Source organism: Polynucleobacter sp. CS-Odin-A6 (genome assembly GCF_018882095.1).
Lineage (GTDB): Bacteria > Pseudomonadota > Gammaproteobacteria > Burkholderiales > Burkholderiaceae > Polynucleobacter.
Map to the genome: position 1 here is coordinate 454,907 of NZ_JACVPD010000001.1, position 54,787 is coordinate 509,693.

Annotated in this window: 69 protein-coding genes (2 of these 69 cut by a window edge); 48 read left to right on the forward strand and 21 right to left on the reverse strand. The window is 45.5% G+C overall.

Features of this window, described 5'->3' with window-relative positions; genetic code table 11:
* The 5 genes in view from puhE to ICN15_RS10890 are tightly spaced (at most 58 nt apart) and all read left to right on the forward strand, a layout consistent with a single transcriptional unit that may run on beyond the window.
* A protein-coding gene (gene puhE / locus ICN15_RS02240; RefSeq protein ID WP_216200965.1) for a putative photosynthetic complex assembly protein PuhE crosses the window boundary here: on the forward strand, positions 1-393 show its 3' portion. It extends 360 nt beyond the left edge of the window; only the last 393 of its 753 coding nucleotides appear in the window; the start codon falls outside the window, past its left edge; its stop codon occupies positions 391-393.
* An 11-nt stretch (positions 394-404) separates the two neighbouring features.
* Positions 405-1,292 (forward strand): chlorophyll synthase ChlG, encoded by an 888-nt coding sequence (chlG, locus tag ICN15_RS02245; protein ID WP_216200967.1) that lies wholly within the window; start codon positions 405-407, stop codon positions 1,290-1,292.
* Positions 1,293-1,303: 11 nt separating this feature from the next.
* Positions 1,304-2,659: a BCD family MFS transporter gene (locus ICN15_RS02250; RefSeq protein ID WP_216200969.1), complete on the forward strand. Its 1,356-nt coding sequence runs from the start codon at positions 1,304-1,306 to the stop codon at positions 2,657-2,659.
* Positions 2,660-2,709: 50 nt separating this feature from the next.
* Complete coding sequence (locus ICN15_RS02255; RefSeq protein ID WP_216200970.1) at positions 2,710-3,915, forward strand: geranylgeranyl diphosphate reductase; 1,206 nt, start codon at positions 2,710-2,712, stop codon at positions 3,913-3,915.
* Between the two features lie 58 nt (positions 3,916-3,973).
* Positions 3,974-4,096, forward strand: a complete 123-nt coding sequence (locus ICN15_RS10890) for a hypothetical protein (RefSeq protein ID WP_255532837.1) — start codon at positions 3,974-3,976, stop codon at positions 4,094-4,096.
* Here ICN15_RS10890 and ICN15_RS02260 read toward each other — a convergent pair.
* From ICN15_RS02260 to ICN15_RS02275, 4 genes are read right to left on the reverse strand one after another with little or no spacing between them, the layout of a single operon-like run.
* A complete protein-coding gene (locus tag ICN15_RS02260) occupies positions 4,093-4,656 on the reverse strand; it encodes a lipocalin family protein (RefSeq protein ID WP_216200971.1) in 564 nt (187 codons plus the stop codon). The genes ICN15_RS10890 and ICN15_RS02260 overlap by 4 nt on opposite strands.
* A 29-nt stretch (positions 4,657-4,685) precedes the next feature.
* Positions 4,686-5,069 carry a hypothetical protein gene (locus ICN15_RS02265; protein ID WP_216200974.1) on the reverse strand — a complete coding sequence of 128 codons (384 nt, stop codon included), beginning with the start codon at positions 5,067-5,069 and terminating at the stop codon, positions 4,686-4,688.
* The gene (locus ICN15_RS02270) at positions 5,066-5,650 is read right to left on the reverse strand and encodes an NnrU family protein (protein ID WP_216200976.1); all 585 of its coding nucleotides are present in this window, start codon (positions 5,648-5,650) and stop codon (positions 5,066-5,068) included. Before ICN15_RS02270 ends, ICN15_RS02265 begins: the two co-directional genes overlap by 4 nt.
* A 27-nt stretch (positions 5,651-5,677) precedes the next feature.
* On the reverse strand, positions 5,678-6,874 hold the full coding sequence (locus ICN15_RS02275) for a Coenzyme F420 hydrogenase/dehydrogenase, beta subunit C-terminal domain (protein ID WP_216200978.1): 1,197 nt from the start codon (positions 6,872-6,874) through the stop codon (positions 5,678-5,680).
* Positions 6,875-6,999: 125 nt separating this feature from the next.
* Between ICN15_RS02275 and ICN15_RS02280 the strand changes: the two genes are divergently transcribed.
* The gene (locus ICN15_RS02280) at positions 7,000-7,473 is read left to right on the forward strand and encodes a glutathione peroxidase (RefSeq protein ID WP_216200980.1); all 474 of its coding nucleotides are present in this window, start codon (positions 7,000-7,002) and stop codon (positions 7,471-7,473) included.
* Positions 7,474-7,515: 42 nt separating this feature from the next.
* Here the strand turns inward: ICN15_RS02280 and ICN15_RS02285 are convergent, their stop codons facing one another.
* The 6 genes from ICN15_RS02285 to pufB all read right to left on the reverse strand — a co-directional run bounded on the left by ICN15_RS02285 (position 7,516) and on the right by pufB (position 10,007).
* Complete coding sequence (locus tag ICN15_RS02285) at positions 7,516-7,671, reverse strand: hypothetical protein (RefSeq protein ID WP_216200982.1); 156 nt, start codon at positions 7,669-7,671, stop codon at positions 7,516-7,518.
* Positions 7,668-7,856 carry a hypothetical protein gene (locus ICN15_RS02290; RefSeq protein WP_216200983.1) on the reverse strand — a complete coding sequence of 63 codons (189 nt, stop codon included), beginning with the start codon at positions 7,854-7,856 and terminating at the stop codon, positions 7,668-7,670. The genes ICN15_RS02285 and ICN15_RS02290 overlap by 4 nt, the downstream gene beginning before the upstream one ends.
* Positions 7,857-7,858: 2 nt before the next feature.
* A complete protein-coding gene (locus tag ICN15_RS02295; protein WP_216200985.1) occupies positions 7,859-8,095 on the reverse strand; it encodes a hypothetical protein in 237 nt (78 codons plus the stop codon).
* Positions 8,096-8,139: 44 nt separating this feature from the next.
* The gene (locus ICN15_RS02300) at positions 8,140-9,552 is read right to left on the reverse strand and encodes a PucC family protein (RefSeq protein ID WP_216200987.1); all 1,413 of its coding nucleotides are present in this window, start codon (positions 9,550-9,552) and stop codon (positions 8,140-8,142) included.
* A gap of 89 nt (positions 9,553-9,641) precedes the next feature.
* The gene (locus tag ICN15_RS02305; RefSeq protein ID WP_216200989.1) at positions 9,642-9,848 is read right to left on the reverse strand and encodes a light-harvesting protein; all 207 of its coding nucleotides are present in this window, start codon (positions 9,846-9,848) and stop codon (positions 9,642-9,644) included.
* A 15-nt stretch (positions 9,849-9,863) separates the two neighbouring features.
* Positions 9,864-10,007, reverse strand: a complete 144-nt coding sequence (pufB, locus tag ICN15_RS02310; RefSeq protein ID WP_112294365.1) for a light-harvesting antenna LH1, beta subunit — start codon at positions 10,005-10,007, stop codon at positions 9,864-9,866.
* Positions 10,008-10,500: 493 nt separating this feature from the next.
* Between pufB and ICN15_RS02315 the strand changes: the two genes are divergently transcribed.
* The 4 genes from ICN15_RS02315 to ICN15_RS02330 all read left to right on the forward strand — a co-directional run bounded on the left by ICN15_RS02315 (position 10,501) and on the right by ICN15_RS02330 (position 14,841).
* Positions 10,501-10,740, forward strand: coding sequence for a hypothetical protein (locus ICN15_RS02315; RefSeq protein ID WP_216200991.1), 240 nt, complete (start codon positions 10,501-10,503; stop codon positions 10,738-10,740).
* A 139-nt stretch (positions 10,741-10,879) separates the two neighbouring features.
* Positions 10,880-12,181: a glutamyl-tRNA reductase gene (hemA, locus tag ICN15_RS02320; RefSeq protein ID WP_216200993.1), complete on the forward strand. Its 1,302-nt coding sequence runs from the start codon at positions 10,880-10,882 to the stop codon at positions 12,179-12,181.
* Positions 12,182-12,195: 14 nt separating this feature from the next.
* A complete protein-coding gene (dxs, locus tag ICN15_RS02325; protein WP_216200994.1) occupies positions 12,196-14,079 on the forward strand; it encodes a 1-deoxy-D-xylulose-5-phosphate synthase in 1,884 nt (627 codons plus the stop codon).
* A 288-nt stretch (positions 14,080-14,367) separates the two neighbouring features.
* A complete protein-coding gene (locus tag ICN15_RS02330; RefSeq protein WP_216200996.1) occupies positions 14,368-14,841 on the forward strand; it encodes a TspO/MBR family protein in 474 nt (157 codons plus the stop codon).
* A 10-nt stretch (positions 14,842-14,851) separates the two neighbouring features.
* Here the strand turns inward: ICN15_RS02330 and ICN15_RS02335 are convergent, their stop codons facing one another.
* The 4 genes from ICN15_RS02335 to egtD all read right to left on the reverse strand — a co-directional run bounded on the left by ICN15_RS02335 (position 14,852) and on the right by egtD (position 18,888).
* Positions 14,852-15,517 carry a DsbA family oxidoreductase gene (locus ICN15_RS02335; protein WP_216200998.1) on the reverse strand — a complete coding sequence of 222 codons (666 nt, stop codon included), beginning with the start codon at positions 15,515-15,517 and terminating at the stop codon, positions 14,852-14,854.
* 66 nt (positions 15,518-15,583) lie between these two features.
* Positions 15,584-16,723 (reverse strand): MalY/PatB family protein, encoded by a 1,140-nt coding sequence (locus tag ICN15_RS02340; RefSeq protein ID WP_216201000.1) that lies wholly within the window; start codon positions 16,721-16,723, stop codon positions 15,584-15,586.
* Positions 16,713-17,951 carry an ergothioneine biosynthesis protein EgtB gene (gene egtB, locus ICN15_RS02345; protein WP_216201002.1) on the reverse strand — a complete coding sequence of 413 codons (1,239 nt, stop codon included), beginning with the start codon at positions 17,949-17,951 and terminating at the stop codon, positions 16,713-16,715. The genes ICN15_RS02340 and egtB overlap by 11 nt, the downstream gene beginning before the upstream one ends.
* A complete protein-coding gene (gene egtD, locus ICN15_RS02350; RefSeq protein ID WP_216201005.1) occupies positions 17,941-18,888 on the reverse strand; it encodes an L-histidine N(alpha)-methyltransferase in 948 nt (315 codons plus the stop codon). The genes egtB and egtD overlap by 11 nt, the downstream gene beginning before the upstream one ends.
* A 95-nt stretch (positions 18,889-18,983) precedes the next feature.
* Between egtD and ICN15_RS02355 the strand changes: the two genes are divergently transcribed.
* From ICN15_RS02355 to ICN15_RS02405, 11 genes are all read left to right on the forward strand, one after another.
* On the forward strand, positions 18,984-19,265 hold the full coding sequence (locus ICN15_RS02355; RefSeq protein WP_216201007.1) for a DUF427 domain-containing protein: 282 nt from the start codon (positions 18,984-18,986) through the stop codon (positions 19,263-19,265).
* Between the two features lie 28 nt (positions 19,266-19,293).
* Complete coding sequence (locus ICN15_RS02360; RefSeq protein WP_216201009.1) at positions 19,294-20,487, forward strand: CaiB/BaiF CoA-transferase family protein; 1,194 nt, start codon at positions 19,294-19,296, stop codon at positions 20,485-20,487.
* 30 nt (positions 20,488-20,517) lie between these two features.
* The gene (locus tag ICN15_RS02365; protein WP_216201010.1) at positions 20,518-21,444 is read left to right on the forward strand and encodes a hydroxymethylglutaryl-CoA lyase; all 927 of its coding nucleotides are present in this window, start codon (positions 20,518-20,520) and stop codon (positions 21,442-21,444) included.
* A gap of 31 nt (positions 21,445-21,475) precedes the next feature.
* The gene (locus tag ICN15_RS02370; RefSeq protein WP_216201012.1) at positions 21,476-22,462 is read left to right on the forward strand and encodes a tripartite tricarboxylate transporter substrate binding protein; all 987 of its coding nucleotides are present in this window, start codon (positions 21,476-21,478) and stop codon (positions 22,460-22,462) included.
* Between the two features lie 17 nt (positions 22,463-22,479).
* Positions 22,480-23,379 carry an alpha/beta fold hydrolase gene (locus ICN15_RS02375; protein ID WP_216201014.1) on the forward strand — a complete coding sequence of 300 codons (900 nt, stop codon included), beginning with the start codon at positions 22,480-22,482 and terminating at the stop codon, positions 23,377-23,379.
* Positions 23,379-24,800, forward strand: a complete 1,422-nt coding sequence (gene leuC / locus ICN15_RS02380) for a 3-isopropylmalate dehydratase large subunit (RefSeq protein ID WP_216201016.1) — start codon at positions 23,379-23,381, stop codon at positions 24,798-24,800. Before ICN15_RS02375 ends, leuC begins: the two co-directional genes overlap by 1 nt.
* Positions 24,793-25,437: a 3-isopropylmalate dehydratase small subunit gene (gene leuD / locus ICN15_RS02385; protein ID WP_216201018.1), complete on the forward strand. Its 645-nt coding sequence runs from the start codon at positions 24,793-24,795 to the stop codon at positions 25,435-25,437. The genes leuC and leuD overlap by 8 nt, the downstream gene beginning before the upstream one ends.
* Positions 25,438-25,726: 289 nt before the next feature.
* On the forward strand, positions 25,727-25,993 hold the full coding sequence (locus ICN15_RS02390) for a DUF1488 family protein (RefSeq protein ID WP_216201019.1): 267 nt from the start codon (positions 25,727-25,729) through the stop codon (positions 25,991-25,993).
* Between the two features lie 47 nt (positions 25,994-26,040).
* The gene (locus ICN15_RS02395; RefSeq protein WP_216201021.1) at positions 26,041-26,445 is read left to right on the forward strand and encodes a translational machinery protein; all 405 of its coding nucleotides are present in this window, start codon (positions 26,041-26,043) and stop codon (positions 26,443-26,445) included.
* Between the two features lie 15 nt (positions 26,446-26,460).
* Complete coding sequence (locus ICN15_RS02400) at positions 26,461-26,925, forward strand: ion channel (RefSeq protein WP_216201023.1); 465 nt, start codon at positions 26,461-26,463, stop codon at positions 26,923-26,925.
* Between the two features lie 91 nt (positions 26,926-27,016).
* Complete coding sequence (locus ICN15_RS02405; RefSeq protein WP_216201025.1) at positions 27,017-27,640, forward strand: hypothetical protein; 624 nt, start codon at positions 27,017-27,019, stop codon at positions 27,638-27,640.
* A 1-nt stretch (position 27,641) separates the two neighbouring features.
* Here ICN15_RS02405 and ICN15_RS02410 read toward each other — a convergent pair whose 3' ends face one another.
* The gene (locus ICN15_RS02410) at positions 27,642-28,544 is read right to left on the reverse strand and encodes a histone deacetylase (RefSeq protein ID WP_216201026.1); all 903 of its coding nucleotides are present in this window, start codon (positions 28,542-28,544) and stop codon (positions 27,642-27,644) included.
* 138 nt (positions 28,545-28,682) lie between these two features.
* Between ICN15_RS02410 and ICN15_RS10955 the strand changes: the two genes are divergently transcribed.
* Together ICN15_RS10955 and ICN15_RS02420 are read left to right on the forward strand one after the other, a co-directional pair.
* The gene (locus ICN15_RS10955; protein WP_370625412.1) at positions 28,683-28,784 is read left to right on the forward strand and encodes a DUF2256 domain-containing protein; all 102 of its coding nucleotides are present in this window, start codon (positions 28,683-28,685) and stop codon (positions 28,782-28,784) included.
* Positions 28,785-28,787: 3 nt separating this feature from the next.
* Positions 28,788-30,038 (forward strand): DASH family cryptochrome, encoded by a 1,251-nt coding sequence (locus tag ICN15_RS02420; RefSeq protein ID WP_216201028.1) that lies wholly within the window; start codon positions 28,788-28,790, stop codon positions 30,036-30,038.
* Here ICN15_RS02420 and ICN15_RS02425 read toward each other — a convergent pair.
* Positions 30,020-30,400 (reverse strand): DUF2237 family protein, encoded by a 381-nt coding sequence (locus ICN15_RS02425; RefSeq protein WP_216201029.1) that lies wholly within the window; start codon positions 30,398-30,400, stop codon positions 30,020-30,022. The genes ICN15_RS02420 and ICN15_RS02425 overlap by 19 nt on opposite strands.
* 15 nt (positions 30,401-30,415) lie before the next feature.
* Positions 30,416-31,111, reverse strand: a complete 696-nt coding sequence (locus tag ICN15_RS02430) for an SDR family oxidoreductase (RefSeq protein ID WP_216201030.1) — start codon at positions 31,109-31,111, stop codon at positions 30,416-30,418.
* A gap of 69 nt (positions 31,112-31,180) precedes the next feature.
* Between ICN15_RS02430 and ICN15_RS02435 the strand changes: the two genes are divergently transcribed.
* From ICN15_RS02435 to ccmI, 20 genes are all read left to right on the forward strand, one after another.
* Entirely contained in the window at positions 31,181-31,450 is a 270-nt protein-coding gene (locus ICN15_RS02435; protein ID WP_216201031.1) for a TIGR03643 family protein, read from the forward strand.
* Between the two features lie 5 nt (positions 31,451-31,455).
* Positions 31,456-31,857 carry a thiol-disulfide oxidoreductase DCC family protein gene (locus tag ICN15_RS02440; RefSeq protein WP_216201032.1) on the forward strand — a complete coding sequence of 134 codons (402 nt, stop codon included), beginning with the start codon at positions 31,456-31,458 and terminating at the stop codon, positions 31,855-31,857.
* A 12-nt stretch (positions 31,858-31,869) separates the two neighbouring features.
* Positions 31,870-32,427, forward strand: a complete 558-nt coding sequence (locus ICN15_RS02445) for a chalcone isomerase family protein (protein WP_216201033.1) — start codon at positions 31,870-31,872, stop codon at positions 32,425-32,427.
* Positions 32,428-32,982, forward strand: coding sequence for a DUF3833 domain-containing protein (locus tag ICN15_RS02450; RefSeq protein ID WP_216201034.1), 555 nt, complete (start codon positions 32,428-32,430; stop codon positions 32,980-32,982).
* A 50-nt stretch (positions 32,983-33,032) separates the two neighbouring features.
* Positions 33,033-34,559, forward strand: a complete 1,527-nt coding sequence (locus ICN15_RS02455; protein WP_216201035.1) for a cryptochrome/photolyase family protein — start codon at positions 33,033-33,035, stop codon at positions 34,557-34,559.
* An 89-nt stretch (positions 34,560-34,648) separates the two neighbouring features.
* Positions 34,649-35,101 carry a DUF2452 domain-containing protein gene (locus ICN15_RS02460; protein ID WP_216201036.1) on the forward strand — a complete coding sequence of 151 codons (453 nt, stop codon included), beginning with the start codon at positions 34,649-34,651 and terminating at the stop codon, positions 35,099-35,101.
* Between the two features lie 29 nt (positions 35,102-35,130).
* On the forward strand, positions 35,131-36,111 hold the full coding sequence (locus ICN15_RS02465; protein WP_370625383.1) for a quinone oxidoreductase: 981 nt from the start codon (positions 35,131-35,133) through the stop codon (positions 36,109-36,111).
* 151 nt (positions 36,112-36,262) lie between these two features.
* Complete coding sequence (locus ICN15_RS02470; RefSeq protein WP_216201037.1) at positions 36,263-36,673, forward strand: carboxypeptidase-like regulatory domain-containing protein; 411 nt, start codon at positions 36,263-36,265, stop codon at positions 36,671-36,673.
* A 120-nt stretch (positions 36,674-36,793) separates the two neighbouring features.
* Complete coding sequence (locus ICN15_RS02475) at positions 36,794-37,651, forward strand: metal-dependent hydrolase (protein ID WP_216201038.1); 858 nt, start codon at positions 36,794-36,796, stop codon at positions 37,649-37,651.
* Between the two features lie 41 nt (positions 37,652-37,692).
* Entirely contained in the window at positions 37,693-38,442 is a 750-nt protein-coding gene (locus tag ICN15_RS02480) for a transporter substrate-binding domain-containing protein (protein WP_255532868.1), read from the forward strand.
* Between the two features lies 1 nt (position 38,443).
* On the forward strand, positions 38,444-39,415 hold the full coding sequence (locus ICN15_RS02485) for a tripartite tricarboxylate transporter substrate binding protein (protein WP_216201040.1): 972 nt from the start codon (positions 38,444-38,446) through the stop codon (positions 39,413-39,415).
* 163 nt (positions 39,416-39,578) lie between these two features.
* Entirely contained in the window at positions 39,579-40,226 is a 648-nt protein-coding gene (gene ccmA / locus ICN15_RS02490; protein WP_216862771.1) for a cytochrome c biogenesis heme-transporting ATPase CcmA, read from the forward strand.
* Entirely contained in the window at positions 40,223-40,888 is a 666-nt protein-coding gene (gene ccmB, locus ICN15_RS02495) for a heme exporter protein CcmB (protein WP_216201041.1), read from the forward strand. The genes ccmA and ccmB overlap by 4 nt, the downstream gene beginning before the upstream one ends.
* The gene (gene ccmC, locus ICN15_RS02500) at positions 40,885-41,655 is read left to right on the forward strand and encodes a heme ABC transporter permease CcmC (protein WP_216201042.1); all 771 of its coding nucleotides are present in this window, start codon (positions 40,885-40,887) and stop codon (positions 41,653-41,655) included. The genes ccmB and ccmC overlap by 4 nt, the downstream gene beginning before the upstream one ends.
* Positions 41,655-41,843, forward strand: coding sequence for a heme exporter protein CcmD (gene ccmD, locus ICN15_RS02505; protein WP_216201043.1), 189 nt, complete (start codon positions 41,655-41,657; stop codon positions 41,841-41,843). The genes ccmC and ccmD overlap by 1 nt, the downstream gene beginning before the upstream one ends.
* The gene (ccmE, locus tag ICN15_RS02510; RefSeq protein ID WP_216201045.1) at positions 41,840-42,271 is read left to right on the forward strand and encodes a cytochrome c maturation protein CcmE; all 432 of its coding nucleotides are present in this window, start codon (positions 41,840-41,842) and stop codon (positions 42,269-42,271) included. Before ccmD ends, ccmE begins: the two co-directional genes overlap by 4 nt.
* Positions 42,271-44,190 (forward strand): heme lyase CcmF/NrfE family subunit, encoded by a 1,920-nt coding sequence (locus tag ICN15_RS02515; protein ID WP_216201048.1) that lies wholly within the window; start codon positions 42,271-42,273, stop codon positions 44,188-44,190. The genes ccmE and ICN15_RS02515 overlap by 1 nt, the downstream gene beginning before the upstream one ends.
* Positions 44,187-44,711 carry a DsbE family thiol:disulfide interchange protein gene (locus ICN15_RS02520; protein WP_216201049.1) on the forward strand — a complete coding sequence of 175 codons (525 nt, stop codon included), beginning with the start codon at positions 44,187-44,189 and terminating at the stop codon, positions 44,709-44,711. The genes ICN15_RS02515 and ICN15_RS02520 overlap by 4 nt, the downstream gene beginning before the upstream one ends.
* Complete coding sequence (locus ICN15_RS02525) at positions 44,708-45,202, forward strand: cytochrome c-type biogenesis protein CcmH (protein WP_370625384.1); 495 nt, start codon at positions 44,708-44,710, stop codon at positions 45,200-45,202. Before ICN15_RS02520 ends, ICN15_RS02525 begins: the two co-directional genes overlap by 4 nt.
* Position 45,203: 1 nt before the next feature.
* Positions 45,204-46,394 (forward strand): c-type cytochrome biogenesis protein CcmI, encoded by a 1,191-nt coding sequence (gene ccmI / locus ICN15_RS02530; protein ID WP_216201051.1) that lies wholly within the window; start codon positions 45,204-45,206, stop codon positions 46,392-46,394.
* Here ccmI and ICN15_RS02535 read toward each other — a convergent pair whose 3' ends face one another.
* The gene (locus ICN15_RS02535) at positions 46,395-47,156 is read right to left on the reverse strand and encodes an SDR family oxidoreductase (RefSeq protein WP_216201053.1); all 762 of its coding nucleotides are present in this window, start codon (positions 47,154-47,156) and stop codon (positions 46,395-46,397) included.
* Positions 47,157-47,270: 114 nt separating this feature from the next.
* On the opposite strand from ICN15_RS02535, the gene ICN15_RS02540 reads away from it, so the two are divergent.
* Genes ICN15_RS02540 through ICN15_RS02555 form a run of 4 tightly spaced genes read left to right on the forward strand, consistent with a single transcriptional unit; the run spans position 47,271 to position 51,633 of the window.
* A complete protein-coding gene (locus tag ICN15_RS02540) occupies positions 47,271-48,572 on the forward strand; it encodes a TAXI family TRAP transporter solute-binding subunit (RefSeq protein WP_216201055.1) in 1,302 nt (433 codons plus the stop codon).
* A gap of 8 nt (positions 48,573-48,580) precedes the next feature.
* Positions 48,581-49,552 carry a tripartite tricarboxylate transporter substrate binding protein gene (locus tag ICN15_RS02545; protein WP_216201056.1) on the forward strand — a complete coding sequence of 324 codons (972 nt, stop codon included), beginning with the start codon at positions 48,581-48,583 and terminating at the stop codon, positions 49,550-49,552.
* 40 nt (positions 49,553-49,592) lie between these two features.
* On the forward strand, positions 49,593-50,339 hold the full coding sequence (locus ICN15_RS02550; RefSeq protein ID WP_216201057.1) for a 2OG-Fe dioxygenase family protein: 747 nt from the start codon (positions 49,593-49,595) through the stop codon (positions 50,337-50,339).
* Positions 50,340-50,391: 52 nt separating this feature from the next.
* Positions 50,392-51,633 carry a nitrate/nitrite transporter gene (locus ICN15_RS02555; RefSeq protein WP_216201059.1) on the forward strand — a complete coding sequence of 414 codons (1,242 nt, stop codon included), beginning with the start codon at positions 50,392-50,394 and terminating at the stop codon, positions 51,631-51,633.
* Positions 51,634-51,639: 6 nt separating this feature from the next.
* On the opposite strand, the gene ICN15_RS02560 is transcribed toward ICN15_RS02555, so the two are convergent.
* A complete protein-coding gene (locus ICN15_RS02560; protein ID WP_216201061.1) occupies positions 51,640-53,271 on the reverse strand; it encodes a SulP family inorganic anion transporter in 1,632 nt (543 codons plus the stop codon).
* A gap of 13 nt (positions 53,272-53,284) precedes the next feature.
* The gene (locus tag ICN15_RS02565) at positions 53,285-53,686 is read right to left on the reverse strand and encodes a DUF2177 family protein (protein ID WP_216201063.1); all 402 of its coding nucleotides are present in this window, start codon (positions 53,684-53,686) and stop codon (positions 53,285-53,287) included.
* Between the two features lie 88 nt (positions 53,687-53,774).
* On the opposite strand from ICN15_RS02565, the gene ICN15_RS02570 reads away from it, so the two are divergent.
* Positions 53,775-54,215, forward strand: coding sequence for a universal stress protein (locus ICN15_RS02570; RefSeq protein WP_216201064.1), 441 nt, complete (start codon positions 53,775-53,777; stop codon positions 54,213-54,215).
* A gap of 101 nt (positions 54,216-54,316) precedes the next feature.
* Here ICN15_RS02570 and ICN15_RS02575 read toward each other — a convergent pair whose 3' ends face one another.
* Positions 54,317-54,787 carry the 3' end of a M23 family metallopeptidase gene (locus tag ICN15_RS02575; protein WP_370625385.1) on the reverse strand. The gene runs 993 nt beyond the window's last position, so only the last 471 of its 1,464 coding nucleotides appear in the window; its start codon lies off the right edge, out of view; it ends in the stop codon at positions 54,317-54,319.

Sequence of the window (54,787 nt, forward strand, 5' to 3'; positions counted from 1 at the left end):
GCGCTGGCTGTGACTGCGATGACCTGGGGAGGTTCAAACCAGACCGGTTTTTGGACCTTCATGATTCTCTGGCTCATGAGACAGAGCGCCAAGTTAAATATCTTCTTTGGTGTTTTAAATCTCAATGAGCGTTTCCTACCAAATCATCTGAAATATATCTTTACTTATTTCACCTGCAAACCGATGAATCCACTCCTGCCACTATCGGTGATCGGCGGTGTGCTCTGCGCCATACCGTTATGGCAAGCGGCATTTCATCCAAGTAGCAGTGATTTCATGGTTGCCTCTATGTCATTGACTGGCGCTATTTTGTCCTTAGCGGTCTTAGAACATATTTTGATGGTGGTTCCTTTTTCTAGCGAAGGCTTGTGGAAATGGGGGATGCGATCATAAACACGCTCACCATGCGCCGCCTTCCTGCGCCATCCGCCATTTTGGAATTGCTAAAACCCATTACTTGGTTTCCGCCAATGTGGGCTTTTGCCTGTGGCGTCATTGCAACCGGAGTTTCCTTTGAGGGGCGCTGGCACTTATTAGTTGCTGGGGTGATTCTGGCTGGCCCAATGGTGTGCGCTGCTAGTCAGGCCGTGAATGATTGGTTTGACCGCGAGGTAGATGCCATTAATGAACCACAGCGTCCCATTCCTTCTGGTCGGATGCCGGGAGCTTGGGGTTTATACGTTGCCTTTATTTGGACCGGCCTCTCACTTCTATTAGGTTGGTTCATTAGTCCTTGGGCATTTGCCGCAACACTGCTTGGACTTTTGCTAGCCTGGTTCTACAGCATGCCGCCATTACGATTTAAGCAAAATGGTTGGTTGGGTAATGCGGCTTGCGGAATCTCTTATGAGGGATTGGCTTGGTTTACTGGCTCAGCGGTAATGATGGGAGACGTATTTCCTTCTACCCCATCTATTCTGCTCGCGATTTTGTATAGCATTGGTGCACACGGCATCATGACTTTGAATGATTTCAAGGCGATCGAAGGCGATCGTCAAATGGGTGTCCTCTCTTTACCAGTCCAGCTCGGCATTGCAGGTGCCGCTGAGAATGCTTGCTTAATGATGTTGGCTCCCCAGTTTGGAGTTTTTGGCCTCTTGTTGATCTGGGGTGCTTATTGGCAGGCTGGTGTGATTCTGTTGCTGATCGCAGGACAAATCATCATGATGCGTAATTTCCTGTTAGATCCTGTCAAACGTGCATTATTTCTGAGTGGGTTTGGGGTGCCATTATTTGTTGCTGGAATGATGGTGAGTGCATTTGCAGTGGCGGGACGTTTCTCGGTTAATTAATTCATTTCACTATGAGCACTTCTCAATCCACTTATCTCACTTGGCCCCAAATCGCTCGACTGGGTTTGGTCCAAGCGTCATTGGGATCGATTGTGGTGTTAACTACCTCGCTATTAAATCGCGTGATGGTGGTGGAGTTGGCTCTGCCAGCGATTCTGCCTGGTGCGCTAGTGGCGATACATTATTTTATTCAGTTAATACGCCCACGGATGGGTTTTGGTTCCGATCAAACTCGTAGAGCTAGCCCTTGGATTCGTGGCGGTATCTTGGTATTAGCTAGTGGTGGCATATTGGCTGCCGCCTCAACGATTCTCTTAAGTAGCTCACTTGTTTTAGGTATTGCGCTGGCGACAGTTGCCTTTTTAATGATTGGTATTGGCGTGAGTTCTAGTGGCACTGCACTGTTAGTGTTGCTGGCAAAACGTGTGGAGCCTAAAAAGAAGGCGGCAGCAGCTACCTGCGTTTGGCTCATGATGATCTTTGGTTTTGCTTTTACTGCCAGCGTCAGCGGAAAGTTTCTGACACCATTTTCATTTGAACGACTTTTAATGATTTCATCTACTGTCTCGGTGATTGCGGTGATCGTAACCTTCCTAGCAATTTGGGGGATGGAGTCTCCTATTTCAAATACTCAGCAGTCCCTGTCTAATGCAGATCAGGCAGAGCCAGAAGCGAGTCCGGTAAAAACAAGCTTTCGGGAAGCCTTTGCTGAGGTCTGGCAAGAGAGTAGAGTGCGTTCGTTTACGTGGTTTGTCTTTGTGTCCATGTTGGCTTATAGCTCGCAAGATTTGATCTTAGAGCCTTTTGCAGCGGTGGCTTTTCGGTTCTCACCCGCAGAAACAACTTCCTTATCAGGCTTGCAAAATGGTGGCGTACTCGTTGGCATGCTTGCCTTAGCCTTTATTACGACTAAGGCTAAATCACAGACCTTAACGACCTTAAGTACTTGGACTATTGGCGGATGTCTTGCTTCAGCCTTAGCCATGATGGGGCTGGTTTTATCCGGCCCTATTGATAACGTGCTTTTCTTTCAGGTAAGTGTTTTCTTATTAGGTATCTTTAATGGTGCATTTTCTATCGCTGCCATTGGATCGATGATGCAATTTGCCAGTATGGGTAGTGCGCGGCGTGAGGGTGTGCGCATGGGTATTTGGGGCGCATCGCAAGCGATGGCTTTTGGTTTAGGTGGAATTATTGGAACTGGCTTGAGCGATATTGCAAGGATTGTTTTAGGTGATCCTGCTTCTGCGTACGCTTTTGTCTTTTTCTTAGAAGGTGTTTTATTTGTTGTGGCTGCCTACTTGTCTTATCAGACACGGACGCAAAAACAAACAAACAATATGTCGAATCATTTAGTGGGTGTGTAGCAAATCAATCAATTAACTGAATCAATTAACTGAGTATGATGGAGATGAAAATGAGTGCCCTAGAAACTTTTGATGTCGTTGTTGTTGGCGGTGGCCCTACTGGAGCTACAGCTGCAAGTGACCTTGCCAAAAAAGGTCGTAAAGTGCTCTTATTGGATCGCATGGGCCGTATCAAGCCTTGCGGTGGCGCAATCCCTCCCCGTTTAATTAAAGATTTTGAAATCCCGGATGAGCTTTTAGTAGCCAAGGCCAATTGCGCCAGAATGATTGCGCCGTCAGATAAGGCGGTAGATATGCATATTGAGGGTGGCTTTGTAGGGATGGTTGATCGCGATAAGTTTGATGAATTTTTACGTGTCCGTGCTGCCAATGATGGCGCTGAAAGAAGAACCGGCGTCTTTGAAAAACTGAGCAGAGATGAGGATGGCGTCTCAGTAGTGCAATATGTCGTTCGCGGTGGCAAGCAAAGTGTGCCTGACGTAACCGTATCGGTCCGTGCTAAGGCAGTAATTGGTGCGGATGGTGCCAAATCCGGCGTGGGTCGTCAGGCTATTCCAGGAGCCAAGGATGTGGAATATGTCTTTGCCTATCACGAGATCGTGAAAGTCCCTGAAAATCCTCCCGCAGACTTTGACGGTAGTCGTTGCGATGTGTTTTATCAAGGTGCTTTATCCCCAGATTTTTATGGCTGGATATTCCCGCACGGCACAACCATGAGTATTGGCACAGGTACAGCTGACAAAGGCTTTTCCTTGCGCGGTGCAGTTACTGCCCTTAAAAAACAGACCGGTCTTGAGAATGCTGAAATGCTGAGACATGAAGGCGCACCCCTGCCTATGAAGCCCTTAAAGAAATGGGATAACGGTAGAGATGTGGTGTTGGCTGGAGATGCTGCTGGCGTAGTAGCCCCGGCTTCCGGTGAAGGAATTTACTACGGTATGTATGGCGGTCGTGTAGCTGCAGAAGCGGTAGAAGAGCTGCTCGTGACTGGTAATGGCAAAGTTTTAGCAAAAGCCCGTAAAAAATTCATGAAAGAACACGGCACTGTATTTTTGGTGCTCGGCATCATGCAGCGTTTTTGGTACAACAACGATAAACGTCGCGAACGTTTCGTCAAAATGTGTGAAGATAAAGATGTCCAGCGTTTAACATTTGAATCGTATATGAATAAAAAGCTCGTTCGCCGTGACCCTATGGCACACGTGAAAATTTTCTTAAAAGATACTGCCCATTTATTGGGTTTTGCAAAAGTTTAAGCAGTAGTCACTCGGCAGCAGAGTTTAATTAGTCCTAAAACTGAAGGGAAGTGGAATTATGAAAGATAACAGCGCAACCACCTTAAGAAATAAAACCGGAAAAATCTATGTGATTGGCATCATCGCATTTTCAGGTTTGATTATCGGAATTACCTTTATGAAATTCTTGTTTTCTTATTAATTTTGTGGTGTCAGGCTCAGCTGTTCGAGGCTGAAGCCATTGTTGTTCACTAGGCGATTGAGTAGGGCCTGATATTTTGCGGGCTCTACCGTCTTAGTGCGGGAGAGTATCCAGAGGTATTGTCTTCTGGGGTCGCTGACGGCGGCCAATTGATATTCGGGATCGATATCGATTACCCAATAGTCTCCCCAGACCATGGGCAGGAAGCCCAGCCAGGCTGGGGCAAAGCGGACTTCTAAGGTTGGGGAAGTGGAGTCACCAATCTGTCTTGCAGTACCCAATGCCTCGCCTTTTTCTCCATTCTCAAAGGTGCATCGATTAGTGACGCTCACATTGCCATCTTCTTTGATCTTATAAGTGGCATTCGTATCGGCGATACATTTTCTCTGAAACCAATTTGGAAATTTTGCAATCTCGTACCAAGTGCCTTGGTAGCGCGGCACATCGAGCGATGCAATCGTTTTGATGGGTGCAACTGGCTTTTGCTCGCCTTGCGCAATTGCCGCATTGTGAATCAGGCTAAATGCGAGCAGGCCGATGATGGAGTAAATTGTTTTCATGGTATTTCCCGGGAAAAGAAGAGTGAAGTTTACGAAGATTTTAGTTCTGTTAAGCACGGCTCGATCTGTTCTTGCGCTTCGCGTAATTGAATCAACACTGTACCCGCTTTATTGATCTTGAGTTGCCCAATTTTTGGATCAAAGCGCATGATGATTTGATAAAAATCTTTCACTTCTAGTAAATTAACCTTGATCTCTTTACCTTCGTAGAGCATAAGCGCATCGAGGGAGCTCTTGGTAATCGCCACCTTAATGGGGCTACCGTTGAGAGAGCATGTCAGCGTCTTGGTCTGACTATCAATAGCATCTATTTTTGGAGTTTGTGAGTCACATCCCCACAAAACCAAGGCCAACATGAGGCTAAGGAATGCACCTCTAGCGTTCATGTAAGTTGACTTGTGAATAGCACTCAAGATAGTTGGGCTAGAGGAGAAACTCCAATGAGATATTGGTGTAATCCGAATATGAAAACCACCCACAGAATTACGCCAGAAGCGACAGCAATCACCGTCGCTTTGGTGCTGATTTGAGCCTGCTCAGGCATATGAACAGGGCGTTTTCTGGCTGAACGAAAATCTAAGACAGCCCAGATCAAGAAGGCGCCAAACAGAATGAGATTAACTAAGGTGCCATTGGAAATCAAATGCGCTAAGGCCCATACTTTAACGCCCAAAATCATTGGATGCTTCAGCTTGAGGCGAATCGCATTATTAGAAGGCGAGCTACCTGCCAGGAAAATAAAGGCGACTAGGTTTAGTGCTAGGGCGATATAAATTAGGGCTACATTAGGCTCCCATAAAACCACCGTGTCTTGTCTTGCCTGACCATAGCCAATCACCATGATGATGAATCCTACTAAGGAAACGATGGTGTATAAACCTTTCCATTTCACTTCGCCGATTCGATCAATCATATGATTACGCCATGACTCAGCAAAGATGCGACAAGAGTGGCTAGCGAGAAAAATAATGAGACCAACTAGGAATAAAGCCATTGAATGCTCCAAGGGAAAAATAAGTTTTTAAGGTTTATGCGTTTCAGATTCAGTCGGTTTGATGCCGTAAGGCTCTACTAAAGGCCAGATGTGGTTCGGAATCATCGAAGCCATTTTTGCTGGCTGCTCTCTTCTGAGATGAAGCACAGTTTCAATCGCTTTCATTTCCACTCGTGTTCGAGCAAACTCCAAACCACGGGGACCCACTCTGGGCATCAACCAGCCGACAATCGGTCTTAACCAATTCGGCATTTTTCTCAAGGGCAGACCGCCTGCAGCACGTTCCACGTTCTTCATAAAGCCAACAACGGCAGAGTGACGTTTACCTGCGGTACCTGGAGCAGAGGTTGTTACTTCATCCCCCAGTAAATTGAGTAATTCTTCACCGCGCTCATTACGCACGATGAGCCATTGCTCTCCTTGTCCACCCATATAGCCAACAGTGATATCAGACAATACATTGGTGTAATCAACACAGGTGCGGCAGGTTAAGGGGAAGAAGTCATTTGGCAGAGTAGAGAGTGGCAATTGCAGAAACGGAATCTCTTTCTTTTTGCCATTCTTAAAACGGACTTCAACATGGTAGTCTGCTCTAAATTCAAGGTAGTTAATCTCTTCTGGTTCAGAGCTAATCAGTGATAGAAAATGATGAAAGTTCTCGGTAGTGGTGTTGTCTGAGCAGGGCGTGCCAATGACGTAGAGTTTTTCCAGTCCCAGTTCTTTTTCAAGCGCTCTTAAGGCATAGACCTGACAAGGGATTCCGATGACAGCCATCCTCTTATAGCCCTTGGCAATGGCGGGCTCCAAAAGCGAGAGTAGCGGCGCATAGCCCATTCTCATGCCGCGACATTTAGCCATGTCAGCAGCTTTATCAATAATGATGGGTAGTGGCTTCCAGCGATCGTTAGGATCTTCTGTCATCGTCAGAATGGCATCAACCGCGCCGGTTTCCAATAAACGCTCACCAATGCGGGTGGTAATACCAGTCCACTGTGCACCGGTGCTAGGATTTTTTAGTCCTGCGCGAAGCATCTTTGTGAATGGACCAAAATGGAGTTCGTCCGGCCGATTCAAATCTCGTGATCTGCCATGAACCTGAGTTTCGAGTTCGGGATATTTTGGCTTGATGAACTGGCAGGCATCACCACAGCGTTTTGGATTACTGGTGCGAGAGATGCCGCAGTCAGTACACAAACTCCGATAGGGTGCTGTATCTGTTGTCACGCAAGCCTTTCATGATGTTGATGTGAGTGGGGCAAAGCTATATCAGCTAAAGCCTAATAACCCATTTATTATGAATCGAGTATAGAATATTTTCAGAGCACTTTAATCATCTTGGAGAATCAAATATGTTGCCAAATATCCCTTTAAAAAGACTCAACGGAGACCAAGAAAATCTGCAGGATTATTCGGGGAAGGTGCTGCTTATCGTCAATGTGGCTAGTCGCTGCGGGTTTACACCGCAATACCGCGATTTACAAAATCTATACGAAGAAAATAAGGCCCATGGCCTGGAAATTTTGGGATTCCCTTGTAATCAATTTGGGGCTCAAGAGCCTGGCTCAGCTGATGAGATTCAAAACTTTTGCAGCACCAGCTATGGCGTGACATTTCCGATGTTTGAGAAGATCGATGTCAATGGCGCCGGTGAACATCCTTTATATGCATTCCTGAAGGAGAAGGCTCCTGGCATTCTGGGAACAACTGGGATTAAGTGGAATTTCACTAAATTTCTAGTGAGCAAAGATGGTCAATCTGTGGAGCGTCTGGCATCTGCCGATGGCGCAAGCAAGATGGCAGAGGCGATTAAAAAAGCACTGTAAATTGAATGCTGCCTGATGAGTGCTAATACAGGTGAGCAGCACTCACTTCTTTTTCTTTTTATCCTGGTCCAGCCATTCATTGACGTCAGGGAAGGCTTCACTGGCTTGGCCCATAAACTCACGAACCATGAGATAGAGCCCAGCTACCAATAGGCAAAAAATGAAAACGGCGAAAATCAGGAGGGTGGTATCACTCATTTTCTGCGATTCAAGTTCAAGAGTGCAGATAGTTTGAAATAAATTCCAAAACAGAATATCGACGGAATCCAAATTGCGGTAAAGATCGACTGCTCACGATCTTGCACCACAAACCATAAATAAGCAGAGGTGAAGAAAGACAACACGACTGCTAATAAGATGAAGTAATCTGATCTTTTAAACATGTTCACTCCTTTGATTCATTATTAAAGTAGTCCCCAATGCCGTAACCGATGGCACTCAACAAACATCCAATGATAGCGCCACTGACTAAGACTCGAATTCCGGAGGATAAGCCATAGGCAAACTGATCCAGTGAAATCCAGCTCCATAAACCGAGGATGATCAATATCAAGCTAATGCAACTGATAAAGAAACCAAGGGTAATTAAAGTCTTTTGAGTGAGTCGAGATAACGGGGTCATTGGATTGATAGCGGTTTGGCTTGTCAGCCCAGTGGATACATCAATTAAGCAACTGATTCTACAGGCTTTGCTGGCCAAATAAAGTTGGCCATGGCTGTGATGGTAATCACTAGCAGGATGATTTCAATGAGATAGACGCCGCAGTAACCCGTTGCAGGGTTGTTGAGATCTGCGCCAAAATAATTTCTGGAGGCCATCCCCGCCAAAATATCCCGAAATATCCCGCCAACACCCACTGCAATACCAGCAGCAGTGGCCTGAACAGCACCCCAGGCGCCCAATGCCAAACCACTTTGATTTTCTGGGGCATATCTCATGGTGGCGGTTAAGGTACCGTGACTAAATAGCCCGTTCCCAAACCCAATCATCACCACGCCGACAATAAAAATGAAATTGCTCTCTAGGGGCGCCGCCAAGATCACCAGTATGAATGCGGGAATACCAATTTTGGCGCCATTGCTCGCCATCTTAAAAGGGTCGTAACCCGCGCTTAAGACTTTGGATGCAATGCTAAAACCAAATAAGCAACCTACGGCTAAGGTGGCTGTTAATACTGTAGTGGCACTCACGCTCATATTGAGTAATTCACCACCGTAGGGCTCAAGCAAAACATCGTTCATGCTAAATGCCATCGTGCCGAATCCCACAGCAATTAAACGGCGAACCGCTTGACCACCTTCTTTAAAAGTAGCCCAAGATTCTCTAAAGTTTTGCTCTCTGGCAACCATTGCGCGAGCACGCGCTTCTTCGCGACTCTCCTGTTTCCACAATGCAATCGCATTCAAAACAATCGTAGCTACCGCACTTCCTTGAATGACTTGAATCAATCTTCCTGGGCTGTACTCTTCTAATAGCTGACCAAAAATGATGGCACTGCCAATCATTCCAACTAACAGCATCACAAACATCAGGCCCACAATATTCGGTTGTGCTTTAGGTGGTGCAAGATCACAAGCCAATGCAAGGCCAACAGTTTGAGTAGTGTGAATGCCAGCGCCCACAAATAAAAATGCCAGTGCAGCTGCTGCTAATCCAACCCATGCCGGTGCTTCACTGGCATTACCGGCACCCGCCAAGACCAGTAAGGCAAATGGCATGATGGCTAAGCCACCAAACTGCACCATCGTTCCCATCCAGATATAGGGAACACGACGCCAGCCTAAAGCAGATTTATGGGTATCCGAGCGAAACCCAATTAAAGCTCTAATGGGCGCAAAAATAATGGGCAGGGCAACCATGATGGATACCAGTGATGCTGGTACCTGTAACTCGACAATCATCACTCGATTGAGAGTGCCCACCAATAACACGAGGGCCATACCAACCGATACTTGAAAGAGCGAGAGTCTGAGTAATCTGCCGAGTGGTAATTCAGCAGTAGCAGCGTCTGCAAAAGGCAAAAAACGAGGGCCTAAATTTGCCCAAGTGCTGATTAATTTTTGACTAAAACGATTCATGTAAAACTTATTTTAACGAATGGATACGCAATACAAAAAAATAAGACCCAGATCGAATGATCTAGGTCTTATGAGACAAGTTAAAAAACTTATTTTTGTGCTGCTGGTGCCATCGGTGCAGCCGCTGCCGCGCCAGTAGCTTTAGTAGATTTACCGCCTTCTAAAAAAGCCTTCACCCAAGTTGTGTTATTAAGTAATGCTAAATGTACTGAAAAAGAACCGACTGCAACTGCACCCAAAAACAATGGGATGCCAACAGTTGGTTTAACGACAGTCCACATTTTTCCGTAGATCATATTAAGCTCCTTAAATTACTTCAACCAAGGTGAATATATATAAGCAAGTAAATGGGCGAGTGCTGCAATCATCCCAAAAAATTGCGTACCTTGAATCAGGTTGCGGTGTAGCTCTTCCGCTTCCTCCACACTCAAACCTGTAAGAGTGTTATTTGTCATAGCTTTTTTCCTCTCAGATCCAACTTCATCGTGCTAACCCACACGAGGGTGCTAAATAAAACTTTTGTCACAATGAGAATTTAATCCGAATGTGTAAAAAAATCTATACAGTTTTCTCGGTAATTTCCCTTATAAGTCAATGTGTTGCAGTGCAAGGTAACTTGTATTTGATATTATTTTTTGAGGGCACAAAGCCTTATGGGATATAGAATGTACCCGTCCAATGTTCATTCTGGAGTGTCAATTGAGTCAATCTGGTGAGCTTTTAAAAACTATAAAAATAGTATTTGAAATCGTTTGTGCTGCCGTGGGGTTCGCAATGTCCCTACTTTTTGCTAAGCAGCTGGACTTGGGTAATGTCCCTGGGGTGTTTATGGGGCTGATGGGAGCCATTTTCGCCTTCATCCTGGCCCAGGGCCTCACTAGCTTCATTTTTCGTATACTGAGGCGAGATTAATCTGGGGCTCAGCCTCTTTAGTAATAAGGATAGGTAATGAATAAGCAATCTGAAACGAATCCAATTGATGCCAAATTTAAAAGAACCCTCATTTGGCTCAAATTCGCCATGGTGGTGTTCCCAATCGCCTTCATTGGCCAGGTATGGATCTTGTATCAGGAGTACTCACTCACTAATTTGTTTTTTGTAGTGATCACTGCCTTTGCTTTGTATTCCACTTTTAATTCGTACAAGAAATTTAAGGCCTACGAGGCTGCTGCTAAAAGCCAGCAATAATCGTGGTATTTGGGGTTTTCCCCTAGGTTGGGAAGAAAAATAGGTGTCAATCTTGATTGACAGATTCTCAATCTAGAGGAAGAATCAATTCCATGATTTTTCTAGACACAATTCGAGCTATTTTTAAATAGCCTCTCGCATGCAAATACTCAATCTTGGTGTGAACCATCACACGGCTCCAATCGATATTCGCGAGAGTGTTGCTATTTCTCCAGAGGATTTGCAGGACTCCTTAGTAGATCTTCGCAATTATTTAAAGGGTGGCCATTCCGAATTAATACCTGAGGTAGCGATCTTATCGACCTGCAATCGCATGGAGATTTATTGCGCTGCTAATGACGCTGCATATCCTGGACACCATTTAGAAGAGCGTGCTTTTGATTGGCTCACTTCTCAAAAGCGTTTGCAGGGCGATGCATTAAAACCGTATATTTATTCCGCCAAAGAAACGGATGCCGTAAAGCATGTATTTAGAGTCAGTTGCGGCATGGACTCCATGGTGTTGGGAGAGACTCAAATACTGGGTCAAATGAAAAAGGCTGTCGAATTAGCTGACCAGGCAGGCACCCTCGGTTCCTACCTAAAGCCTTTATTCCATAAGACGTTTTCAGTTGCTAAAGCCGTTCGATCCAACACTGATATTGGCACCCATTCCGTATCTATGGCTGGTGCATCGGTACGATTGGCAGAAAGAATTTTTGGTGATTTAAAGAACTCCAAAATTTTATTTATTGGTGCTGGCGAGATGATTCAACTCTGCGCTTCTCACTTTGCGGGTAAAAGACCAAAAGAGATTGCCATCAGTAATCGTACAGTCGATCGTGGTGATGAGATGGCTAAGGTGTTTGCTGCAAAAGGTTTGCAAACCGATTCCTTCCCTTTGCAATCTTTGCCAACCCGCTTGCATGATTTTGATGTGATTGTTTCCTGCACTGCGAGTGCATTACCTATCATTGGTATGGGAATGATTAAAACTGCCTTGAAGGCCAGAAACAGTCGTCCGATTGTGTTGATCGATTTAGCTGTGCCGCGTGATATTGAGCCAGAGATTCGCTCCCTGAAAGATGCCTATTTGTATTCAGTCGATGACTTGGGTGGTGTAGTTAATGAAGGTCGCAATATTCGTGAGTTATCGATGGTCGACGCCGAGGCGATTATTGATCAAGGCGTGAGCGATTTTTTCCAGATACTCCAAAAAAGAACCCTAGTTCCGATTATTCAATCCTTACAGACAACTGCTGGGCGTCTCAAAGAAATTGAATTAGAAAGAGCAGTACGTCGTATCAAGCGGGGCGAAGATCCAGTGGCTGTTTTATCCATCATGGCAGAGGCTCTGGCGAATAAATTTATGCATGCGCCGATTACTGCATTACAAAATTCTCCCAATAATGAAATCGAAGATTTCAAGCGAATTCTCTCAAGCATCTACACTCCAAAATAATTACGGCGTTAAATATGTTACAGGCTACTAAAGTGCTTCATACGATTAATTCTTCGCAAGAATTAAAGGAGCTTGAGCAGCCTCAATTGCACCAATTAGCAGATGAATTACGTGAATTCATTCTGCAGTCGGTTGCTAGTACTGGCGGGCACTTATCCTCTAATCTCGGAACAGTCGAGTTATCCATTGCTTTGCATTATGTGTTTAATACTCCAGATGATCGAATCGTTTGGGATGTTGGACATCAAAGTTATGCCCACAAAATTTTGACTGGTCGTAGAGAAATGATGCCGAGTTTGCGTCAGTTCGGCGGCTTGTCTGGTTTTCCGAAGCGCTCAGAAAGTCCCTATGATTCGTTTGGCACTGCGCACTCTTCTACCAGTATTTCAGCGGCCCTGGGGATGGCAGTTGCCAGTAAAGTCAAAGGTGAAAAGCGGAATGTAGTTGCTGTCATTGGCGATGGCTCAATGAGTGCGGGTATGGCCTATGAAGGCTTAAATAATGCTGGAGTAGATAAAACCATCCCCTTGATTGTGATTTTGAACGATAACGAAATGTCGATTTCACCGGCTGTTGGAGCCCTGAATCGCTATTTAGCCAAACTGATTAGCGGCTCTATTTATGGGGCCACTAAAAAAGGCTTGGATAAGGTACTGTCCTTCACTCCGCCTTTGCGAGAGTTTGCTAAAAGACTCGAAGGGCATGCAAAAGGCATGATTGGCCCAGCAACGATTTTCGAAGAATTTGGTTTTGATTACTACGGCCCCATCGATGGCCATAATTTAGATGACCTGATTATTACTCTTGAGAATCTGAAGAAAATTGCCCAAACAGACGGTCCGCAATTTCTGCACATTGTCACCAAAAAAGGTAAAGGCTACGAGAGGGCGGAGCAAAACCCGATTGCCTATCACGGGCCTAGCAAATTTAATCCCAGCGAAGGTCTTAAACCCTCTGCGCCTGGTAAGAAAACCTATACCGAAGTCTTTGGTGAATGGCTATGCGACATGGCCAAGGAAGATGAGCGTCTCATTGGAATTACACCAGCGATGCGAGAAGGTTCTGGCCTAGTCCGGTTTGAGCAGCAGTATCCCAAGCGTTACTTTGATGTAGGTATTGCAGAACAACATGCTGTGACTTTTGCGGCAGGTATTGCATGTGAAGGCCTCAAGCCAGTTGTAGCTATTTACTCGACCTTTTTACAAAGGGGCTACGATCAACTCATTCATGATGTGACCTTGCAGAATTTACCGATTGTTTTTGCTATCGATCGCGCTGGAATGGTGGGTGCAGATGGACCAACCCATGCTGGTGTATTCGATGTGGCATTTCTGCGGTGTTTGCCGAATGTAGTCTTAATGACGCCATCGAATCAAGCAGACTGTCGGGATATGCTGACCACGGCATTTGGTGTGAACGGACCTTCAGTAGTCCGTTATCCACGCGGTGCTGGTATGGGTCCAGAAGCCTCCCAGAAACTCGAGACTATTGCGATTGGTAAGGGTTTGATTGTGCGCAAAATCAACGGTCCAGCAGCTAGAAAAAAGATTGCTTTTGTTTGTTTCGGTCCGTTACTCTACAACGCACTCAAAGTGGCAGAGGAGTTAGATGCAACGGTTGCCGATATGCGTTTTGTCAAACCCTTGGATGAAGCATTGCTATTAGACTTGGCCAAAGATCACGATGCCTTGGTATTTATTGAGGACAGCGCAATCCAAGGTGGAGCAGGTAGTGCGTGTTTAGAAGCCCTATCAGCTCATCATGTGCAGATACCCACGCTACAAATTGGTATACCTGATGAATATGTTGAGCACGGGGATATCAATGCGCTCATCGATCTATACGGGCTCACTCCGGAAAAGATCCTGATCAAAGTGCGTGACCATTTTCAGATATAAGAATGGCGTTGATGTTTAAGAAGGAAACCAAAACTCCCGAACTATTGTCCAAAGAAGATAAGTGGAAATACATTGGTAAACCCGTTTTCATCATCTTTGGCACTCTGAATCTTTTTATTCTGGTATTTTTCTTAATCTACTATTTCTTTTAAATAGTGAGCCGAAATCACATCCAATCAATATTGGCATGTAGAAACAATCAATTTTTATAAAGAATAGAATAAGATACTAGTTATTAGTATTGAATCTGCTTGTTAACCCACTTCTTGCAAGATAAAGGCTGAATCTATGTGGAATAAGAAAATAGTCATGCCATTGGTCTGGGGTTTAACAGTGGCGATTCTGGGTGGCTTATCAACGGATTTAGGGCCTTGGTACCAGGCTTTAAAAGAGCCCTTTTGGAAACCACCTGACTTTGCTTTTGGCCCAATCTGGTCCACTATCTTTATTTTGTCTGGAGTGGCATGGGTGGGTGCAAAACACCTCACCACAGATGCAGTGATTCTGAACCGTTTGACTATTTTATTTTGGTTAAATGGGTTCCTCAATATTTTCTGGAGTATTTTGTATTTTCGTTTTCAAAGACTAGATTGGTCTTTATACGAATCCGTCTTTTTATTGCTTTCAGTACTGGCTATATTTCTAATCATACGAAAAGTCTCTACTAAATATAGTCTGTACATGTTGCCGTACTTAATTTGGGTGAGTATTGCGATAGCGTTAAATTACGACACTTTGCGACTGAATGGAGCCTCTGGCTAGCAAGCAGTCCTTAAATTGAATCTGATGCTTGGATGATTTGGCTAAGTGCACTGACAAAAGCTTCGGGGGGTTGAGCGCCCTGCAAAAGGTATTGATCATTCAGAATAATTGAGGGAACGGAGCTGATGCCTTTATTGGTATACACAGCCTCTTCTTCCCGAACTTCTTTAGCAAACTCATCGCTACTTAAAATGGCCTGCGCTCTGTGAAGGTCTAAGCCAGCACGAGTCACTGCATTTAGTAAATTTTGCTGATCATCCAAACTGACGGCTAAACAAAAATAGGTATTGAGTAATTCTGTTTTCAGGGCTGCTTGCTTTGATAAGTCATATTCTTGCGCTGCCCAATGGATGAGGCGGTGGGCATCAAAGGTGTTATAGACCCTTTTGCGGCCCTCTGAATGAAATGCAAAACCAGCATCTAATGCCTTAGCCCGAATATTGGCTTGATTGGCCTGGACTTGCTCTACTGTTAAGCCATACTTTTCTGTGAGATGTTCAATCGCATCTTGACCGCCTTGAGGCATATGGGGGTTGAGTTCAAACGGACGAAAATAGACTTCAAAATTTGCCTGATCCTTAAGCTCATCCATTGCCTGATTGAGATTGCCAAGGCCCACTGCACACCAGGGGCAGGCAATATCAGATACAAAATCGATTTTGATGGTTGGTTTCATAATCTTTATTCTACTGGCGGGTAATTGGAAAGAGCCTACACAGGTTTCCCTGAGGTTTTTAACTTCTTATTTTGCGAAGGCCGATTCAATAATATTGAGGGCCTGAGTGAGCCTAGATTCTTGCGTTCCAAAGTTGAGTCGGACAAACTGATCCCTACCAAATTGGCTGCCTGGAGAGGTGGCTAGGCCAGCATCTAATAGAAGTTGATAGGGGTTTGGATGATTGAGCTGGGTGCAATCAATCCACGCCAAATAGCTCCCCTCCATCTTATCAATACTTAATCCTGCAATGTTGCTGATCCTGGATTGAATCAAGTCCCGATTTTTTCTCAGGTACTGAATTAACCCTTGCCTCCAAGGCTCCCCTTCTTGAATGGCTGCCATGGTTGCGGTGTAAGCAAATAAAGAGGGTGGGGCAATGGTTTGATGAAGGCCCACTTGCATTGCCTTACGTAAGCTTGGGTTTTCTGCAACGGCCCACGCCAGACCCACTCCTGGGAAGTTAAAGGTTTTATTCAAAGACATTAAGGTGATAGTCTTCTCAGAAATGGCTTTGCTAATGCTGGCGAGCGGGATATGTTGTTTATCTTCGGTTAATACAAGACCTGCATGAATTTCATCTGAGCAAATCCACAGATTATTTTGAACACAAAAATCACCAAACTCTTTGAGTTCTTCTCTGGTAAAGACCGTAGAGCCAGGGTTTTGGGGATTACAAAATAAGGCTAATGTTGTCTTGCTGCTAATTAAGCTCTGTAATTGCTGGATTGGCAAAACCCAGCGCCCATCCTTTAACTCGAGTGGCATTTCTTGAAAGGATCGATTTGCAGTTGAGCAAGCCAGTTTGAAGTGATGGTAAACCGGGTTCGGAATCAGAACGCAGTCATCTTGTTTTGTGAGCTGCTGGACGGTGGTATAGAGGCCAGAGACCACGCTAGGCAGAATCACAATCCAATCGGGATCTACCGTCCATTGATATTGCGCTTGCAGGTAAGCGGCAATCATTGCGTTTAGTTGATGAGGGCTATGGGTGTAGCCATAAATACCCTGGTGGACTCGGTTATTCAGTGCTTCAATCACGCAAGGGGGCGATTGAAAGTCCATATCCGCCACCCATAAAGGTAGGACTTCCTTGAGATCGGCACCATCCCAGCGAATCGAATCTGTTCCTAATCGATTGGTCGGAGAGTCAAAATTAAACGCCATCTTTAGCCAGCCTCAAGCCCGTCATTTGCCAACGTGCATTGGTGGGGAAAAAATTACGATAGGTCAATCTTGAATGTCCTACAGGTGTGTATGCAGAGCTTCCTCTGAGAACCATCTGGTTCACCATAAACTTACCGTTGTACTCACCTGCAATGCCATCCCACGGCTGATAGCCCGGGTAGGGGTTGTAGTTACTGCTAGTCCATTGCCAGACTTTTCCAAATAGATCATGACTGGATTCGGGGTGCGCTTGAGCAAAAGCCTCCCATTCAAACTCAGTAGGAAGGCGGGAGCCAGCGTATCCAGCAAGGTTTTGGCTAGCCCAACGCGCAAAGGCATCCGCTTCGAAATAGCTGATGTTAGATACTGGTGCGGACAGATCTAGCGGCGCATTTCCATTTAAGGAAAAGCGGCAAAGTTGACCTTGATTTTCTGTATTCCAATAGAGCGGTGCAACAATCTTTTCTGTCTGAAGCCACGCCCAACCGGCATCAAGCCACCATTGAAAGTTTTGGTAAGCGCCATCTTCAATGAATTGCAGCCACTCTGCATTACTAACGAGTCGATTACCTAGCGAGTGAGTCTGATTCAGGGCAGAATGTTGAGGCCCTTCATTATCAAAGTGAAAGCCATCACCTGCATGACCCGTTTGAACCAAGCCACTAATACCTTCTAGCCATTGAAATGACTGCTTAACTGGGGGAGTATCTTGACCATGAGCAGCATAGATTGGGAAAAGGCCGTTGTTAGAAAACAGATGATGAATGTCAGTCAGAAGCAACTCTTGGTGCTGTTGCTCATGATTTATACCAAGCTGTATTAGCCATCGTAATTCTGGGGCGCATGCTTCTTGTAAGAGGGCGGTAACTCGACCCTCAATATTGCTCCGCCACTCTAGTACTTCCGCTAGGGAGGGACGAGTTAATAGACCCCGCTTACTCCGCGGATGCTTATCCCCAACGCCGTTGTAGTAGCTATTAAATAAAACAGCGTAGGCAGGATTCCAAAAGTGAAAGTCTTTTTCAAAAGGCTTGAGTACCATCACCTCATAAAACCAAGTGACATGGGCCAAATGCCATTTAGCAGGGCTGGCATCTTCCATCGACTGTGCTTGACAGTCTTCTGTACTCAGATTGAGGATAAGGTCTGTCGAGTACTTTCTTGAGCGATGAAACTGTTCTAGCAATACCTCTGCTGAAGGTGCTGGAGAAGGAGTGTTATTGAGCATAGATCACTGCGAAATAATCTTTTGGATCCGTCCAAATCTGAGTTGTTGTAAAGCCCGCATTTTTCAGCAATTGCTGAATCGAATGGATAGTGTACTTGTGGGAATGCTCCGTGTGAATCAATTCCCCCCTTTTGAATATTCTGGATTTTCCTGGCCATGAAACAGTCAAGTCCTCTAGCGCCTCTAGATAAAGTTCAACTCGATTTTCTACGTGATTGACTTGAACCTGGTGGCGGAATTGCTCCACCCTAAAATTAGAGCCGAGATGCGCGTTAATAGATCTCAAAATATTGAGATTAAAAGCCGCCGTCACTTTGAGGGGATCGTCGTAGGCCGCCATGAGCACGGAGTCGTCTTTCATTAAGTCAACGCCAATGAGTAATCCACCATCTTGAGTCTGACTCTTCATTTGACTAAGAAGCTCAAGTGCTTCAGCACTTGAGAAATTACCAATACTTGAGCCAGGATAAAAGAAAGTTCTTTGCTTCTTTGCAATGGTGTCAGGAATGATGAGCCGTTTAGAAAAATCCATACCAATGCATTGCATCAAAATATGCGGATATTTTCCCGCTAGTTTTTCTAAGGCATCTTGAAGATACTCGACTGAAAAATCGATCGCAAGATAGTTTGAGGGTTTCAGGGAGCTGAAAAAAGATTCTGCTTTTTCACAATTGCCCGCCCCTAAATCAATTAATGTGCCGCCGATGCCAACAGCATGAGCGATTTGATCTTGATATTGGATAAAAATATTTTTTTCAGTATTGGTTGGATAGTATTCAGGCAGTAAGGTAATGGCCGTAAAGAGATGAGAGCCCAAAGGATCATATAAAAACTTCGGAGAAATCGACGCAGATTGAGCCAGTAAGCCTATTTCAATCTCAGGTACAAAGTTAGGAGAGGCTGTGGGATGCGCTTCTGAACTGACGGGTATTTGCATGAATGGTTTATGGCTGCATTAGCTTGAAAGTGATTAGTCTTTATACAACATAAACATGAGATTTGCTTTATGCTAATTGCTTATAAGGAGATGTTATGAAAGCAATTTGGAATGGTGAAGTTTTGGCGAATTCTAGTGACACGGTTGTTGTGGAAGGAAATCATTACTTTCCTGCGGCAAGCTTGAACATGCAGTTTTTTAAGAAGTCAGAAAAAAACACGGTTTGTTCCTGGAAAGGAACTGCGAGTTACTATGATGTAGAGGTCAATGGCCAGTCCAACAAAGATGCCGCTTGGTATTATGCTGAGCCTAAATCCGCTGCAAATAATATTGCTGGATATATTGCTTTTTGGAAGGGTGTACAGGTTACTGATTGATTTCCTGTCGAATTTAAAAAGGAAGTTCATGGAGCCGTTAGCAAAGCTAAAAGTCATTGAAATGGGGCAATTAATTGCTGGACCCTTTGCTGCTAAGACGCTTGCTGATTTTGGTGCCGATGTGATCAAGATTGAGCCTCCAAAGGTGGGGGATGCCTTGCGTAAGTGGCGTTTACTAAAAGAGGGTACTTCGGTTTGGTGGCAAGTACAGTCCCGTAATAAGCGTTCTCTATCCCTAGACTTACGACAAGTAGAAGCCCAAGAGATTGTAAGAACGCTGGTGAAAGAAGCGGATGTCTTGATTGAGAATTTTCGCCCCGGCACATTAGAGGGGTGGGGACTAGATCCTGAGCAGTTGCTTGAACTCAATCCCAAACTCATTGTTTTAAGAATAAGCGGCTACGGACAGACTGGCCCTTACCGAGATAAGCCAGGATTTGGTGTTGTGGCTGAAGCGATGGGGGGCTTACGCCATTTAACGGCTGAGCCCGGAAGAGTACCCGTTCGCGTAGGTGTCAGTATTGGTGATACCTTGGCTTCTTTACATGGCGTCATCGGCATTTTGCTAGCACTGCAAGAGCGCCACGAGAGTGGCAAAGGTCAGGTGATTGATATTGCGCTGTATGAGGCAGTATTTAATTGCATGGAAAGTTTGCTTCCGGAGTACAGTGCTTTCGGAGAAGTCAGGCAGGCGGGCGGGAGTGCCTTGCCAGGAATTGCACCTAGCAATGCTTACCTGTGTGCTGATGGTGGTTATGTGTTGGTTGCCGGTAATGGCGATAGCATCTTCAAGCGACTCATGGGCATGATTGGGCGAAATGATTTGGCACAAGATCCAGCGCTGGAGAATAATGATGGAAGAGTGGCGCGTGTTGCTGAGTTAGACCAGGCGATTGGTGAGTGGGCTCAAACGATGACCACAGACCAAGCTTTACAGCTCCTCGATACGGTAGCAGTGCCTGCTGGAAAAATTTATACCGTTGCCGATATTGCGAATGATCCCCACTACAAAGCCCGCGGTAATATTGAAACTATTCAGATGAATGACGGTACCAGCTTAGATGTTCCAGGAGTCATTCCAAAACTCTCGCGAACGCCTGGATCTATTAAGACTTTAGCTCCCGATATTGGTGAGAATACCGATGCTATTCTGCGTGACATCGGATTATCAAATGATCAGATCGAGTCCTTAAAGGCGCGCGGTATTGCTTTTACCAAATAATATATTTCATTAATGAACCGACTAAATTAGATGACTAGAATCTATTTCAATGATGTGGTGGCGAGAGATGGCTTTCAGATTGAGTCAAACTTTATTCCAACAGATGACAAAGTCAAACTCGTGGACGCGTTAAGCCAATGTGGCTTTGCCAAAATTGAAGTTACTTCTTTTACATCGCCTAAAGCCATTCCGATGTTGCGAGATGCCGAAGAGGTTATGGGCAGAATTCAGCGGGTTTCTGGTGTCGAATACACCGTCTTGGTACCAAACTTACGAGGTGCAGAGCGCGCCTTCGAATCCCGCGCAGATGAATTTAATCTGGTGATGTCAACCTCAGAGACCCATAATCTCGCCAACCTGCGGATGGGTCGCGAGAAAAGTTTCACTGGACTAGCTGAAGTCATTCGTTATGTTGATGGCAGAACACCAATTAACGTCTCTTTATCAACCGCTTTTGGTTGTCCCATGGAAGGTGATGTACCCCAGGCGGTGGTAGTAGGATTTGTAAAGCGCTTTGCGGATTTAGGTGTGCGTGGCGTCAGTATTTGCGATACCACTGGCATGGCGCACCCTGGACAGGTTGCTCGCATGGCAAATGATTTGCAACAGCAGTTTTCAGAACTGCAACTGACATTCCATTTTCATAATACGCGGGGAATGGGGTTGGCAAATGTGCTTGCTGCAGTTCAATCCGGCATCATTCGTTTTGATGGCTCACTTGGTGGATTGGGTGGTTGTCCGTATGCCCCAGGAGCCAGCGGCAATATCTCGAGTGAGGATGCCGTTCATATGCTCGATGCGATGGGCTATGACACTGGAATGAATATTCCTATGCTAATTCACTTGGCTCGTGAACTGCCATTGATTGTGGGGCATCCTGTGCCGGGACAGGTTGCTCAAGCTGGCAGTACATGCAATCTGCATCCAGCCCCAGCCTACATAGCTGAATTACGTTAGTCCACGATGAGTTCATTTAAGGAGTAGTCTCATGCACTATTACTATCAAAAGATTCCAGCATTATTTTTGATTTTATTCTGTCAGCTTGCGCTTACTGGATATGCTCAAGATGCTGGTAAATATCCCAACAAATCCATTACCTTTATTGCCTCCTCTGCCCCTGGTGGAACCACAGATTTCACAGCCAGAGTCTTAGCTCAACCGCTTGGCCTTGCCTTGGGTCAGACCATCGTTGTGGAGAATAAAGCAGGCGCCTCTGGCGCCATTGCAGCAGCAGCTGTAAAAAAATCGGACCCCGATGGATATACCTTATTAGTTCAATATTCTGGTTATCACGTCATTACCCCTTTGGTGAGCAAGAATCCATTACCTTGGGAATTAAAAGATTTTCAGCCAGTAGCCAATGTGATTTCGGCACCACAAATTGTGGTGATACGGGCAGATTTACCATTCAAGACCATGGCTGAACTAGTTAGTTATGCAAAAGCGAATCCAGGTAAATTAAATTACGCCTCTTCGGGTAATGGCTCTCTCCAGCACGTTACCGGTGCCATGCTTGAGCAGCAAGCCGGCATCAAAATGACTCACGTTCCTTACAAGGGGACTGGCCCCGCATTAGCCGATTTGTTAGGCGGCCAGGTTGATCTCACTTTTGGCACACCACCCCCATTTATCCCCCATATTCAAACAGGGAAATTGCTCGCGTTAGCCACAACAGGTAAAAAACGTATCCCAAGCTTGCCTGATGTGCCTACTGCTGCTGAAGCGGGATTGCCGAAGTTAGATGCTACTTCATGGTTTGCGGTATTTGCCCCCAGCAACACACCAGCGTTGATCGTTAATCGACTCACCACAGAGATTGCCAAGGTAATGGCTGTACCAGCTTTTAAAGAAAAGGTGATCGAGATGGGTGCTGAGGCAACGTATCTCAATCCTAAACAATTGGGAGAATTTATTAAGAGTGAAAATATCAGATGGACCTCGGTGGTAAAGACCGCTAAGATTGAGGCTGATTAAAATGAACGAATGTTTTTATGTCGGTTGATGTTTTATTTCCGGGTTTTGAGTCTCATACCTTTGAGGTGAATGGAATCCAGATTACTGGGCGTGTTGGCGGATCTGGTTCCCCATTATTACTATTGCACGGTCATCCTCAAACTCATGCGCTTTGGCACAAGGTCGCTCCACAGTTAATGAAGCGACATACCTTGGTGATGACTGATTTGCGAGGCTATGGCGACTCCTCTAGGCCACAAGGTGAGCCTGACCATGCTAACTATTCCAAAAGGGCGATGGCGCAGGATCAAGTAGAAGTAATGAAGAGCCTCGGATTTGATCGCTTTGATATCTTGGCTCATGACCGTGGCGCGCGAGTAGCTCACCGTTTGGCCATGGACCATGCTGCGTCAGTGAATCGACTAATCATGCTCGATATTGCGCCCACATTGGCTATGTATGAGAAGGCTGATAATGCATTTGCTAGAGCTTATTGGCATTGGTTCTTTTTGATTCAGCCCTCCCCTATGCCTGAGCGCCTGATTGAAGCAGACCCTGCTGCTTACGTTCGAGAGTTGATGGGCAGACGAAAGGCGGGACTGGCTCCATTTGATCCCTTAGCTTTAGCTGACTACATGCGCTGTATTGCTTTGCCCGGGGCAGCCCATAGTATGTGCGAGGACTACCGAGCGGCTGCAGGTATTGACTTGATCCATGATCGCGAGGATATTGCGGCAGGCAAGAAATTAGAAATGCCCACCATGGTCCTTTGGGGCGAAGAGGGTGTTGTACACCAATGCTTTAAACCACTCCACGAGTGGCAAGCTATTGGTAAAAATGTCATTGGTGAGGCAGTTCCCTGCGGCCACTATATTGCTGAAGAAGCTCCAGAAGTTCTACTGCAGAAAGTCATTCCATTTTTGAGTCAAGGTCAGTAATGGGCGGCAAAACCTTATATCAGAAATTGGTAGATTCACATACGGTGACTGAATTAGATGAAGAGCATGTATTGCTCTTCTGCGATTTACATTTAATGAATGAATACACCAGCCCCCAAGCATTTGCTGGATTAGATGAGCGACATCGTAGCGTACCGGTACCTGGTCAAAACGTATCTGTAGTGAGTCATATCATCCCCACCCATAATGAATCCCCGAGAAGAATTGCGGATCCCGCCTCTTTACTGCAGGCAGTGAATCTAAAGAAGAATTGCACTAAACACCACATTCCTTTGTTTGACACCAACGATACCCTGCAAGGTATCGAGCATGTAGTCTCACCAGAGCATGGCATGATTCGCCCCGGCATGGTGGTGATTTGCGGTGATAGTCACACTACTACCTATGGTGCTCTAGGCGTTCTGGGTTTTGGGATTGGTACTTCAGAGGTAGAGCATGTTTTAGCTACTCAGACCTTAGTCTACCGCCGAGCAAAAAACATGCGCATCACCATCAATGGATTGTTGCCCAAGGGAACGACATCAAAAGACATGATCCTGAACATCATTAGTCAAATTAGCGCCAAAGGGGCGATTGCTTATGTTGTTGAGTTTTGTGGATCAGCGATCACTGCTCTCAGTACTGAAGCCCGCTTTACTATCTGCAATATGGCGGTAGAGGCGGGTGCTCGAGGCGCACTCATTGCACCCGATCAGACGGCTGTGGATTATGTCTTGCAAAGAGCGCCCGATATCACTGGAGATATTCAGGCGGATGCCTTAAAGCATTGGGCTAGTTTGTATTCTGATGCGGGCGCTCAGTTTGATCAAGAGTACGTATTTAATGCCGATGAGATGGCTCCGTTTGTGACTTGGGGAACTAGTCCGGATCAAGCGATTGCTATTAATGCTTATATTCCCTCTAAAGAGTCTATTGAAGATCCCACAGATCGTTTAAGTCTTGAGCAGGCCTTGAGGTATACCAGGCTGACCGATGGGCAGGCGTTAGAAGGTACGCCGATTCAGCATGTTTTTATTGGCTCATGCACCAATGGACGTATTGAGGATTTGCGTGATGTGGTTGCCACTATTGGCGACAGACGGGTTGCTACTGGAGTGCGGGCAATGGTGGTTCCTGGGTCAGGTGCTGTTAAAGCGCAGGCAGAAGCAGAAGGGATTGCTGAAAAGTTGATTGCAGCTGGCTTTGAGTGGCGTAAACCAGGATGTTCGATGTGCTTGGCGATGAATGACGATGTTCTTGCTGCTGGAACACGCTGTGCTTCAACGACCAATCGCAATTTTGAAGGTCGCCAAGGACGAGGGGCAATTACCCATTTAATGAGCCCTGCAATGGCAGCTGCAGCGGCAGTTACGGGCATGATTACAGATGTTCGGAAATTGCAAGGAGTACAACATGGATAAGCAATCGCATATTCAAGGACATGCCGCTGTATTACGCATTGCTAACTTTGATACTGATCAAGTCATGCCAAAGCAGTTCTTGCGCGGCATTGATAAAGCAGGTTTGAAAGATGGCTTGTTTTATGATCTTCGTTTTGATGAAGCTGGTAATCCAAAGCCAGAGTTCTTCCTAAACCAAGCAGCCTATGCGTCGACTAATATTTTGATTGCAGGCTCAAACTATGGTTGCGGCTCTAGTCGTGAGCATGCAGTGTGGGGAATGCAGCAGTATGGTTTTAAAGCAGTAATTGCCTCCAGCTTTGCGGAGATTTTCTATTCCAATGCAATGGGCAATGGCTTGTTATTAGTCACGCTATCTGAAGATCAAGTGCAGGCACTCATGCAAGAAGCAGATGACTTGGGCGCGCCGGTTGCGATGGAGATTGATATTGAGTCTTGCACTGTTCGTAGCCCGAAACATCAATTTTCATTCCCTATGTCAGCAAGACACCATCGAATGTTTTTGGAGGGGTTGGATGTTATTGGGCTGACTCTCACTTTGCAAGCACAAATTGAGACCTTTGCTCAACAGCATTGGGCTAAGCAGCCCTGGGTCAAAGATGTTGCCCGTAAAACAGTCGATCGCTTAGAGCAATAGCGGAGAGCTACTTTTGAGTGGAATAGCCAATCAATCAATCTATAACTGACTGTACTGGGGGCAATCAGTGCGCTTAGTACGATTTATCTTATTTGCCTAGCCTATTTCTAGCAAACAATGCTAGAGTGAAAGCATTAAGGAATTAACTCCACATCCTGGGTAGATCTGCTCAACACTTTTTGACGCAGCAACAATGGGTTCCCAGCAGTCAGTATTCAGTATTCAGTATTGGCCAAGCCTTTGAGCACCCTATCAACATTGTTTCAATATTCCTAAAAGTGAGTTCCCTGTGAAACTTGAATTTATTGGACCAGCAGCTATTTTGGATAATGGCGATATCTCCTATTCAGCCACTCTAGATGGTAAGCCTCTGAAGTGCAGTTTCAGTTATGAGTCCTTGCAGGATTTAGATGCTGAGGGTGTTGAGACGGATGCGCTGAAATTATTTAATCACCATCAATTAAAACTGCTTTCGATCGCCGAGCAAAAGATTCTGAATGGCCATGTCAGTGAAGGTGCTGTGCACTTATTTAGCCATGACCTCATCCTGGATTAATTATTTTTTTATTTGGTTCTTCATTTGTTCAATTAGAAAGAGAAAATATGTCATTTAATCACTCAGTTATTTGGATCGATCATCAAGAAGCCCATGTGATTTACTTTAATCCCACCGCAAGCGAGGGCGAGGTCATTAAGACCCGATCTACCCATAAAAATCTGCATCATAAAAGTGGCTCTGTCAGTGGTACTCACGTTGCTCCAGATCAACACTATTTACATGAAGTTATTCAGGCCGTTAAAGAATCTAAGGAGATTTTGATTGTTGGACCAGGCTCTGCAAAATTAGAGCTCATGAAGCATGCGACTAAACACGATCACCTGACGGCTGACAAGATAGTGGGTATCGAGACTGTAGATCACCCTACGGATGGACAGTTACTGGCTTATGCAAAACACTATTTTGCCAGGGCCGACGCATTAAAGGGTGATACCGTAATTAAGAGTTAATGAGGCACTCTATCCATGTTACTCATCATCGCCTTTGTCATCAATGGAGTATTGGCTTTGATGGCCATCTTGTTGCATTACGAGGCGCTTTTTCAGTTAAGTAAAAATCTCCCTAAGGTGGCGCACATCCCACCTCGATTTAGGGTGCTAATGGGTGTCGGTACTATTTTTATAGCGCACGTACTTGAGATTTGGCTATTTGCATTGGGCTATTTTTTTACTTTGCAATTTCCGATAATGGGAAGTCTGGTGGGTAAGATCTCAACTGATGGCATCTTGTTGGACTGTGCTTACTTATCATTTGTGACATTCACAACCTTAGGCTATGGAGAGATCGTCGCTCAAGGCTATTTGCGTTATCTGACGGGTGTAGAAGCGCTAACCGGTTTTATTTTAATTACCTGGTCTGCCTCTTTTTTGTTTATAGAAATGCAGAAGTATTGGACGTTCTATAAAAGCACTCAAACAAAGCAGCAATAGTCGGTCATATCACAGTTAGATTTAATTTCCTTTGTTCGGCGTACACTAGCGGCTGTACCCTTAAGGGCTTATTTTTTCATCCTAGGATGTCATGTTATCTCTACCAAAATTATTGATCCTACTTTGCGCTCTCATACTTGCTGGCTGTCAGTCGACAGGAAGTAATGGGAAGCCTTTAACAGAGGCAGAGATTGTGCAAAAACGTCAGTCAATCCTAGTCATGTCGAAGGTGGGCTTAGCGGCCTTAATTAAGCAAAATCCTGCAGTCCAAAAAGAGGTGGAAGCTGTCCCAGGATACGCCGTCTTCAGCACTAAGAATGTGAACATTGTGTTATTGGTGTTAGCTAGAGGTGAAGGGGTCTTATTTGATCGACGTCGACCTGAACCCATTTTTATGGAGGCATTAAAAACGGGCGAGGGTATTGGCGCAGGCTATCAAGATCAGTATCAAATCATCATCTTTAAAAACACAGATGCTATTGACCAGTTCTTAATGACTTCAATAGACGGGCAACGTGGGGGTATGGATGTGGATGCGAATTTTTCTGCGGGTTCAGGAGGAACGGTTCGTTCTTTCAACCCCTATATTTCCATCTACACAGTGGGACTAGCAGGCTATGATTTGCAGGCAAATTACGGTGGAACGCTGTATCTAGTCGATCAGCAGATTAATGATGCTAAAACCTTGAGCACTTTACCTAACAAGAAAAAGTAATTTAGAGATAGTTTTTTTGATATCGAAGTGCAGTTTTTATGGTTTGGAAATGAACATCTACAGTCGACTGAATTTCTTTACCGTAACCACCCGCCATGCTAAAGGCAATCGGAATCCGATGATCTAGGCCGAACTGAAATACGCATTCATCCCGCTGGCGCATTCCATCTGTACTGATACTTAATTTTCCCAAGCGATCTCCCTCATGGGGATCTGCACCAGCCAAGTAAATAATGAAGTCAGGCTTAAAGCGGGCGCTTAAAATTTCTAGGCCTTGGTCTAGCGCTTCTAAATAAGACGCATCCCCAGTTTCATCTGGCAAACCGATATCTAGATCACCCACTTCTTTTGCAAATGGAAAATTATTTTCTCCATGTATAGAAAAGGTAAAGATTGAGGGATCATTCTCTAAAATAGCAGCTGTACCATTGCCTTGATGAACATCTAGATCAATGATGGCCACCTTCAACTTTGGGTGAATTTCTTTCTGAAGTGCTCGCGCTGCAATTGCTGAATCATTAAAAACGCAGAATCCACTACCTTTGTTGCGGTAAGCATGGTGGGTTCCCCCAGCCAAATTAGCAGCGATACCCTCTGTGAGTGCCATCTTGGAGGCTGCTAGGGTTGCCCCTGCTGATCTTCGAGAGCGCTCCACCATTTGGGCGCTCCAGGGAAAACCAATCTCCTGTTGCTCTTGCGGGCTGAGCGACCCTTGTAATACTTTGATGAGGTAGCTTGCATCATGTGCATAGAGTATTTGGGTGTCCGTGATCGCCGGCGCATTCTCGAGCTGAATATCATCCAATTGTGAAACCAAGTCTCGCAATTTTTTATACTTCTCCATCGGAAAGCGGTGCCCGACAGGAAGTGGTAAAACATAATGGTCGGCGTAAAACGCTTTCAATGAGAGGCTCGCGGTTGGATCATGCTGTGGAGTCTATTCGTTTTTTCATAGGGATGTATGACTAAGTCACCAAAACCAGGATTTAAAGGCAATAAATCCTTTTTACCGAGCAAGCTCTGCGTCGCCTGTGGCAGGGAAATGACTTGGCGAAAATCTTGGGAAAAGAATTGGGAATCCATTAAGTACTGCTCGGATGCTTGCCGACTCAAGAAATCTGCTTCAGCAAAGCCTGGAGTGTAATCAATGAAAGTCATGATTTATTGGTTCAGAAATGATTTAAGGCTGACAGACAATCCTGCGTTTGTGGATGCCTGTCTGCATGCGGACTTCTTGCTACCGGTGTATATCCATTCCCCACAGAGTAAGAAAATACATGCCTTGGGTTTTCCAAGGGAGAGTGACCATCGCCAAGCCTTTTTAAGGGAGTCTTTAGATGACTTAAGAGGTCAATTACGCAACATGGGTTCTGATTTACTCGAATATGCTGGCGAGCCCGTCAAATTGCTTTCCCAACTAGTTGAACTTACCGGTGCCGATACCATTTATTGCGAACGCATTGAAGCGCCTGAAGAAATACACCAGTGCCAGCAGATCAAAGCTCTTGGAATCTCGCTGCACGAGTTCTGGCAGTCCAGTATGTTGTCTTTGGATAAACCGCCTTTTCCTGTTCAAGAGATGCCGGATATGTTTACTCAGTTTCGGAAAGAGATCGAGCGTGCGGGCCTCAAGTTTGAATCTCCAGTGACTGCGCCATCCACCATTCCTCCGCTACCAAAGTTACCTGAAGCTCTAATGACAAAAACCGACCACCCAGAAATTGCCTCGGCAAAGCAATGGATTGGTGGCGAAAGAAATGCTACTGCCCACTTAAAACAATATTTGGAAAGACGCTTGCCAGATAGCTATAAAGAAACTCGCAATCAACTGATCGGTCAAGACTACTCCAGTAAGTTTTCACCTTGGTTGGCCTCGGGTTGTATTTCTGCAAGGACGATTGCTGCTGAGTTAGCGGCTTATGAGCAATGTTATGGCGCGAATGATGGCACCTATTGGCTTTGGTTTGAATTAATGTGGCGCGATTATTTTCGTTTTCTGCACTTTAAATATGGCAGGCGACTCTATTTAGAGAAGGGCTTGAGTGAGTTACCCCTGAGACTTAGTGATGATCGCCGATTTGATCAATGGCGCTCTGGTAAAACCGGCGTGCCATTGGTCGATGCGGGAATGCGAGAACTGTTGCAGAGTGGGTATTTATCGAACCGCATGCGTCAGATCGTAGCCAGTTATTGGGTCTATGATTTGCAAGGAGATTGGCGTTTAGGTGCTCGCTGGTTTGAGTCTCAGCTCATTGACTATGACGTCTATAGTAATCAAGGCAACTGGCTTTATCTAGCTGGACGAGGAACAGATCCTCGGGGAGGTAGGCGCTTTAATATCGCCAAGCAAACTCAAGATCATGATCCTCAGGGGAAGTATCAAAGCTTATGGCTTTGAGAATATTGCATTAATACCTCCATCGAGACCTTCTCTAGCGCTTTAGCATGTGTGCTTTCTAATTGAATCATTGGTGCACAGTTGGCTTCGAGCGCTTCAAGCCAGCGATCAATACAGAGGCACCATTGATCACCCGCTACTAACCCAGGAAATTGATAGCCAGCTCTTGGAGTAATGAGGTCATTGCCTCTTTTTAGACTGAATTGCAGGAAGTCGTTGGTGACGATGGCACACACCAAGTGACTACCAATATCTTGCTCATTGGTTTTGCAGCAACCGTCTCGAAAGAATCCAGTCAAGGGTTCAAAAGAGCAGGGCACGAGAGGTTGGCCCAATACATTTAAGGTGATGTCATTTTGCATAGGTGCTTTCTTTATTTACCAAGGCAGTCTTTCGCCGGCATAACTAATAAATGTTCCTGAATCTTCTTTGTTTAATGACAGCAAGACTTGCAGCATATCGCTTGCAGCATCTGCGGGCAGTCTACCAATTTGCTCGCCTTTAAATGGCTTTGATAACCGAGAATTCACAGTTCCTGGGTGTAGAGCTACTAAAGCAGTATTCGACCTAGTTCTGCCAAATTCGATCGCAGCGGTTTTAATCAGCATATTGAGTGCGGCCTTAGAAGCGCGATAGCTATACCAGCCGCCCAAGCGATTGTCTTCGATACTACCGACCTTTGCAGAAAGGGTTGCCATCACAGCACCCTTTGGATCTAGTAGTTTAGAAAAGTATTTAATCGTCAGGCTAGGGCCGATGGCATTGATTTGCATCAACATCTGTAGTTGTTTAGCATTGAGATCATCTAACTTTTTCTCAGGCATCCAATGCTCGGAGTGCAATAAGCCAATCGTATTGATAATGAGTTGAAAAGGACCCTGATCAGCCAAGGCAATCGCAGCTGATTCAATAGTGCTGAGATCCTCATAATCAATTGGAGTGGCTGAGTTTCGATGAATCCCGTACGCCGCCTCACAAGCGGGATTATTCTGCAGTAACTCCATAAACGCTGATCCAATGGTTCCAGAGGAGCCAATAACTAATGCGCGAAAGGTTTGTGGGACTAAGGACATGGTGATAGTGAGTGAGCACTACTTTAAAAGGGCTCAGCTAGTTTATTGAATAAGTCTTAAACTTGCCTAATGACCACTCGATTACCTCAAGCCCTATCAGAAGCAGACCGCTCGAGATTGATTGAGATGGCTTGGGAAGATCGTACGCCTTTTGATGCGATTGAAGCCACTTTTGGATATTCCGAGCCCCAAGTCATTGCTTTAATGAGAAAAACACTGAAACGCAGTTCTTTTGAGCTGTGGCGCAAAAGAGTCACTGGGAGAGCAACGAAGCATTTAGCTCTCCGTAGCAAGTTAGTGACCCGCGCTTACTGCGCAACTCAGTACAAGCAAAAATAATCCCCATGAAAAAACTGACTATGTTCTATGATGGACTATGCCCCTTATGCCAAGCAGAAATTTTATTCTTATCAAGGCGTAATGAGTCTGGTTTATTGCGCTTTGTGGACGTGAACTCCGCGCAATATTCGGCAGAGGCGGTGGGCGTGTCCTGCCAGCAAGCATTAGATTCGATGTATGCCCAATACGATGATGGTGAGCTCATCAACGGGGTAGCCGTTTTCTGCGCAGCCTATGAAAGGGCTGATCTGCCCAAGCTAGCTTGGCTGTTTTCACGGCCCAGCTTGCAGCCTATGCTGACATGGGGATATCGTTTTTTTGCTAAAAACCGCCATACGATTTCAAGCTTACTGGGTCCTACGGCATTACGCTTAGTCAAAGCCACATCTAATCAAAAGAGAGATTAGAAGAAATAAACGATGAGGAAATATTTACTTCACAGCAGCATCACACTATTCATCAGCCTCTTTCTTGCTGTGGGCTTATGCAGCGCTAGGGACCTTTCTCGTATCGATCCTTCCTTCAATCAACCCCTGTCACAAGGGGTTGGTAGATTGACCTTCTGGGGATTTCATATTTACGATGTGACGCTTTATCGCAGTAGTAACTTGAGTTCAGCAGAATTTGCCTTAGATATTAAATATCAAAAATCGTCCTCGGGAAGCTTAATTGCGCACAAGACTGCAGAGGAGATGAAGAAGATGGGTGTGTCAGATTCTCAGGCAACTATTTGGGAAAAAGAATTAGCGGAAGTATTGCCTAATGTTGAGTCTGGACAAACTCTGACGGGGGTCTACTCTCCAAAAGTGGGCGCTACTTTATTTTATGAGGGTAAAAAAATTGCCCAAATACCGGGAGTCGAATTTTCAAAAGCGTTTTTTGGAATTTGGCTCGATCCTAAAACCAGTGCACCCAAGCTACGAGCTGAATTGCTCGGCAATGCTTGTCCACCACCCCTATTTTCTGGAGCCTGTTAAATGCGTATGATTACTCTGACACCCAAATTACTAGCCAGCTTTTTTCTAGCCCTCAGCTTGCTTGCTTGCTCCTCACCAAAGGTGACGCAATATGCTCAAGAGACACCCAAGTTAGATCTCAGCGAATATTTCAATGGCACGATCGATGCCTATGGCATCTTCACTGATCGTAGCTGTAGTGTGCAAAAAAGATTTACCGTACTCATGGTTGCTAAGTGGTCAGTAGTCGATGGCAAGAAGACTGGCATCCTCGATGAAAGCTTTGAATACTCCGATGGTACAAAACAAAAGCGGATCTGGACTTTGGTGGAGACATCGCCTGGCAAGTACATTGGTACTGCAGACGATGTGGTTGGCGAAGCTATTGGAGAGTCTTCGGGTAATGCCTTAAATTGGGCTTACACGCTGGCATTACCAGTAGACAAATCGATTTACCATGTGCAATTCGATGATTGGATGTACCTCATGACCCCTAAGGTCATGATCAATAAAGCCAAGATGAGTAAATTTGGCATTGATCTTGGTGAAGTGACCTTGAGTTTTTATAAGCGCTAATATATGACTAAGCAGTTTTCTATGCCCATCTATCAAGCAGGAACTCACGCTTGAAAAAGCTCATATTGATTTTGGGCGACCAACTGAATCTGGACAGCTCTGCTTTAGAGGATGTTGATGTTGCAGTAGATGAAATCGTGATGGTTGAGTCGGCTCACGAGGCTCAGCATGTTCAGTCTCATAAGGCACGCATTGCATTATTTTTATCAGCGATGCGTCATTTTGCCGAACAGCTCAAGAGCCAAGGTCTTCCTCTAACATACATTCAGCATTCACCTAAAACGATTGTTGAGGTGCTGAGAGACAAAATCGTTGAGGGTAAATTTACCCATCTGATTTGCGTAGAGCCTGGTGAGTGGCGTCTCAAAAAGAACTTTGAAGATTTGGCCGCGGAGTTGAATATTGCCTTAGAGATGCGTCTTGATAATCATTTTTATTGCACCCATGCTGACTTTAGAGACTGGGTTGCGAAGAAAAAAGAATTACGACTCGAGTATTTTTACAGACTCATGCGGAAAACGCATGGCATTTTGATTGACTCAGAAGGTAATCCAGAAGGCGGTCAATGGAATTTCGATCGTGACAATCGCAAACCCTTCCCGAAAAAAGGCCCTGGTTTAATTCCGCCTCCAGAATTATTCAAGCCCGATGCGATTACTGCGGCAGTTCTGCTTGAAGTTGAGGAGCGATATGCAGACCATCCTGGGTCGCTCGCGCATTTTCTGTGGCCTGTTACCCGCAGCCAAGCCCTGCAAGCATTAGAAGGGTTTGTTGAGCATCGTCTAGCAACGTTTGGGATATATGAAGATGCAATGTGGACTGATACTCCTTTTGGATGGCACTCCTTACTTTCAAGCGCTCTCAATCTCAAGCTTCTCAATCCCAGAGAAGTGATTGCGGCAGTATTGCTGGCTTGGAAAAAATATGACCTTGAGCTGGCAACCGTGGAGGGGTTCATTCGGCAAATTGTCGGTTGGCGAGAATTTGTGCGTGGGATGTACTACCTCGATATGCCGCAAATGGCGCTGGATAATTATTACGATCATCAGAATGCATTGCCCGCCTGGTATTGGACTGGCAAAACCCAGATGAAGTGTATGCAGGAATCAATTGGACAGACGTTGCAGTACGGCTATGCCCATCATATTCAGCGATTAATGGTGACTGGAAACTTTGCACTGCTCGCAGAAATCTTGCCTCAGGAGGTCTGTGACTGGTACTTGGCTATTTATATTGATGCGATTGAGTGGGTGGAGCTGCCCAATACTGCTGGTATGGCCCTCTTTGCGAGTGGAGGGCGATTTACTAGTAAGCCCTATATTGCCAGTGGCGCCTACATTAAGCGCATGAGTAATTATTGCGGGTCTTGCCAATATAAGCCCGATATCCGGTTTGGGGAGGGTGCATGCCCCGTTACCAATCTCTATTGGAACTTTTTGATCAAGCACCGCCCTCAATTTGAGGCAAGCCCCCGTACCCGCTTGATGACCGCCAATTTATCCCGCATTAGCGATGCAGATCAGCAGGCCATTCAGGTTCATGCCAAAGGCCTACTTGGGGACTTAAACTCCCTATAATGGCTTGATTACTCCTTAAGGCCGTACTGACACATTCTGGCAATTTGTGTCACACTTTCCTTAGATAAATTAGTAGGACCCGAATCGCAATGAGAATAGAAGACACCGATCCAGCAAGGCATGCCGCTATTGAATACCCCATGGAAGTGGGCGCCCCGGTATTTGCGCCCATTAAGGTGCTGGAAGAAAAAGACAAAGCAGTCAATGTAGCTCGCCAAAATGCGAAGCTAGAATATGACCGCATCATGGAGCAGGCGGAAGTATTGATGAAGCAAGCGCGTTCACTTCAAGCCCGCTTAGATGCCACTGAAATGGTCCACAGTGCTAAATTTAGCTTTAATCCTCTCCATGGCAAAACATATCATCTGTACTTCGACAGTCGTATTGGTACTAATGTGTTGATTCAAAATGGCCCTGATCAGTGGACTTGCGGTATTCCTGATGCTTGGACTTATGCCATGGCTGTCAAAAAGCTAGGGGATAGTACTTGGGCGATCGTTGAGGATGACGAGGTTCCATCCTCTTCGCTTGCAGTAAGATAATTTTTTACATAAAAATAATAAGGTGACTTGTGACAACTGCTCGAATGGTTAGTCTTACAGAACTCGGCAATGCCGACGTAATTAAATTAATTGATAAAGAATTGCCTGCTCCCGCCAAAGGTGAAGTGCAGCTTCGTCAAACAGCGATTGGTTTTAACTTCATCGATGTCTATCAACGATCGGGCGTTTATCCATTAGAAATGCCTACAGGCTTAGGCCACGAAGCTGTTGGTGTGGTTGAGGTCTTAGGTGAAGGCGTAACGCGATTTAAGGTAGGTGATCGGGTGATGTATATGAATGCCGGTATTGGGGCGTATGCGAGTGCTCGCAATGTGGCAGTTGATAAATTAGTATCCGTTCCAGATGCCGTCTCTGATGAAGTGGCTGCTGCCGTATTCTTCAAGGCGATGACTGCGCAATATTTAGTCCAAAAAACATACCCCGTGAAATCTGGTGATGTGGTTTTGGTACATGCCGCTGCTGGTGGTGTTGGTCAAATCCTAGCTGGTTGGGCAAAGTCCTTAGGCGCTTTTGTGGTTGGTACGGTAGGCTCTGAAGCTAAATTTGCTGCAGCGAAAGAGGCGGGATGTGATGCCGTGGTTGATTATTCAAAGCCAAATTGGGTTGAAGAATTTCTTAAAGCGACTGGTGGTCGTAAGGCCAATGTGGTTTATGACTCTGTCGCTAAAACCACTTTCTTGGGCTCGCTTGACTGTACTGCTCCTTTTGGCATGGTTGCTTTGTTTGGTGCAGCCTCAGGTCCAGCCCCAGAGATTCAGCCAGAGATTCTAAATAAGAAGGGTTGCCTCTTCTTGACCAGACCTTCAGTATTTCCACATAACGCCACCCCTGAGCTTCTCCAAGAAAATGCCCGCGCGGTATTTGATGCGATTGCTCAAGGCCGTGTAAAAGTGCAGATCGGCGCTAAATTTACTCTTGAGCAAGCTGCTGAGGCGCATAAGGCCGCAGAGGGAAGAAAAGTTGCTGGTGCGATTGTGATAATTCCTTAACAACAGCTGTCGAGCTATCGACATGCTTGATGATTAGCCCCGCTCTGGCGGGGCTTTTTTATTACCAATTAATGTCACAACTAGTCACACTTATAGTCAACCCGACTGTAGAATGAAATGGACGCTTTGATGTCTACCTAGAAAGATGCATATGAACTATTTCATTAAGTCTCTTCTGACTGCAACCTACTGTATTTTTTGCTCAGTAGTGTTTGCACAAATTCCAGATACGCAATATTCCCAAGGAATTTCTTATGTTTCTGGTGGGGTGGGCGAGGGGGAGTCACAGGCTATTTTGGACGAAGCACAGCGATGGCCCTTATTGCTTGAGCTTTCTCAGTTAGAAAGAGGTAGGGGCGTGTGGATTTTTGGTGCCACGATCCAGATTCTGAATACGCAAAATCAGATCATCTTTGATGCCCAGGCTAATGGCCCCTACATCCTAATTAACTTACCTGTGGGCAATTATCAGATTGCAGCAACTTACCAGGGAGTTGTTCAGAAGAAATCAGTCAACATCAAGTCTACAGCCTCGCATAAGATCAATCTCTTTTGGCAGTAGTTTTAGCGAACGTCATTGTCTGTAAATTGATGCAGCGCCGTATAAAATAACTTCGAAACTCACTTCGCTTTTCTCAGCTATAGTTTGACAAGATAAATTACTCATTCATTGGAAATAACAATGCGTACTCATTTTTTTGCAGACTCTTTGATAGCAGGCATCATTTCCACATTGCTATTGAGTCCTGTGGCTTTTGCACAAACTCCGGCAAGCAGTAAAGCGAGTCTTCAAGGTAGTTCTGAACTACTCTGGTTGGGCCAGGCTGGATTTCGAATCAAGAGCCCCAATGGCAAGATGATTTTGATTGATCCCTGGATTACTGGCGGCCCCAAAACACCGCCCATGTATAAAAATGACTTGGCAGCGATTGGGTCGATTGATTTGTTGTTGGTAACTCATGCACACGTGGATCATATTGGTGATGCCCCAGCGCTTGCCAAGATGAACAATACCAAATTGTATGGTCCAGCAGATATGGTGACCCCCCTCATTACTTTGGGGATATTGCCTGCTGACCTTGGTCATCGATTTAATAAGACCGGTCGAGTAACGCCCCTGCCTGGTATCAAGGTCACTGCTGTTCAAGCGGAACATTCTTCTTTATTGGTTTGGAAAAATCCAGCCACTGACAAAATGGAATCCCATCCCGCTGGTGAGGCAATGGGCTACATCATTGAGCTAGAGAATGGTTTCAAAATCTGGCATATGGGCGATACCGGACTCTTTGGTGATATGAAGTTTATTTCTGAGCACTACAAGCCAGATTTGGTATTAATTCCGATTGGTGGGAATTTCACAATGGCTCCTGATGATGCTGCCTTTGCTTTGCGTACCTGGGTGAAGCCAAAGATGGTCATCCCTATGCACTACAACTCTAACCCGATGACTAAGGGTACCTTGGCTGAGTTTCAGGAGGCGATGAAGGGTAGCCTAATCAAAATTATTCCTATGACTGAAGGCGAAACAATTCAGTTTTAATTCTTGAATTCTTTAATGATGTTGAGTGGAAATCTTTTGTGATGGATATTTCTCCTGAAGTAAGGGCGCAGCTTGCTCCCAACGGCGTTCTATTTGCCTCAGTGTATTTAGGGAACTTCCTATTGGTGACTGGTGAATCAACTAGCGGTGAGCCGATGGGGATAGCGCCTGATATCTGCCGCGCGATTGCGGAGCGTTTGGGTGTGGAGTTGAACTTGAGGGGCTTCAAGACCCAGGAAGAGGTTGTGGATTCAGCGGCCTCTGGCCAGTGCGGAATCGCATTGGTTGGCTCTGATCCAGCTCGTGCTCAGCGAGTGACATTTACACCCGCCTATGTGGAGCTGGAAGCAAGCTACTTGGTTCCAGCTGGATCATCGATTGTGAATGTGGAGCAGGTAGATCAACCAGGCATTCGGATTGCTTCCTTTTTGAGGAGTGCTTATGATCTTTGGTTGCAACGAAACCTGAAGCACGCCACCTTAGTTCATGCCGATAGCGTCATCGCGAGTAATGAGTTATTCGTGCGAGAAAAATTAGATGCATTAGCTGGCTTAAAAACGGGACTCGTGACTGCGTCTCAGAGTATTCCTGGGTCGCGAATTTTAGATGGACAATTTACTGGGATTCAGCAGGCCGTTGCTACAAAAAAGACTCATCAAGAATCAATTCAATTCTTGAATGCCTGTGTTGAGGAATTTATTCGCTCAGGCCTAGTTGCTGCTTTAATACAGAAACATCAAGTACAAGGTTTATCCGTTGCGCCAATAGTAAAACGATCACCAGAAATTTAAGATGAAAAAAATTGTATCTACATTTATTTTAGGACTCGGCTTATTGAGTTATCAGGCGGTTTTTGCTCAGACTGATAGTTACCCCAATCGTCAAATCAAGATCATTTCACCATTTGCCACCGGTGGAATTGCAGATGGCTTCTCGCGGATTATTGCTCAAGGATTGAGTGAGGCTTATGGCCAACCCGTCATTGTCGAGAATAAGACGGGTGGCGGAGGCAATATTGGCGCAGATTTTGTTGCTAAATCCCCTGCGGATGGCTACACGCTGATCATGGGCAGTATTGGCACTCATGCTGTTAATCCCTATCTCGTGAAGAATATGCCTTATGACCCTTTTAAAGACTTTGTACCTGTAGCTTTTGTATTGGATGCAGAGGGTTTAATGGCCGTGAATCCCAGTCTGCCCGTCAAAAATGTGAGTGAGCTGATTGCTTATGTCAAAGCGAATCCAGGAAAAGTATCTTATGGTTCAGGTGGTATTGGCACTGCAAGTAATTTGGCCGGCGAATTGTTTAATCTCACTGCCAAAATTGATATGACTCATATTCCTTATAAGGGTAACGCTTTAGCCATCACGGATTTAATCGGCGGGCAAACCCAAGTCATGTTTGCTACGATGCCAACGATTCTTCCCTATGTGAAAAGTGATAAATTGCGCGGTCTAGCAGTAACAGGGGCAACACGAGACCCATCTATGCCAGATTTACCCAGTATTAGCGAAACTCTGCCTGGATTCGATGTCAAAAACTGGATTGGTCTATTTGCTCCTGCAGGCACACCGCCAGCTATCGTGAAAAAGTTATATGCCGAAGTCAATAAAATCATGATGCAGTCCGTGGTTCAAAAAAAGCTCGAGTCTGAGGGGGCCAAGTATTACGCTATGACCCCTGAAGCTTTTGGGGCTTTCCAGAAGAAAGAGTCCGTTCGTTGGGGCAAGATTATTAAAAGTGCCGGTATTAAGCCTGAATAAGGCCTTATGAAGGGCTAAGCTTTTACCCTGGACTCGGCTTATAATTGGCTAAACGATTGAATTAAAAGAAATTTATCAATTAAATACTGTTTTGGGTGGTTTGATAGTCCTCTGGGGCTCTCAGGCGATGCCTAGGGTGGTTTGATTCAAGCCATTTTTTCTGATGACAGCCATTCACCCTTCTCACTCAACATCTCCCCATCCGATTCTGGAAGCCCGGGCCATCACTTGTGTGAGGGGCGAGCGGGAACTCTTTTCTGATCTGAATTTACAGGTTTGTGCTGGTCAATGCCTTCATGTGCGTGGTGAGAATGGGATTGGAAAAACCAGTCTATTGCGGCTATTAACTGGCTTGGCTTCTCCTGAGGTGGGCGACATCCTTTGGAATGGAAACTCCATTAAAAAAGATTCGTCTGAATACCACAGCCAACTATTATTTTCGGGGCATCGCGATGCCTTGAAAGAGGATTTAACTGCCCTTGAAAATCTGCGCATGTATGCGGCCATTGATGGCATTGCTATTTCTGAAAAAGAGGCTTTTGCCGCCTTATGGCGCTTTGGCTTAAAGGGGCGCGAAGACCTCACGGTCAATTGTTTATCTGCTGGGCAGAAAAAGCGTGTACTGATGGCGCGCATGCTGATACGACGTGCACAGATCTGGATTTTGGATGAGCCCTTCAATGCGCTGGATACTTCTGCCATGAGTGAGTTACAAGCCTTGATTGGCGAGCATCTTGAGGGCAATGGCTTGGTGGTCCTGACGAGCCATCAAGCACTGTCAATTTCTGGTCTGCAGGTGTTTGATCTATGAATCCCTTGATTACCATCATTCATCGCGATCTATTGCTCGTGATGCGCCGTAAGAGTGAAGTCTTGACGGCATTGTTTTTCTTTGTGATCGTCACTAGCCTATTCCCGCTCGGAATCGGTGCCGATCCCAACTTATTAAGAAAGATTGCCCCTGGGGTGATTTGGGTGGCTGCTTTACTGTCGACGTTACTGGGATTGCAGCGCATGTTTGCAGCCGACTATGCTGATGGTACTTTAGAGCAACTCGTTTTATCCCCGAACACCTTCACCACATTGGTATTTGGCAAGATTGTGGCTCATTGGTTGGTGTGCGGGCTTCCATTAGTCTTGCTGGCGCCCGTGATTGGCATTCAGTTTGATTTAGATGCTTCTTCATTAGGGATATTGATGGCAGTACTGCTATTGGGAACCCCTGTTTTATCATTATTGGGCTCGATTGGAGCGGCGCTTACCCTAGGGGTGAGGGGTGGCAGCGTTTTGATGAGTCTGCTGGTTTTGCCCCTATATATTCCCGTATTGATTTTTGGTGCTGGCGCCGTCTATGCCAATAGTGAAGGTTTGGATATCACCGGACATTTTTCCTTGCTAGGCGCTTTATTCATTTTGGCGTTAGCATTTGTACCTTGGGTTAGTGCTAACGCTGTCAAGATTGCCATTGAATGAATAATGTAAATAATTTATCTTCTAGTCGTCTGCTGAACTGGTTCAAATTCTCGAGCCCGAGTACTTTTTACCCTTTGGCTGGAAAAATGATCCCTTGGTTCTGGGCGCTCGCGCTCGTTTTTGGGGTGGCAGGCCTATGGATTAGCTTTTTTGTTGCCCCGGTAGACGCAGTTCAGGGACAAGGCTATCGCATTATTTTTGTTCATGTCCCAGTGTCTTGGATGTCCATGTTCATTTATCTAGTGATGGCTGCATGGGCGGGCTTAGGCTTGATATTTAATGCACGCTTATCCGCCATGATGGCGCAGGCTCTTGCTCCGATAGGCGCTTGGATGGCCTTTCTTTCGCTATGGACTGGTGCTTTTTGGGGTAAGCCAATGTGGGGCGCTTGGTGGGTCTGGGATGCCCGCTTAACATCAGAATTAATCCTCCTTTTCTTATATCTTGGATTTATTGCATTACAGGCCTCAATTGATAATGCCCGCCGCGCTGATAAAGCAGGGGCAATCTTGGCTTTAGTTGGCGTAGTCAACGTGCCGATTATTTATTTTTCAGTGAAATGGTGGAACACCTTACATCAAGGTGCCTCGGTGTCTTTAACGAAGGCTCCCGCCATGGCTCAGACCATGCTGTGGGGAATGCTATTAATGGCTTTATGCTTATGGATGTACTCAATTGCAGTAGGGTTAATGCGTGTGCGCGCCATCATTTTGGAGCGTGAGGCCCATACTGACTGGGTCAAGCAATTAAATGAGGTTAAGCGTTAATGTGGAATAGTCCTGCAGAATTTTTTGCGATGGGTGGTTATGCTCTCTACGTCTGGTGTAGTTTTGGAATCTGCGCGGCCGTCTTTTTGATGGAGCCCTTAGCTGTTCGAGTACGTCACAAGGCGATTGTGCGCAGACTGCAACGAGAAATCATGGCGGAGCAGCTTGATCAAAAGGGTGGAAAGTGAAACCTAGGCAGAAGCGAGTAGCCATTATTGTTGGCGCACTGATTGCAATTGGTATAGCGGCAACATTAATTTTGAATGCGCTCAATAGCAATATTGCCTTATTTGTCACGCCGAGTGAGGTCGCTGCGGGTAAGGCACCTACAGGACAAGCTTTTCGAATTGGGGGCATGGTTCAGGACGGCTCCGTTAAAAGGGATGGCGTAACGGTGAATTTTGTTATTACTGATATGGTGAAAAGCATTCCGGTTGCTTACACAGGTATTCTTCCGGATTTATTTAAAGAGGGTAAGGGCGCTGTGGTTCAAGGCCGACTTGATTCTAATGGCCAATTTATTGCCAGCGAAGTGCTGGCTAAGCATGATGAAAACTATATGCCACCAGAGGCGAAGCATGCTTTGGATCAGGCTCAAAAAAATGGAAGTAAATAATGATTCCTGAATTTGGTCACTACGCATTAATCCTGGCTTTATGTATTGCCATCATTCAAGGTGTGCTGCCATTACTCGGCGCTCATCAAAGCCGGCGTGAATGGATTCTGTTGGCTAGACCAGCAGCCCAAGTAGTGTTCTTGTTGCTAGCAATTGCCTTCTTCAATTTGGCATGGAGTTTCTATATCAACGATTTTTCTGTGCTCTATGTTGCCGAGCATTCAAACTCTCAAATGCCGGTAATGTACCGCATCAGTGCAGTGTGGGGCGGTCATGAAGGCTCACTATTACTATGGGTTTTCTTGCTATCCACATGGGCTTTTTTAGTTGCCCAACTCTCCAAGTCACTCGATGAATTCATGGTGGCGCGTGTGCTCGGTGTGTTGGGCTTGGTGATGATTGGTTTGTTATTGTTTGTTTTGTTGACCTCAAATCCTTTCGAAAGACTGTTACCTGCTGCTCCAGAGGGGCGCTCTTTAAATCCCTTATTACAAGATCCTGGTCTAGTATTCCATCCCCCAATGCTTTACATGGGCTATGTTGGTTTCTCAGTAGCCTTTGCATTTGCGATTGCTTCTTTATTATCTGGTCGATTAGATGCCGCTTGGGCGCGGTGGTCGCGTCCTTGGACAACAGCGGCATGGGTGTTTTTGACGCTGGGTATTGCTCTGGGATCTTGGTGGGCTTATTACGAATTGGGTTGGGGCGGTTGGTGGTTCTGGGACCCAGTTGAGAATGCCTCTTTTATGCCCTGGTTGGTCGGTACAGCGCTGTTACATTCTTTAGCTGTTACCGAGAAGCGCGGTGGGTTCAAGAGTTGGACGGTTCTATTGGCGATTACTGCATTTTCACTTTCGCTGCTAGGAACATTCTTAGTACGCTCGGGAGTGCTTACTTCAGTCCATGCTTTTGCGACCGATCCTAAGCGCGGCATATTCATCTTGCTTTTCTTGGTGCTGGTGGTAGGTTCATCATTAACGCTATATGCTTGGCGCGCTCCAAAGAGTACCCTTGGTGGCAAGTTCAGCTTAACTTCACGCGAAACTTTTATTTTGCTAGGCAATGTATTTTTAGTGGTGTCGGCAGCCTCAGTGTTACTGGGGACACTCTATCCATTACTGATTGATGCTTTGCAACTAGGCAAGATCTCAGTTGGGCCTCCCTACTTCAATGCGGTTTTTGTGCCGATCATGGCTCCCTTATTGGTATTGATGGGAATCGGGCCCTGGACTAGTTGGAAAGGCTCCGATCTGTTGGCTGTCATCAAGCGTTTATGGATCGCCGCGGTGATAGCAGTGATCGCTGCTGTTTCGATTCCGTTTGTCATGGGAGAATTTACTTGGCTGGGTAGTCTCGGTTTCTTATTAGCCTTCTGGGTGATCGGCTCTGGAGTCTTGCAAATCATCCGCCAAGCTAAAGCGGGCAAACCAACCCGTTCCTTTCTTGGCATGCAATTCGCCCATTTTGGAATAACGGTATTCGTGATTGGTGTCACGATGGTAGGTGCCTATCAAGAAGAAAAAGATGTCCGCATGCTCGCTGGTGAGAGTGTGACTGTCGGCGGCTATCAAATTCAGCTCGAAGGGGTGAGTGCTGTACCTGGCCCAAACTATAAAGCGATGCAAGGCACATTTTTGCTCAGTCGCGATGGGAAGGTAGAAGCCACCATGTATCCAGAAAAGCGTAGTTACTTTTCTTCTTCAATGCCAATGACCGAGGCAGCAATTAACGTGGGCTTGACCCGAGATATTTATGTTTCCTTGGGTGAGCAATTAGAGGGCAAGGCATGGACTGTGAGGGTTTATTACAAACCCTTTGTTGATTGGATTTGGGCTGGGTGTTTATTGATGGGTCTTGGTGGCATATTGGCAATGTCGGATAAACGCTACCGCATGAAGTTGCGCAAAGTCTCTGCATGAAAGCCAAGTTTTTAGTTCCCCTTCTCTTGTTCGTCATTCTGGCAGTGTTTTTAGCAGTAGGTCTTAGCCGTGATCCACAAGAAATACCTTCTCCTTTGATTGGTAAGCCAGCTCCCGCATTCGAAGTGCCCCAACTGGCTGACCCAAAGAAAACGTTTTCGCCGGAGAGTATGAAAGGTCAAACCTGGGTGTTGAATGTGTGGGCCTCTTGGTGTGCGGCTTGTCGCGATGAGCATCCGGTACTAGTTGAGTTGGGCAAGATGCAGGTGGCGCCGATTATTGGATTGGATTACAAGGACAAGCGCGAAGCCGCCATGACTATGTTAGCGCTCCAAGGCGATCCCTATCTTTTATCGGCTTTTGATAGCAATGGCCGAGTAGGTATTGATTACGGTGTGTATGGCGTTCCAGAAACGTATGTGATTGATAAGACTGGCGTGATTCGGTTTAAACATATTGGTCCAATCACTATGGCAGTCCTAAATCAGAAAATTCTTCCCTTATTGAGCCAGTTGAAGTGATATCTAAAAAAAGTTTCCTGTCATTTATCTTTGCTTTAGTCACTCTAGGTTTGTTAAATACGGCCTTTGCTAAAGAAGCAGAACTGCTAGTAGATGACCAGGTCACTGAGCAACGCCTCATCGTTATTTCAGAAGAAATGCGTTGTCTGGTTTGTCAGAATGAATCCCTGGCAGGGTCACGCTCTGATTTAGCGAATGACCTACGCAGAGAGATTCGGATTCTGATTAAAGAAGGCAAGACTGATGATCAAATTCGGAATTTTATGGTGGAGCGTTATGGTGACTTTGTTTTATATCGCCCACCCGTTAAACCGATCACTTGGTTGCTCTGGATAGGACCCTTTGTGATTTTGCTCGCAGGCATTATTGGTTTATTGGTGTACCTGCGCCGCAGAAATCTGAATGTACCTAGCACTACGCTATCGGCAGAAGACAATCGCCGAATTGATGCGTTACTTAAGGATGCCAAATCCAATTCAACAGAAAATTGACATGACTAGTTTTTTAATCTCCGCCTTCCTTTTATTGATTTTGATCTTAGTGCTAGTACTGCGCCCATTCTTTTTTCCTGCGAAAGAGTCGGCCACTTCGCGTCGCCAGATGAATGCGGCTATTTATGGAGAAGAGCTAGATAAGCTCGAGGCGGATCGTCTATCCGGTGTAGTTGATAGCAGCACTTATGAGCTCATTCATGCAGAAATGCGTCAACGTCTTTTTCAGGATACTGATGAGGCCGATGATCTGGCGGTCCTGGGCTCTCCCAAGAAAACGATTATCGGAATTAGCGTTTTCGTGGTGCTACTTTCAGCAGGCCTTTACTTTGGCTTAGGTGACGCTTTCCGAATTGCTGACATTAAAGATCAACAGCCGATGACTAAGGAATCGGTTGAAAAAATGGTTACTGAGTTTGCTGCAAAGATGGAAAAAGAACCAGATAATCTCAAGGGTTGGACCATGTTGGCGCGTTCCTATCAAATTTTGGGTCGCAATGCCGATGCTGCAAAAGCCTATGCCCGCGCAGGATCTTTTGTGGATACTGATCCGCAATTATTAGCAGACTATGCTGATGCCCTGGCGGCAAACGCCAATGGCAGCTTCGCTGGTAAGCCCACGCAACTGATTAATCAAGCATTAAGACTAGACCCTAATAATTTACTGGCCTTATGGCTTTCAGGAACTGCTGACTTTAATGCTCAGAACTACAAAGCAGCAGTTCAGTCCTGGGAGAAGTTAGCTAAGCAATTGCCTCCAGATTCAGATGAGGCTCGTACGATTGCAGCATCTATTGCTGAGGCGCGCCTCAAGGGCGGGCTTGCTCCAGCAAGCGCGCCAGTAATCAGTAATCAAGGAGTGAGTGGCCAAGTGGATATTGCACCTGGTCTTCAATCGAAGATGAAGTCGGACGATATCTTGATGGTGATTGCCCGTAAACCGGGTGAGCGCATGCCGGTAGCAGTTCTCAAAACCGCAGTGACTGCATTTCCGATGAAGTTTGTTCTCAATGATGCTTTGGCGATGAGTCCGAATGCATTAATTTCTCAGTTGCCTGAAGTATCAATTGAGGTGCGCGTTTCTAAAACGGGCATGGCGATGCCAGAGCCAGGTGACTTGATATCCAAGCAAGAAATAGTCAAAGTGGGAACAACGAATATCCGCTTAATGATCGATCAAGTCAGGCCTTAACTAGCCGCGACCAACAAATGGCATATTACTAGCCATGATGGTCATCGAGAGAATATTGCTCTCTAGCGGCAGTTGAGCCATGTGTAGAACTGCCTGACCAACATGATCTACATCCATCAGTGGCTCAACCTTTTTGGAGCCATCAGGCTGAATAATGCCCGCCGCCATTCGTAAAGTCATCTCAGTACCTGCATTACCAATATCAATTTGTCCGCAAGTAATATTAAAAGCACGTCCATCCAAGGCGATCGATTTAGTTAGCCCTGTAATAGCATGTTTTGTCGCAGTGTAGGGCGCCGACATCGGGCGCGGAGTGTGTGCAGAAATAGAGCCATTATTGATAATTCTGCCGCCAGTTGGAGATTGGGCTTTCATCATGCGGATGGCCTCTTGTGAGCAGAGAAAAGCACCGCATAGATTCGCGTTAATGACATTCATCCACTGCTCGTAAGTTAAATCTTCCATGGCAATTGCTGGAGCTCCCATCCCGGCATTATTAAAGAGCACATCAATACGCCCAAAATGCTGTTTTATTTCTGCAAATAAGTGCTTAACTTCCTCTGGTTTGCCCACATCGCAAGCTACTGCTAGGCAATTAAGGTTACTTCCGCCAATGTCTTGGATGGCTAGGTTGATTCTCTCTAGATTCCTGCCCGTAAGAACCACACGAAATCCCCCTCCCAATAGCGCCTTTGCCGCCGCTTTACCTATACCAGTTCCTGCGCCTGTAACTAAGGCTACTTTACTGAGGGGTGTATGCATGATTGTCCTAACGGTTCTTTAAAGCCCTTATCTTATCTCGAAATATTCCAATGAATTCATTCTCTTACTGATTTGTAAGCTCGGGGCATAATGGCAAAAACAAGCAAACTTTTTATGAACTTCATACGAAAAAATATCTATAACCCGCTATCGCTTGGGATTGCCCTTGTGGTCTTGGTAGGCATTCTTTTTGCAACGCTGTGGATTTTGGTTCCCCCACCCCCTCGATCCATTGAATTGGCTACCGGTTTTCAGACTGGCCTATATCAGCAGTTTGGGGAAAAGCTACAAAGCGAACTTACTCAAGAAGGTGTTTCGCTGAAGTTAAGGACTACAGGCGGTACAAGTGATAACTTAGCTTTAATCAATGATCCTAATTCCGGGGTTGATTTTGCGATGGTGCAGGGCGGGGTAGCTGACATCTCAAAATATCCTAACTTAGTATCTATCGCGGGAGTATTTTATGAGCCAGTCTGGGTTTGGTATCGAGAGTCCAGCTTTAAAAATGAGGCTGGCAAATTAGGCTTATTAAGTCAGTTAAAAGGTAAGCGTGTTTCGATCGGTAATGAGGGCAGCGGCACATTGAGCCTGGCTTCGCAATTACTTGAGGCAAGTGGATTAAGCATGAACGATGTTCATGCTGAAAAGCTGAAGCCACTTGAGGCTTTGGAGAAGTTTAAAAAAGGTGAATTAGACGCTGTATTTTTAGTGGTAGCTGCAGAGGCACCAATTATGAAAAGTTTTTATGAGGTTGCTGATATTCGCTTGATGAACTTTGAGCAGGCTGATGCTTATATACATCTTTTCCCATTTCTCTCAAAAGTGACGGTGCCCCGAGGAGTAGTGAGTATTGCTAATGATCTTCCTAGGCGTGATATACAAGTATTGGCAGCGACTGCTACCTTGGTAGGTAAGGATGATGTCAGTCCCGCGGTGGTAACTTTATTACTGGGTGCAACCTACGACGTACTCAAGTCATACTCATATTTACAAAAGCCAGGAGAATTTCCCTCGGGTTCTGGCTTAGATTTTCCAGTTCATATCGATGCAGAAATTTACTTAAAAGACGGACCATCTTTTTTACATCGTCATTTGCCTTTTTGGACAGCGGTATGGATTGGCCGTTTTGCGAAGATCGTGATTCCATTGCTAGTCATTTTGATTCCACTATTTACCTATATTCCAGCCATTAAGAATTTATCGTTACGACTGAAGTTATCCCAGGTATATGAGGAGCTGAAGGTAATTGAAAAAAATGCCCTCAATCCTGTCTTAAGAGAAAAGAACTACAAGGATCTTGAAAGCATTGAACGACGGGTTGGAAATATTAAGGTCTCCATGCTGGATGCCAAAGAGTTATATGATTTAAAAGGCCATGTTGGAGAAGTTCGCCACAGGTTAAGCTTGCTATCTTAGGGAAAAAGATGAAATATAAGAACATCATTGGATGGGGTATTCTGGTAGGCACATGGGTTTTTTCTGGAGGAGCACTTGCGCAAGCTTATCCTTCCAAGCCAATTACTGTAGTAGTGCCTCAGGCAGCAGGTGGAACGAATGATATTGTTGCGCGATCAATTGCACCTGCGCTTGGCGAAGCTCTTGGAACCTCAATCACTGTTGAAAATAGACCTGGTGCCGGAGGAAATATTGGTACGCAGAGTGTGGCACGGGCAGCTAAGGACGGCTATACATTGCTAATGACTATTAATAGTGCTCAAGCAATTAATCCCTCACTGTATAAAAATCCTGGATTTGATCCGGTCAATGATTTTGTTCCGCTATATTATGTTGGCGCAACACCTTATGTTTTGGTATCTCCACCGGGATCGCCTTATAAAACCTTAGCGGACGTGGTTAGTGCTGCAAAGAAACGTCCCGGTGAACTGTCTTACGCCTCCGCTGGTAATGGAACGATAAGTCATTTGTTGGGCGCAATGCTAAATACTAGTGCTGGTATAGAGATGCAACATATTCCCTATAAAGGCGTTGCACCTGCCATCAACGATGTGCTGGGTGGGCAAGTTCCATTGGCCTTTGCAAGTCTACCCTCTGCCCTAAATTACATTAAAGCGGGCAAATTACAGGCAATTGCTATTAGCTCTGCTAAGCGCTCAAGTGCGGCCCCAGAAATTCCGACGATTGCTGAGACCTATCCAGATTGCGTTGGTGAAGTTTGGGTTGCTCTTTTTGCCCCAAGTGATGTGAATTCAGAAGCTACAAAAAAAATACAACTTGCGATGGGTAGGGTGCTTGCACGTACCGATGTGCGTGAGAAGCTGATTGCGCAGGGGTTGGATCTCAGTCCTATCGCTCCAGCAAAGCTTAGTACTCTGCTTAAAGAGGAAATGGTGAAATGGGCGAAAATAGTCAAGGCATCTGGTGCGCAGTTAGACTAGACCACGATTAATTTCAGTACCGTTTAAAGCCAAAACCAATATGACTCTCTCACCTACGCTTACGCCTATCAGCGCATTGACACAAACTCTGTCAACCCATGATTTTGCTATCGTTTCCCCCGAGGATGTAGCGCAAATTGCTGGTGTACCTCTTCAGCAGATGTTGGGCCTCAATCAGTTCTGGGATGACTTACCAAGAGATCCTTATTTAAAGGATGGGGGACGTTACCGCTTTCGACGTCATGCGAGTTATGAGATTAAGGGTAATGAACTGACGATGGTTCCTCATCGGGCCCACTGGCAATCAGTCGATTACAACGCCTTACATGGCGGTATTGAGCGGTGGTTTGAGCCTTCACAGACGGAGTTGACTGGTAACTCTGCTTGGCAGTCTCTTTTAGTGGGTTTGGCTCGCGTATTAAATAGTGTCAAGCCTGTAAATACCTGGTTTGTTGAGGCGCATCAATTTCGGATTGATACAACGGATGGAATTGGTCGTCCAACTCCTGAGGGTGCTCATCGTGATGGTGTAGATTTTGTGGCCGTCTTTTTGCTTAATCGCGTGAGTGTCAAGGGTGGTGAGACTCGTATTTTTGAATCTGGGGGTTCTGCTGGTTTGAGATTTACTCTAACCGAGCCTTGGTCTTTATTACTCCTGAATGATGCAAAAATGATTCATGAATCTACCCCGATACAGCCAATCGGGCCTCATGGCTATAGAGATACTTTAGTTCTAACCTTCCGCTCGAATAGCTTTCAGGATTCACCTAATCTCAGTCAGCAGTGAGTCTGCTTGGAATTTATAGGTGAGTAAATAGTCTTTCTTTTGGTAAGCTCCTATGCGCTTTAAACCCAGTGGCTACACACCCCTCATGCTGATAGCGCAAACTTGCGCTCTACTAGGTTTTGCTTGTTATGCCGTAGTGTTAACGACTTTGCAGGAAGATTGGCAGCTCAGTAATTTACAGTCTGGATTAATTGCGAGTGCTTTTTTCTTTGGCTATATGTTGATGGTTCCTCTGGCAACGGCACTGACCGACCGTGTCGACGCGAAAAAGGTGTATCTGGTAGGCGGTCTTTTGGCTACTTGTGGTTTGCTTGGTATGGGCCTCTTGGCCCATAACTTTTGGACTGCCATGATATTGATGGCAATCAATGGAGCGGGATTGGCTGGCACCTATATGCCCGGTTTGAAAATTTTGTCTGATCGGATTAAAACGGGTGAGCTCACCAGGCATATCGCCTTTTACACTGCCTTTTTTGGAATTGGTACCGGCTTTTCTTATTTATGCTCTGGGTGGATATTGGATGCGTTCGGTTGGCGCTATGTATTTGGATTGATCGCCTTGGGCCCGTTTACTGCAATGTTGATCGTGCTCCTTTTTATTCCTGCACTCACTCATGAAAAATGGCATGGCCCGGTTCGCATCCGCTTGCACGATATTTTTCCAGTGGATAAATGGCGCTTGGTCTTACAGGATAAAACAGCCTCGGGATTTATTTTTGGCTATACCGCCCACACCATTGAGTTGTTTGCATCCCGTAGTTGGATAGTAGCCTTTTTTGGCTTTTGCGCTATTGTTTCAGGTGAGGTATTTTTATTGACCGCTACAACACTTGCTGGTGTGATTAATTTTTTTGGTGTTCCCTCATCCATTTTGGGAAATGAGATCGCTTTAAAAATAGGCCGTCAGAAATGGATCTTTTTTGTCATGCTAGCAAGTGCAGTATTCGGGGTGGCGCTCGCCCTATCTACAGGACAGCCTTGGTGGTTCATTATTGCTTTGGCAGTAGGGCATACGATCTTCATCATGGCTGATTCTGCTACTTTAACTGCGGGTTTGGTGGTGAGCGCTCAAGAGAACATCAAAGGTGCTGCCATGGGCCTACATTCCCTCATGGGGTTTGGAGGGGGTTTGTTAGGCCCTGCTATTTTTGGCCTTGTCCTTGATCTGACGGGGTCACGAGCCTCTACGGTGTCTTGGGTCTGGGCTTATGCCGCTATTGTTATTTGGGGTGTTCTGTTTGTCATTTACGAGTATCGTAAAGGCTGGACTGGTAAATCTATCGCACGTCATTAAGGTTGCCTATTCATTAATGGCAGTGGTAATGCCATTCTGAAGATCTGAATAAATACAATCCGCTGGTAAGCGCTCAAGCAGTCCACCGCGTATCGCCATCTCATAGGGCTGATGCGCTAGTCCACAAATCATGAGTTTGATGCCTTTTGCTTTGCAGACCTGCTCGAGTTCAAGGATGGCATCCATGCCAGATACATCAATATAGATGACATTCTTAAGATCGAGTAATAAGGTGTTCGAAGGCAATTCGTTTTCAATGCTCTCCAGCATTTTGACTGCCCCAAAGAAAATGGCGCCATACATCCGAAATGCAGCAATCTTGCCTTGATGCTGAAGCAGGTCTGGGAAGTCGTTAGTATTTGCTGATTCATAACGTGACAGACTTGAGATGCGATAGACGAAAGTGATAAATGCTAATAGTAGGCCAACTTGTATCGCAACCGTGAGATCAAGTACGATCGTGAGAAAAAATACACTCAACATCGTGATACGATAGGGGAGACGAAATTGTTTGAGCTCAAGAAATTTTTTCCATTCACCCATATTCCAAGCAATAAACATGAGAATGGCAGCCAGGCTAGCTAAGGGAATATTTGTTGCGAGCGGAGCCCCAAATAAAATAATGACTAGCAATGTAATGGAGTGAACAATGCCGGCGACTGGTGTAGTTGCTCCGCTTTGTATATTAGTCACTGTTCTAGCAATAGCGCCGGTAGCCGGCATGCCGCCAAAAAATGGCGTTACCAGATTTGCAACACCTTGAGCCATCAACTCTTGATTAGAGTCATGGCGATCACGAATGAGTCCATCGGCAACCCTTGCACACAAGAGCGATTCAATTGCGCCAAGCAAGGCAAGAGTAATTGCGGGTGCAATAACAAATTGGGCGGTACTCCAGCTTACCGGGATCCATTCAAAGCTGGGTAAGCCCGATGGAATGCCGCCAAAGCGACTGCCAATAGTATCTACAGGAAGGTTCAATAAGCTAGTGAGTACAGTGGCTGCAGCCATCGCAATCACTGTTCCTGGAATATGTCTAAGATAAGTAAGTCTTTTTTGAAATGTTTTCCAAGCAATCAAGAGAATAAGACTGCCAATCGATAGCATTAAGGCCGCAGGATTAACGGTATCGGCAGCACGATATAGCGTTGCTAGTGTTTGAAAGAATTCAGCTGGCATCTTAGTAATTTGCAGGCCAAAAAATTCTTTAATTTGAGATAGAGCAATTAGCACGGCGATACCATTGGTAAAGCCAATAATGACTGCGACTGGAATAAATCGAATGAGAGTTCCGAGCTGAAAGATTCCCATGAGGAGTAGAAGTATCCCCGACATGGCAGTCGCCAGGAGTAGATTAGCAATGCCGTAGTGCTCAACAATGCCATAGACAATGACAATGAATGCGCCTGCGGGACCACCGATTTGTACTCGACTACCACCCAAGACTGAGATAAGCCCTCCCGCAATGATGGCCGTAAAAATACCTGCTTCAGGAGTGAGTCCGCTAGCAATGGCAAATGCCATTGCCAAAGGTAGTGCAACTATTCCAACCGTAATACCCGCCATTACATCTTTGCTAAAGAGCGCGCCGTTATAGCCCTTAAAAGAGTCGAGCAGCTTTAGATGAAAGAAATTCATCTACAGTAGGCCCTTACGCCATCCGACTGCCAACCCAGTAGGCAAGAGTGGCGGAGAATGCGGTAACTAAAGATCCCCAGGCAATATCTATAAATGCCAGTCGAACCGGAAAGTCACGAACGACTGCCAAATTCGTCAGGTCGTAAGTCATGTAGCAAAAGAAGCCAAACAGGGCGCCATATTGCGCTGCATAAATCCAGGACTGTTTGGAAATCGCTGGAATAACCACAAAAATTGCCGTGCCAAGTGCGTACAACAGATAAAAGCCTAATCCAGCCAGCAACTTGGGCTCGGTGGCCATGAGCGATCCCATATCGTCACGGTAAAGATTCTTAGCAATACCAAGTAGCCAAATTAAATCTATTACGAGCAGAGAGATGAGAAACGAAAAATACACCGCTAAGTATTTGAGCATTGAAATCTCCTTTTTATGCCTTTACAAGTAGATAATTAGGATTATGATGGATTGAAGCATCTTGGTGTTTAATTTAATAGGAGTCAATATGTTCCAGCACTTATTAGTACCAGTTGATGGTTCGGATGTCAGTAAAAAGTCTCTCAAGAAAGTAGCTGAGCTTGCCAAGGCCGATAAAGCTGCTGTGACATTGGTGTACGTCTCCGATCCAATGCCGCCGATGGTGTATTCCGACAGCACAATGGGCTACGGCATCTCCCAAAAAGACCATAAGAAGGTCTGTGAGGCCTATGCTGCTGATGTCTTTAAAAAAGCGACGGTTGCCTTGGGTTCAGGCATTAAATCAAACACCTTACATATTGGTAACAGTAATTTAGCTGAAGGTATTTTGGATGGCGCCAAGAAGGCGAAGGCAGATGTGATTGTTATGGCTTCACACAAGCGTACTGGTATCAAAGGTATTTTATTGGGTAGCGAAGCGCATGAGGTGATTTTGCATTCGAAGTTGCCAGTATTAATTCTAGGCTAAATAAAATAGTATCAAACAATAAAGGAGTCCTATGGACCTCTTTATTGTTTCTTTATTGCTATCAGACGCTCCACTATATTTTCAGTTACCCCTAACTACTCTCAGTTATTTGGGGGCGTGCCCAGCAATAAAATCTCTCTGGTGAGTAACCCGCTGTCGCTATTGCGCATGTTCCACAAATCCAATTGTGTTTTTGAGCTGTAGGGATCGATGTAGACACCATCTTTTCTTAATTCAAAATGTAGGTGTGGACCTGTCGAGCGTCCGGTCGAGCCAACATAGCCAATCTCTAATCCACGTCTTATCTCGTTACCCACTTCTAGTTCTACGTTGTAGTTGCTTAAATGAGCGTAGTAGGTGCGGTAATTCCCAGGGTGCTCCAGAATGATCAGATTTCCAAAGGCGCCACTGTAGCCGAGATGGACTACTTTGCCGGTAGCAACACTAAAGATAGGTGTTCCGATAGGGGCTGCGTAATCAATGCCCATATGGGCTCGATAGCGTTGTTTGGTTGCTGCAGCGGGTGTAGCCGCTTTTTTTGCGGGCGCTATTTTTTTACTTGAAGCTCGCAC

Coding starts and splice junctions, on each gene's coding strand:
- chlG (WP_216200967.1), top strand. CDS start 405: ATGCGCCGCCTTCCTGCGCCATCCGCCATTTTGGAATTGCTAAAACCC.
- ICN15_RS02250 (WP_216200969.1), top strand. CDS start 1,304: ATGAGCACTTCTCAATCCACTTATCTCACTTGGCCCCAAATCGCTCGA.
- ICN15_RS02255 (WP_216200970.1), top strand. CDS start 2,710: ATGAGTGCCCTAGAAACTTTTGATGTCGTTGTTGTTGGCGGTGGCCCT.
- ICN15_RS10890 (WP_255532837.1), top strand. CDS start 3,974: ATGAAAGATAACAGCGCAACCACCTTAAGAAATAAAACCGGAAAAATC.
- ICN15_RS02260 (WP_216200971.1), bottom strand. CDS start 4,656: ATGAAAACAATTTACTCCATCATCGGCCTGCTCGCATTTAGCCTGATT.
- ICN15_RS02270 (WP_216200976.1), bottom strand. CDS start 5,650: ATGGCTTTATTCCTAGTTGGTCTCATTATTTTTCTCGCTAGCCACTCT.
- ICN15_RS02280 (WP_216200980.1), top strand. CDS start 7,000: ATGTTGCCAAATATCCCTTTAAAAAGACTCAACGGAGACCAAGAAAAT.
- ICN15_RS02285 (WP_216200982.1), bottom strand. CDS start 7,671: ATGAGTGATACCACCCTCCTGATTTTCGCCGTTTTCATTTTTTGCCTA.
- ICN15_RS02290 (WP_216200983.1), bottom strand. CDS start 7,856: ATGTTTAAAAGATCAGATTACTTCATCTTATTAGCAGTCGTGTTGTCT.
- ICN15_RS02295 (WP_216200985.1), bottom strand. CDS start 8,095: ATGACCCCGTTATCTCGACTCACTCAAAAGACTTTAATTACCCTTGGT.
- ICN15_RS02300 (WP_216200987.1), bottom strand. CDS start 9,552: ATGAATCGTTTTAGTCAAAAATTAATCAGCACTTGGGCAAATTTAGGC.
- ICN15_RS02305 (WP_216200989.1), bottom strand. CDS start 9,848: ATGATCTACGGAAAAATGTGGACTGTCGTTAAACCAACTGTTGGCATC.
- pufB (WP_112294365.1), bottom strand. CDS start 10,007: ATGACAAATAACACTCTTACAGGTTTGAGTGTGGAGGAAGCGGAAGAG.
- ICN15_RS02315 (WP_216200991.1), top strand. CDS start 10,501: ATGAATAAGCAATCTGAAACGAATCCAATTGATGCCAAATTTAAAAGA.
- hemA (WP_216200993.1), top strand. CDS start 10,880: ATGCAAATACTCAATCTTGGTGTGAACCATCACACGGCTCCAATCGAT.
- dxs (WP_216200994.1), top strand. CDS start 12,196: ATGTTACAGGCTACTAAAGTGCTTCATACGATTAATTCTTCGCAAGAA.
- ICN15_RS02330 (WP_216200996.1), top strand. CDS start 14,368: ATGTGGAATAAGAAAATAGTCATGCCATTGGTCTGGGGTTTAACAGTG.
- ICN15_RS02335 (WP_216200998.1), bottom strand. CDS start 15,517: ATGAAACCAACCATCAAAATCGATTTTGTATCTGATATTGCCTGCCCC.
- ICN15_RS02340 (WP_216201000.1), bottom strand. CDS start 16,723: ATGGCGTTTAATTTTGACTCTCCGACCAATCGATTAGGAACAGATTCG.
- egtB (WP_216201002.1), bottom strand. CDS start 17,951: ATGCTCAATAACACTCCTTCTCCAGCACCTTCAGCAGAGGTATTGCTA.
- egtD (WP_216201005.1), bottom strand. CDS start 18,888: ATGCAAATACCCGTCAGTTCAGAAGCGCATCCCACAGCCTCTCCTAAC.
- ICN15_RS02355 (WP_216201007.1), top strand. CDS start 18,984: ATGAAAGCAATTTGGAATGGTGAAGTTTTGGCGAATTCTAGTGACACG.
- ICN15_RS02360 (WP_216201009.1), top strand. CDS start 19,294: ATGGAGCCGTTAGCAAAGCTAAAAGTCATTGAAATGGGGCAATTAATT.
- ICN15_RS02365 (WP_216201010.1), top strand. CDS start 20,518: ATGACTAGAATCTATTTCAATGATGTGGTGGCGAGAGATGGCTTTCAG.
- ICN15_RS02370 (WP_216201012.1), top strand. CDS start 21,476: ATGCACTATTACTATCAAAAGATTCCAGCATTATTTTTGATTTTATTC.
- ICN15_RS02375 (WP_216201014.1), top strand. CDS start 22,480: ATGTCGGTTGATGTTTTATTTCCGGGTTTTGAGTCTCATACCTTTGAG.
- leuC (WP_216201016.1), top strand. CDS start 23,379: ATGGGCGGCAAAACCTTATATCAGAAATTGGTAGATTCACATACGGTG.
- leuD (WP_216201018.1), top strand. CDS start 24,793: ATGGATAAGCAATCGCATATTCAAGGACATGCCGCTGTATTACGCATT.
- ICN15_RS02395 (WP_216201021.1), top strand. CDS start 26,041: ATGTCATTTAATCACTCAGTTATTTGGATCGATCATCAAGAAGCCCAT.
- ICN15_RS02400 (WP_216201023.1), top strand. CDS start 26,461: ATGTTACTCATCATCGCCTTTGTCATCAATGGAGTATTGGCTTTGATG.
- ICN15_RS02405 (WP_216201025.1), top strand. CDS start 27,017: ATGTTATCTCTACCAAAATTATTGATCCTACTTTGCGCTCTCATACTT.
- ICN15_RS10955 (WP_370625412.1), top strand. CDS start 28,683: ATGACTTGGCGAAAATCTTGGGAAAAGAATTGGGAATCCATTAAGTAC.
- ICN15_RS02420 (WP_216201028.1), top strand. CDS start 28,788: ATGAAAGTCATGATTTATTGGTTCAGAAATGATTTAAGGCTGACAGAC.
- ICN15_RS02425 (WP_216201029.1), bottom strand. CDS start 30,400: ATGCAAAATGACATCACCTTAAATGTATTGGGCCAACCTCTCGTGCCC.
- ICN15_RS02430 (WP_216201030.1), bottom strand. CDS start 31,111: ATGTCCTTAGTCCCACAAACCTTTCGCGCATTAGTTATTGGCTCCTCT.
- ICN15_RS02435 (WP_216201031.1), top strand. CDS start 31,181: ATGACCACTCGATTACCTCAAGCCCTATCAGAAGCAGACCGCTCGAGA.
- ICN15_RS02440 (WP_216201032.1), top strand. CDS start 31,456: ATGAAAAAACTGACTATGTTCTATGATGGACTATGCCCCTTATGCCAA.
- ICN15_RS02445 (WP_216201033.1), top strand. CDS start 31,870: ATGAGGAAATATTTACTTCACAGCAGCATCACACTATTCATCAGCCTC.
- ICN15_RS02450 (WP_216201034.1), top strand. CDS start 32,428: ATGCGTATGATTACTCTGACACCCAAATTACTAGCCAGCTTTTTTCTA.
- ICN15_RS02460 (WP_216201036.1), top strand. CDS start 34,649: ATGAGAATAGAAGACACCGATCCAGCAAGGCATGCCGCTATTGAATAC.
- ICN15_RS02470 (WP_216201037.1), top strand. CDS start 36,263: ATGAACTATTTCATTAAGTCTCTTCTGACTGCAACCTACTGTATTTTT.
- ICN15_RS02475 (WP_216201038.1), top strand. CDS start 36,794: ATGCGTACTCATTTTTTTGCAGACTCTTTGATAGCAGGCATCATTTCC.
- ICN15_RS02480 (WP_255532868.1), top strand. CDS start 37,693: ATGGATATTTCTCCTGAAGTAAGGGCGCAGCTTGCTCCCAACGGCGTT.
- ICN15_RS02485 (WP_216201040.1), top strand. CDS start 38,444: ATGAAAAAAATTGTATCTACATTTATTTTAGGACTCGGCTTATTGAGT.
- ccmA (WP_216862771.1), top strand. CDS start 39,579: ATGACAGCCATTCACCCTTCTCACTCAACATCTCCCCATCCGATTCTG.
- ccmB (WP_216201041.1), top strand. CDS start 40,223: ATGAATCCCTTGATTACCATCATTCATCGCGATCTATTGCTCGTGATG.
- ccmC (WP_216201042.1), top strand. CDS start 40,885: ATGAATAATGTAAATAATTTATCTTCTAGTCGTCTGCTGAACTGGTTC.
- ccmD (WP_216201043.1), top strand. CDS start 41,655: ATGTGGAATAGTCCTGCAGAATTTTTTGCGATGGGTGGTTATGCTCTC.
- ICN15_RS02515 (WP_216201048.1), top strand. CDS start 42,271: ATGATTCCTGAATTTGGTCACTACGCATTAATCCTGGCTTTATGTATT.
- ICN15_RS02520 (WP_216201049.1), top strand. CDS start 44,187: ATGAAAGCCAAGTTTTTAGTTCCCCTTCTCTTGTTCGTCATTCTGGCA.
- ccmI (WP_216201051.1), top strand. CDS start 45,204: ATGACTAGTTTTTTAATCTCCGCCTTCCTTTTATTGATTTTGATCTTA.
- ICN15_RS02535 (WP_216201053.1), bottom strand. CDS start 47,156: ATGCATACACCCCTCAGTAAAGTAGCCTTAGTTACAGGCGCAGGAACT.
- ICN15_RS02540 (WP_216201055.1), top strand. CDS start 47,271: ATGAACTTCATACGAAAAAATATCTATAACCCGCTATCGCTTGGGATT.
- ICN15_RS02545 (WP_216201056.1), top strand. CDS start 48,581: ATGAAATATAAGAACATCATTGGATGGGGTATTCTGGTAGGCACATGG.
- ICN15_RS02550 (WP_216201057.1), top strand. CDS start 49,593: ATGACTCTCTCACCTACGCTTACGCCTATCAGCGCATTGACACAAACT.
- ICN15_RS02555 (WP_216201059.1), top strand. CDS start 50,392: ATGCGCTTTAAACCCAGTGGCTACACACCCCTCATGCTGATAGCGCAA.
- ICN15_RS02560 (WP_216201061.1), bottom strand. CDS start 53,271: ATGAATTTCTTTCATCTAAAGCTGCTCGACTCTTTTAAGGGCTATAAC.
- ICN15_RS02565 (WP_216201063.1), bottom strand. CDS start 53,686: ATGCTCAAATACTTAGCGGTGTATTTTTCGTTTCTCATCTCTCTGCTC.
- ICN15_RS02570 (WP_216201064.1), top strand. CDS start 53,775: ATGTTCCAGCACTTATTAGTACCAGTTGATGGTTCGGATGTCAGTAAA.